Origin of the sequence: Prevotella denticola, assembly GCF_900454835.1 — a bacterium.
Classification (GTDB): domain Bacteria; phylum Bacteroidota; class Bacteroidia; order Bacteroidales; family Bacteroidaceae; genus Prevotella; species Prevotella denticola.
In genome coordinates, this window is the sequence record NZ_UGTM01000002.1 from 519,042 (window position 1) to 576,712 (window position 57,671).

52 protein-coding genes and 3 pseudogenes (2 of these 55 cut by a window edge) are annotated in these 57,671 nt (G+C 54.8%); 46 read left to right on the forward strand and 9 right to left on the reverse strand.

The genetic code is table 11. The features are described 5' to 3' along the window. Positions 1-397, reverse strand: partial view of a phage integrase SAM-like domain-containing protein gene (locus tag DYH27_RS10175; RefSeq protein WP_025067226.1) — the beginning only. Its footprint begins 1,091 nt before the window's first position; 397 of the gene's 1,488 nt are visible here — the first part of the coding sequence; it begins with the start codon at positions 395-397; the stop codon falls past the left edge of the window. Positions 398-923: 526 nt separating this feature from the next. Between DYH27_RS10175 and DYH27_RS10180 the strand changes: the two are divergent. Next, positions 924-1,184 (forward strand): annotated as a pseudogene (locus DYH27_RS10180) (Arm DNA-binding domain-containing protein); the annotation flags it as partial. Positions 1,185-1,556: 372 nt separating this feature from the next. Here DYH27_RS10180 and DYH27_RS10185 read toward each other — a convergent pair. Then, positions 1,557-2,039, reverse strand: a complete 483-nt coding sequence (locus tag DYH27_RS10185) for an S-ribosylhomocysteine lyase (RefSeq protein ID WP_025067228.1) — start codon at positions 2,037-2,039, stop codon at positions 1,557-1,559. 146 nt (positions 2,040-2,185) lie between these two features. After that, positions 2,186-2,884, reverse strand: coding sequence for a 5'-methylthioadenosine/adenosylhomocysteine nucleosidase (locus DYH27_RS10190; protein ID WP_004353742.1), 699 nt, complete (start codon positions 2,882-2,884; stop codon positions 2,186-2,188). Positions 2,885-3,234: 350 nt separating this feature from the next. Here DYH27_RS10190 and fabG point away from each other — a divergent pair, with 350 nt between their 5' ends. From fabG to DYH27_RS10330, 28 genes and pseudogenes are all read left to right on the forward strand, one after another. Beyond that, the gene (gene fabG, locus DYH27_RS10195) at positions 3,235-3,963 is read left to right on the forward strand and encodes a 3-oxoacyl-ACP reductase FabG (protein ID WP_029216559.1); all 729 of its coding nucleotides are present in this window, start codon (positions 3,235-3,237) and stop codon (positions 3,961-3,963) included. A 184-nt stretch (positions 3,964-4,147) separates the two neighbouring features. Continuing rightward, the gene (locus DYH27_RS10200; protein ID WP_029216558.1) at positions 4,148-5,377 is read left to right on the forward strand and encodes a beta-ketoacyl-[acyl-carrier-protein] synthase family protein; all 1,230 of its coding nucleotides are present in this window, start codon (positions 4,148-4,150) and stop codon (positions 5,375-5,377) included. 73 nt (positions 5,378-5,450) lie between these two features. After that, positions 5,451-6,014, forward strand: a complete 564-nt coding sequence (locus tag DYH27_RS10205) for a DUF4410 domain-containing protein (protein WP_025067229.1) — start codon at positions 5,451-5,453, stop codon at positions 6,012-6,014. 56 nt (positions 6,015-6,070) lie between these two features. After that, on the forward strand, positions 6,071-6,568 hold the full coding sequence (locus DYH27_RS10210; protein WP_025067230.1) for a hypothetical protein: 498 nt from the start codon (positions 6,071-6,073) through the stop codon (positions 6,566-6,568). Positions 6,569-6,577: 9 nt separating this feature from the next. Then, positions 6,578-7,672: a methyltransferase gene (locus DYH27_RS10215; protein WP_025067231.1), complete on the forward strand. Its 1,095-nt coding sequence runs from the start codon at positions 6,578-6,580 to the stop codon at positions 7,670-7,672. Positions 7,673-7,695: 23 nt separating this feature from the next. Continuing rightward, the gene (locus tag DYH27_RS10220; protein ID WP_004353718.1) at positions 7,696-7,938 is read left to right on the forward strand and encodes an acyl carrier protein; all 243 of its coding nucleotides are present in this window, start codon (positions 7,696-7,698) and stop codon (positions 7,936-7,938) included. Between the two features lie 22 nt (positions 7,939-7,960). Beyond that, positions 7,961-8,800 carry an LpxL/LpxP family acyltransferase gene (locus DYH27_RS10225; RefSeq protein ID WP_025067232.1) on the forward strand — a complete coding sequence of 280 codons (840 nt, stop codon included), beginning with the start codon at positions 7,961-7,963 and terminating at the stop codon, positions 8,798-8,800. 7 nt (positions 8,801-8,807) lie between these two features. Next, positions 8,808-9,287 carry a pseudouridylate synthase gene (locus DYH27_RS10230; protein WP_029754997.1) on the forward strand — a complete coding sequence of 160 codons (480 nt, stop codon included), beginning with the start codon at positions 8,808-8,810 and terminating at the stop codon, positions 9,285-9,287. 24 nt (positions 9,288-9,311) lie between these two features. After that, positions 9,312-9,743: an acyl-CoA thioesterase gene (locus DYH27_RS10235; RefSeq protein WP_013671889.1), complete on the forward strand. Its 432-nt coding sequence runs from the start codon at positions 9,312-9,314 to the stop codon at positions 9,741-9,743. 25 nt (positions 9,744-9,768) lie between these two features. Further along, complete coding sequence (locus DYH27_RS10240) at positions 9,769-11,502, forward strand: beta-ketoacyl synthase N-terminal-like domain-containing protein (RefSeq protein WP_029216557.1); 1,734 nt, start codon at positions 9,769-9,771, stop codon at positions 11,500-11,502. Between the two features lie 38 nt (positions 11,503-11,540). Beyond that, positions 11,541-11,810 carry a phosphopantetheine-binding protein gene (locus DYH27_RS10245; protein ID WP_262497993.1) on the forward strand — a complete coding sequence of 90 codons (270 nt, stop codon included), beginning with the start codon at positions 11,541-11,543 and terminating at the stop codon, positions 11,808-11,810. 42 nt (positions 11,811-11,852) lie between these two features. Beyond that, positions 11,853-13,640: a beta-ketoacyl-[acyl-carrier-protein] synthase family protein gene (locus tag DYH27_RS10250; RefSeq protein WP_025067234.1), complete on the forward strand. Its 1,788-nt coding sequence runs from the start codon at positions 11,853-11,855 to the stop codon at positions 13,638-13,640. Next, positions 13,628-13,981 carry an EamA family transporter gene (locus DYH27_RS10255; RefSeq protein ID WP_013671892.1) on the forward strand — a complete coding sequence of 118 codons (354 nt, stop codon included), beginning with the start codon at positions 13,628-13,630 and terminating at the stop codon, positions 13,979-13,981. The genes DYH27_RS10250 and DYH27_RS10255 overlap by 13 nt, the downstream gene beginning before the upstream one ends. A gap of 16 nt (positions 13,982-13,997) precedes the next feature. After that, the gene (locus DYH27_RS10260) at positions 13,998-14,621 is read left to right on the forward strand and encodes a LolA family protein (RefSeq protein ID WP_025067235.1); all 624 of its coding nucleotides are present in this window, start codon (positions 13,998-14,000) and stop codon (positions 14,619-14,621) included. Next, positions 14,596-15,075 carry a hypothetical protein gene (locus tag DYH27_RS10265; protein ID WP_029216556.1) on the forward strand — a complete coding sequence of 160 codons (480 nt, stop codon included), beginning with the start codon at positions 14,596-14,598 and terminating at the stop codon, positions 15,073-15,075. Before DYH27_RS10260 ends, DYH27_RS10265 begins: the two co-directional genes overlap by 26 nt. Then, positions 15,059-15,457: a hotdog family protein gene (locus tag DYH27_RS10270; protein ID WP_025067236.1), complete on the forward strand. Its 399-nt coding sequence runs from the start codon at positions 15,059-15,061 to the stop codon at positions 15,455-15,457. Before DYH27_RS10265 ends, DYH27_RS10270 begins: the two co-directional genes overlap by 17 nt. Further along, entirely contained in the window at positions 15,454-16,944 is a 1,491-nt protein-coding gene (locus DYH27_RS10275) for a glycosyltransferase (RefSeq protein ID WP_025067237.1), read from the forward strand. Before DYH27_RS10270 ends, DYH27_RS10275 begins: the two co-directional genes overlap by 4 nt. Then, complete coding sequence (locus DYH27_RS10280; RefSeq protein ID WP_029216555.1) at positions 16,941-18,443, forward strand: phytoene desaturase family protein; 1,503 nt, start codon at positions 16,941-16,943, stop codon at positions 18,441-18,443. Before DYH27_RS10275 ends, DYH27_RS10280 begins: the two co-directional genes overlap by 4 nt. Further along, positions 18,440-19,939: a phytoene desaturase family protein gene (locus DYH27_RS10285; RefSeq protein ID WP_029216554.1), complete on the forward strand. Its 1,500-nt coding sequence runs from the start codon at positions 18,440-18,442 to the stop codon at positions 19,937-19,939. The genes DYH27_RS10280 and DYH27_RS10285 overlap by 4 nt, the downstream gene beginning before the upstream one ends. After that, the gene (locus DYH27_RS10290; RefSeq protein WP_025067238.1) at positions 19,936-20,808 is read left to right on the forward strand and encodes an alpha/beta hydrolase; all 873 of its coding nucleotides are present in this window, start codon (positions 19,936-19,938) and stop codon (positions 20,806-20,808) included. Before DYH27_RS10285 ends, DYH27_RS10290 begins: the two co-directional genes overlap by 4 nt. A 181-nt stretch (positions 20,809-20,989) precedes the next feature. Then, positions 20,990-22,114, forward strand: a complete 1,125-nt coding sequence (locus DYH27_RS10295) for a 1-acyl-sn-glycerol-3-phosphate acyltransferase (protein WP_013671900.1) — start codon at positions 20,990-20,992, stop codon at positions 22,112-22,114. A gap of 488 nt (positions 22,115-22,602) precedes the next feature. Next, positions 22,603-23,319 (forward strand): annotated as a pseudogene (locus DYH27_RS13770) (MMPL family transporter); the annotation flags it as partial. Between the two features lie 1,272 nt (positions 23,320-24,591). Next, positions 24,592-25,641: a lysophospholipid acyltransferase family protein gene (locus DYH27_RS13775; RefSeq protein ID WP_394366014.1), complete on the forward strand. Its 1,050-nt coding sequence runs from the start codon at positions 24,592-24,594 to the stop codon at positions 25,639-25,641. Positions 25,642-25,886: 245 nt separating this feature from the next. After that, the gene (locus DYH27_RS10310; protein ID WP_013671902.1) at positions 25,887-26,117 is read left to right on the forward strand and encodes an acyl carrier protein; all 231 of its coding nucleotides are present in this window, start codon (positions 25,887-25,889) and stop codon (positions 26,115-26,117) included. Then, entirely contained in the window at positions 26,107-27,432 is a 1,326-nt protein-coding gene (locus DYH27_RS10315) for a class I adenylate-forming enzyme family protein (RefSeq protein ID WP_025067241.1), read from the forward strand. The genes DYH27_RS10310 and DYH27_RS10315 overlap by 11 nt, the downstream gene beginning before the upstream one ends. A gap of 67 nt (positions 27,433-27,499) precedes the next feature. Beyond that, a pseudogene (locus DYH27_RS10320) lies at positions 27,500-28,108 on the forward strand (DUF4359 domain-containing protein); the annotation flags it as partial. Positions 28,109-28,283: 175 nt separating this feature from the next. Beyond that, positions 28,284-28,703: a hypothetical protein gene (locus DYH27_RS10325; protein WP_025067243.1), complete on the forward strand. Its 420-nt coding sequence runs from the start codon at positions 28,284-28,286 to the stop codon at positions 28,701-28,703. Positions 28,704-28,848: 145 nt separating this feature from the next. Further along, a complete protein-coding gene (locus DYH27_RS10330; RefSeq protein ID WP_025067244.1) occupies positions 28,849-30,510 on the forward strand; it encodes an IS1182 family transposase in 1,662 nt (553 codons plus the stop codon). 148 nt (positions 30,511-30,658) lie between these two features. Here the strand turns inward: DYH27_RS10330 and DYH27_RS10335 are convergent, their stop codons facing one another. Further along, complete coding sequence (locus DYH27_RS10335; protein ID WP_025067245.1) at positions 30,659-32,458, reverse strand: M6 family metalloprotease domain-containing protein; 1,800 nt, start codon at positions 32,456-32,458, stop codon at positions 30,659-30,661. Between the two features lie 296 nt (positions 32,459-32,754). Here DYH27_RS10335 and DYH27_RS10345 point away from each other — a divergent pair, with 296 nt between their 5' ends. The 5 genes from DYH27_RS10345 to DYH27_RS10365 all read left to right on the forward strand — a co-directional run bounded on the left by DYH27_RS10345 (position 32,755) and on the right by DYH27_RS10365 (position 37,994). Then, positions 32,755-33,321: an Ig-like domain-containing protein gene (locus tag DYH27_RS10345; RefSeq protein ID WP_025067246.1), complete on the forward strand. Its 567-nt coding sequence runs from the start codon at positions 32,755-32,757 to the stop codon at positions 33,319-33,321. A 406-nt stretch (positions 33,322-33,727) separates the two neighbouring features. Next, a complete protein-coding gene (locus DYH27_RS10350) occupies positions 33,728-34,405 on the forward strand; it encodes a NigD1/NigD2 family lipoprotein (protein ID WP_025067247.1) in 678 nt (225 codons plus the stop codon). Between the two features lie 40 nt (positions 34,406-34,445). Beyond that, entirely contained in the window at positions 34,446-35,012 is a 567-nt protein-coding gene (locus DYH27_RS10355) for an RNA polymerase sigma factor (RefSeq protein WP_025067248.1), read from the forward strand. Then, positions 35,009-36,349 carry a porin family protein gene (locus tag DYH27_RS10360; RefSeq protein WP_025067249.1) on the forward strand — a complete coding sequence of 447 codons (1,341 nt, stop codon included), beginning with the start codon at positions 35,009-35,011 and terminating at the stop codon, positions 36,347-36,349. Before DYH27_RS10355 ends, DYH27_RS10360 begins: the two co-directional genes overlap by 4 nt. 376 nt (positions 36,350-36,725) lie before the next feature. Further along, entirely contained in the window at positions 36,726-37,994 is a 1,269-nt protein-coding gene (locus DYH27_RS10365) for an MFS transporter (protein ID WP_029216553.1), read from the forward strand. Positions 37,995-38,151: 157 nt separating this feature from the next. On the opposite strand, the gene mutY is transcribed toward DYH27_RS10365, so the two are convergent. Continuing rightward, positions 38,152-39,159 carry an A/G-specific adenine glycosylase gene (mutY, locus tag DYH27_RS10375; RefSeq protein WP_025067250.1) on the reverse strand — a complete coding sequence of 336 codons (1,008 nt, stop codon included), beginning with the start codon at positions 39,157-39,159 and terminating at the stop codon, positions 38,152-38,154. Positions 39,160-39,374: 215 nt separating this feature from the next. On the opposite strand from mutY, the gene DYH27_RS10380 reads away from it, so the two are divergent. The 7 genes from DYH27_RS10380 to rodA all read left to right on the forward strand — a co-directional run bounded on the left by DYH27_RS10380 (position 39,375) and on the right by rodA (position 47,001). Then, entirely contained in the window at positions 39,375-39,740 is a 366-nt protein-coding gene (locus tag DYH27_RS10380; protein WP_025067251.1) for an outer membrane protein assembly factor BamD, read from the forward strand. A gap of 376 nt (positions 39,741-40,116) precedes the next feature. Next, positions 40,117-40,713 (forward strand): IMP cyclohydrolase, encoded by a 597-nt coding sequence (locus tag DYH27_RS10390; RefSeq protein WP_029216552.1) that lies wholly within the window; start codon positions 40,117-40,119, stop codon positions 40,711-40,713. Between the two features lie 46 nt (positions 40,714-40,759). Beyond that, a complete protein-coding gene (locus DYH27_RS10395) occupies positions 40,760-41,782 on the forward strand; it encodes a rod shape-determining protein (protein ID WP_004353746.1) in 1,023 nt (340 codons plus the stop codon). Positions 41,783-41,795: 13 nt separating this feature from the next. After that, on the forward strand, positions 41,796-42,680 hold the full coding sequence (gene mreC / locus DYH27_RS10400) for a rod shape-determining protein MreC (protein ID WP_025067253.1): 885 nt from the start codon (positions 41,796-41,798) through the stop codon (positions 42,678-42,680). A 117-nt stretch (positions 42,681-42,797) separates the two neighbouring features. Next, positions 42,798-43,298, forward strand: coding sequence for a rod shape-determining protein MreD (gene mreD / locus DYH27_RS10405; protein ID WP_025067254.1), 501 nt, complete (start codon positions 42,798-42,800; stop codon positions 43,296-43,298). A 3-nt stretch (positions 43,299-43,301) separates the two neighbouring features. Next, positions 43,302-45,536: a penicillin-binding protein 2 gene (gene mrdA / locus DYH27_RS10410; protein WP_029216551.1), complete on the forward strand. Its 2,235-nt coding sequence runs from the start codon at positions 43,302-43,304 to the stop codon at positions 45,534-45,536. Beyond that, a complete protein-coding gene (gene rodA, locus DYH27_RS10415; protein WP_013671917.1) occupies positions 45,526-47,001 on the forward strand; it encodes a rod shape-determining protein RodA in 1,476 nt (491 codons plus the stop codon). The genes mrdA and rodA overlap by 11 nt, the downstream gene beginning before the upstream one ends. Positions 47,002-47,419: 418 nt before the next feature. Here rodA and porQ read toward each other — a convergent pair whose 3' ends face one another. After that, entirely contained in the window at positions 47,420-48,364 is a 945-nt protein-coding gene (gene porQ / locus DYH27_RS10420; RefSeq protein ID WP_025067255.1) for a type IX secretion system protein PorQ, read from the reverse strand. A 153-nt stretch (positions 48,365-48,517) separates the two neighbouring features. Here porQ and DYH27_RS10425 point away from each other — a divergent pair, with 153 nt between their 5' ends. The 3 genes from DYH27_RS10425 to DYH27_RS10435 all read left to right on the forward strand — a co-directional run bounded on the left by DYH27_RS10425 (position 48,518) and on the right by DYH27_RS10435 (position 51,203). Further along, positions 48,518-49,315 (forward strand): energy transducer TonB, encoded by a 798-nt coding sequence (locus tag DYH27_RS10425; RefSeq protein ID WP_025067256.1) that lies wholly within the window; start codon positions 48,518-48,520, stop codon positions 49,313-49,315. Between the two features lie 73 nt (positions 49,316-49,388). Then, positions 49,389-50,363: a polyprenyl synthetase family protein gene (locus DYH27_RS10430; RefSeq protein ID WP_004353719.1), complete on the forward strand. Its 975-nt coding sequence runs from the start codon at positions 49,389-49,391 to the stop codon at positions 50,361-50,363. A 24-nt stretch (positions 50,364-50,387) separates the two neighbouring features. Beyond that, positions 50,388-51,203, forward strand: coding sequence for a TatD family hydrolase (locus DYH27_RS10435; RefSeq protein ID WP_025067257.1), 816 nt, complete (start codon positions 50,388-50,390; stop codon positions 51,201-51,203). A 329-nt stretch (positions 51,204-51,532) separates the two neighbouring features. Here DYH27_RS10435 and DYH27_RS10440 read toward each other — a convergent pair whose 3' ends face one another. Beyond that, on the reverse strand, positions 51,533-52,069 hold the full coding sequence (locus DYH27_RS10440; RefSeq protein WP_025067258.1) for an HD domain-containing protein: 537 nt from the start codon (positions 52,067-52,069) through the stop codon (positions 51,533-51,535). A gap of 270 nt (positions 52,070-52,339) precedes the next feature. Then, a complete protein-coding gene (locus tag DYH27_RS10450; protein ID WP_025067259.1) occupies positions 52,340-54,118 on the reverse strand; it encodes a biotin/lipoyl-binding protein in 1,779 nt (592 codons plus the stop codon). 205 nt (positions 54,119-54,323) lie between these two features. On the opposite strand from DYH27_RS10450, the gene DYH27_RS10455 reads away from it, so the two are divergent. Further along, a complete protein-coding gene (locus DYH27_RS10455) occupies positions 54,324-55,124 on the forward strand; it encodes a hypothetical protein (protein ID WP_004353740.1) in 801 nt (266 codons plus the stop codon). Positions 55,125-55,339: 215 nt separating this feature from the next. After that, a complete protein-coding gene (gene aroB / locus DYH27_RS10460) occupies positions 55,340-56,386 on the forward strand; it encodes a 3-dehydroquinate synthase (protein ID WP_025067260.1) in 1,047 nt (348 codons plus the stop codon). Positions 56,387-56,856: 470 nt separating this feature from the next. On the opposite strand, the gene DYH27_RS10465 is transcribed toward aroB, so the two are convergent. Continuing rightward, positions 56,857-57,671 carry the 3' portion of a glycan-binding surface protein gene (locus tag DYH27_RS10465; protein ID WP_004353744.1) on the reverse strand. 379 nt of this gene lie beyond the right edge of the window, so only the last 815 of its 1,194 coding nucleotides appear in the window; the start codon falls outside the window, past its right edge; its stop codon occupies positions 56,857-56,859.

Genomic DNA, 57,671 nt, shown 5'->3' on the forward strand with positions numbered 1-57,671 from the left:
CTTGATGTCGTTCCTGGAGTTTTCTCAAAGAAAAGTTTCCCTCATCGATGAGTTGATTTACAAGAGTAGCCACTTTCTCCATCTGTTTTTTTAATTCCTTTCGTTCTGAGGCTTTCTTGTTTCGTGATAATTTCTCACATTCACATAGTTCTATCCAATCTGTTCCTATATATGATTTCCCTATCCGCAGAAAAACTTTCTTACCAGCATATGCTATACGAATAGCGACAGGGGAAGTTTGGGAATAATCACCATCCATTCTTCTGGGATCCAACATAAGTGTACCTGTAACTTTCCCGTTGGAAGATACGAACTTTGCAAGCGAGGTTTCTCCCCTCTTTCGATACTTTTGAGACATATTTCCCACTTCCGCGAACTTTCCCTTGACTTTTTCCATTATAATTCTCCTTTTAACAGGGGATTCACGAAATCATCCGTGAACTTTCAGTGAACTTTCTGAATAAAAACTGTTGCAAATTTAAGATATTTCTTGGAACAAATAAATAATATAACTTATTTATTTTCAGGCATTTAATATTATTTATAATTTCATGAAATATACATCAAACAGACTCATAATCTGGAGGTCCCTGGTTCAAGCCCAGGCTGGTCCACAAATAGGTTTCAAAAGGATGTCAAACAACACGTCATTTTAGCCTTCAAAACAAGGAGAATCGCTGTAAAATCAAGGTTTTACAGCGATTTTTTGTTTTTTATCCATATCCGTTTGACTGCCAAACCATACCTTTTGATAGTCATCATTCGGTCATTTTCTGCTACAGAAACTGCTACACAAAAGCAGGCTCTCAAAAAAATGTAGCAATGAATGGAAAATGACTATTAAATTGACGGCATGCAAAACTTTCGTTTTCAAGAACTTATGTCGAACTTTGTAGCCTAAAAGCTACACTAAATGATGCGTTATGAAAACGACTTTCAAGGTATCCTACTACCTACGTTCCAACTATGAGAACAAAGAAGGAAAATCACCTGTAATGCTCCGAATGTATCTCGGTGGCGAAAAGGCGAATCTTGGATCCACTAAAATTTTTGTGTATAAATCCAAGTGGAGTAACAAAACCTGCAGAATGATTGGCAGAACGGCAGAAGCACTCTCCATTAATGCTTCTATAGATGCGCTGACAACAACGCTGATGCAGATTTACAGGAAATATGAAACTGACTTCTATCCGATTTTCATAATGCTTAACGTAATCCGTACTGAGCCTTGACACCATGGGTGTACACCCTCAACACCATTCGTGTTTACCCTCGACACACTGACAGCAAAGAATCAGTGTGCGTAAATGATAATCCCCATCGATTATCTACAGGATCGTTTTTCCTGCCCGTCATTGCTCATCTATTAATTATCTACTGGTCCATAAAGTTAGGTACAGACGGTGGGGGTGTCCCTACAGGTCAGCTACCATATAAACTTTTGACAGAGTCCCGAGGCACGACGAAAATATTTCTACAATCTTTACCTAAAAGTTAGCTACCATATAAACTTTTGGCACAGTCCCGGGGGGAGGCTTCCTTGGGTTGAGATCGTCTTACTTTTCCGGATAATGCAGATTCTCTCCGGAGATGTTGTCCAGCACCTCCGTGAGGAATTTGCGTGCCTCCCATTTTGCCATGGGCAGGTCGTGGAGCAGATAGTTGCCGCAGTCGCGCGGAGCTGCACCGGGAATCTCGCCGTCGAAGTCGGCGACGAAGCGGAAGGTGCGGCGCATCAGACCGACGATGTCCTTCGACTCGAAATTGCCGCGGAGGATGAGGTAGTTGCCTGTCAGGCAGCCCATCGGTCCCCAGTAGACAATGCGGTCCTTCCATTCTGGGTCGTTGCGGAGGTAGGTGGCGGCCAGGTGCTCGATGGTGTGGATGGCTCCTACGTGTAGCACCGGTTCGCGGTTGGGTTCTTTCATGCGGATGTCGAATGTGGTGACGGTCTCGCTGCCCACCTCGTCCTTGCGGCTTACATAGATGCCACGCAGCAGCCGTTCGTGGTCGATGGTGAATGATGGAATTTTGTTCATTGTAATTCTTTTATATTTTGGTGGAGTGGGGCGCAGGTCCGGATAATCTTCCGTGCCAATCTGTCGCCCTTGCAGCCTTCCCATGAGTCCGCCTGCCTGCAGCAGACAGCGCATCTGGCTTGACTCCTATTTATATTACATCGATTTTATATTACATCGATAAAATGTTTCGTCACTTCAAAGCTGCCGTTGGCGATGCGTTCCCAGAAGTCGTAGTACTGGCTTGCCTTGCTGTCCTTGAGCGGTATGTCGCTGATGACCCGGAAGGAGACGAACGGTGTCCGGTAGATATGGCAGACCTGTGCGATGGCGCAGCTCTCCATGTCGACGGCCGTTGCATCGGGGAATCTGTCGAGTATCTGCCGCATTTTCTCGCGTGAGTTGACAAACCACTCTCCGCTGACGGTCAGCCCGCTCCGGATGTGCAGTCTCTTGCATTCCGGGTGCGTGTTCAGCGACAGTGCCTTGCTGACAAGTTCCGCCGGTGCCTTGAAGCGTGCCGGCATGCCGATGATCTGTCCGTAGTCCACCTCGTCGCCGCAGTAGGCATCGTGGTAGGCACACGCCGCCGCCACCACCACGTCCGTCACCTCCAGTGACGTGTCAGCTCCGCCGGCACAGCCGCTTGAGACGATGAGGTCGGGGTGGTAGCGGCTGATCATCTCCACGGTGCCGACGGCGGCGTTCACCTTTCCGATCCCGCATTTCTGCAGGATGATTTCCTTTTCCCCCAGTCTGCCCGTGACGAAGTCCCGGTGTCCGGAGTGCTCTGTCGCGGCATCGGTGAGGAGGGCCTTGAGTTGCGCGAACTCCTTGTCCATCGCAACGATGATTCCTGTTTTCATGCGGCAAAGGTACGAAAATTATGCGGAAAGGCAAGAAGTGTCCCGTGACGAAAGTGTGCAGTCCCCCTCTCCGGTTCCTTTTGTCTTTTGGCTTTTATGCGGCAGGAACTGCATTCCCTTCGCCCGTACACGCCGCTATGTTCTTTCAGGGGGAAAGCGGAATCTGCCTGTCTGAAAGGAAACCCTCCTGCATGGGGCGGTTTTCACGACCAGCCTGAAAGGACTGACAGATACAATAATCATCAAAAATATAATAATAATCAAAAAAAAGTTTATACCTTTGCCCGGGATATTTTCAAGATATCGTTCACCCCATAAGCTGGAATGATAAAACTAAAGGCTCGTAAAACATGAAATATGCTTTGATAACCGGTGCGTCACGCGGAATCGGCCGTGCTGTTGCCTTGCTTCTGGCGGAACAGTATTCGATAATCATCAATTACCGTTCCAATTCAGAATGCGCGCAGGAAGTGAAACGGCAGATAGAAGCCCATGGCGGCCATGCCGAGCTTCTGCCTTTTGATGTTGCCGACCCCGGGGCGATAGAGGCTTCGGTCGATGCCTGGGAGGCTGCCCATCCCGGTGAATTCATCTCCGTTCTGGTGAACAATGCCGGCATCCGCCGGGACAATGTTATGTTTATGATGTCGGAAGACGACTGGCATAGCGTTCTCGACACGAATATGAACGGTTTTTTCTACATCACCCGCAGGCTGCTGAAGCACATGATGCCACGGAAGCGTGGTGGCAGAATCATCAATATGGCGTCACTGTCGGGGCTGAAGGGGATGCCCGGACAGGTCAACTACAGTGCGGCGAAGGCCGCACTGATCGGTGCGACGAAAGCACTGGCACAGGAGGTGGCACCGCGCAACATCACGGTCAATGCCGTCGCTCCGGGGTTCATACAGACCGATATGACCAGGGATCTGCCTGAGGACGAGCTGAAAAGACTCATTCCGGCGGGCCGTTTCGGCAGACCGGAGGAGGTGGCGGCCGTAGTGGCGTTCCTTGCTTCCGATGCCGCAGCGTATGTCACGGGAGAGGTCATCAGTGTGAACGGCGGACTCTATACGTAGAGGCTGGCAGGGCAACGGCCTTCCCGGTCTCGTCTACTTGTCCACATGGCTTGCCTACTTGACCACTCGGCATGTCTACTTGTCCACTCGTGGACTTTCAGCAATAGTAAATATAAAAAAACAATAGAAGCAATCCTCTGTCCTGTCAGGGGAGTCCTCCTTCCGGAGGAGGTCTTTTAATACAATGGAAAGAAGAGCAGTTATTACCGGAATGGGAATATGGTCGTGTCTCGGTACTGACCTTGACACTGTAAAGGAGTCGTTATACGAGGGAAAGTCGGGCATTGGCCTTCAGAAGGAACGCCTTGCCTATGGCTATCGTTCGGCTCTGACGGGTATCGTTGAAGAGCCTGTCATCACAAAGAAGATGCTCGACCGCCACACACGTGCCGGAATGTCAGAAGAGGCGCGTTATGCCTATATGTCGAGTCTGCAGGCTTTCGCACAGGCAGGCGTCACCGATGACTATCTCCGTGAGAACGAGGTGGGCTGTATCTTCGGCAACGACTCCTCTGCCCAGCCGGTCATCGAGGCTTCAAAGATCATGGACGAGAAGCACGATTCGGCCATGCTGGGCTATGGGCTCATCTTCCAGTCGATGAACTCTACGGTGAACATGAACCTCAGCACCATCTTCCATCTGCGCGGAGTAAACTTCACCGTCAGTTCGGCCTGTGCCAGCGGCAGCCATTCCATCGGTCTGGCCTTTATGATGATCCGGCAGGGACTGCAGGACATGGTGCTTTGCGGTGGTGCCCAGGAAACGAATTACTATTCGATGGCCTCGTTCGATGCGCTCGGTGCTTTCTCTGTCCGCATGGATGAACCGGCGAAGGCGAGTCGTCCGTTCGACAGAGACCGTGACGGTCTCATACCGAGCGGCGGTGCTGCCTCACTGGTCCTGGAGGACTACGGTCATGCAAAGGCCCGCGGGGCGAACATCCTTGCCGAGGTGGTAGGTTACGGCTTCTCGAGCAATGGCGGCGGCATCAGCCAGCCTTCCGATGAGGGGTGCGTGATCGCCATGAGCCGTGCGCTGGATGCGGCAGGGATGAAGGCTGACGACATCGACTATATCAATGCCCATGCCACGAGTACGCATCAGGGAGATATGTATGAGGCGATCGCCCTGAACCGTATGTTTGAGGGGAAGCATGCCCTGATCTCCTCTACCAAGGGCATGACAGGCCATGAGTGCTGGATGGCGGGGGCGTCGGAAGCGGTGTACAGCACGCTGATGATGCAGCACGGCTTCGTTGCGCCCAACATCAACTTTGAGCATCCTGACGAGTATTCTGAGAAACTGAACCTTGCCACGGCAACCGTTGACACGGAGGTCGACACCGTGCTGAGCAATTCTTTCGGCTTCGGCGGTACCAACTCCGCCCTGGTCATCAGGAAGTTCCGGGAGTAGCCGGGACGGGACCGTTCAAACCTGTTGGATGGAATCTGAGTACATTTGATTATTTACTTATATTTTACCTGTTATGAAACGAATCGTATTATTGCTGTCTTTTGTAGTATGCTGTGTCATGAGTCTTTTTGCCAAGGCCGATGTAACATTGAAGAGCGGATCGCTTGCAAAGCTGAAAACCTCGAAGGAAAAGGTCTACGTCGTGTGGGATTACAGCCACGCCACGCTGGAAGGGAAGGATGTGAAGTCTTTTCTGAAAGAGAAAGGTGCAGAGTGGGAACGTGACTACAAGGCGGAGCTTGAACGTGCGGAGGCGAACTTCATGGAGCGTTTCAATGACAAGACGAAGAGCGTGACCGTTACGGACAAGAAGAGTGAAGCCGACTACACGATCGTCGTTCATGTGAAAGATTTCCATTATGGCAGCACCGGCGCCTCTGTCCTCATCGGTTTCGGCGCAGGCGATGCGCACATGAATGCGCTGATGGACTTCTACGAGAAGAACGTGAAGCGTCCTTTTGCCGTGATTGACGTTGACGGTGTCGCAGGAGCAGGTTACGGCAATGAGAAGCGCCGTGTCGAAACATACCGTGAACTGGCCGAGCAGGTGGTGAAGCTGATTAAGAAGGCCAGATAAGGACAGGATCTGTTTCCTGGACCTGTCATGGCCGGTATGATTAAAGCAGAATTGAGATGAAGAAACTTGTATTGTTGCTGTTCACACTGATATGCTCGCTCTCGACGATGGCGCAGAAGCTGGAGCAAGGTTCTTTTGCCGTGTTGAACGGTGTGAAACTGGTAAACACGGAAATGGAGTTCGTTTCTGTTCATGGAATGTCCGAAGCGGATTTCAGCGAATATGAGAAAGACTGGAAGGAAGACAAGCCGCAGATAGTGGACTTCTTCATCACCAGGGCTAACATCCCCCTTGAAGGTCTGGTTATCTTAGGCAGTTTCCCAAAAGCGGCGTATACGCTGAAGGTGACTGTCAACGCCATCAGTGAAAAGGGCAACTATGACTGCGATGTGACTTTGCTGGATGCCGGCAGGTCTGTTCTGGCCCGGCTCTCCGGCGTATGTGCGAAAGGCGGAACGTGGGGGACCAAACTCAACCTGATAAAGGACGGTGCCCGGCATACGGGAAAGAAACTCGGAGAGACACTGAGAGCCGAAATAAAAAAGGCGAAGTAATCAGCACGCATGAATCTATTTCAATCAGAAAGTGACAGATATACGCAGGAGCAGCTGTCAGCCCGTGAGGCGCAACGCCTTGCCGAGTATATAGCATGGGGTCCTGTGATCTTCCAGGTGTCGCGCCTGATGGTGAAGTGGGGCATCCTGGATGCGCTGCGTGACAGCCAGGAAGGGCTGACGCTGGATGAACTAAAGGAGCAGACGCGGCTTTCGGAATACGCATTGAAGGTCCTGCTCGAGGCTTCGCTGAGTGCCGGAACGGTGCTGGTGGACAGAACGACCGACCGTTATACGGTTTCCAAGACCGGGTGGTTCCTGCTCAACGACCCGGCCACACGGGTGAACATTGATTTCAACCATGATGTCAACTATCGGGGTATGTTCTATCTTGACGAGGCACTCAAGGAAGGCAAGCCGGCCGGATTGAAGACGCTTGGCGACTGGCCTACCATCTATGAGGGGCTGTCGCAGCTTGACAGGCAGGTGCAGGACAGCTGGTTCGGCTTTGACCATTTCTACAGCGACCATTCCTTTGACAAGGCCTTGGAGATAGTCTTCGGCAGACATCCCGTACAGCTGATGGATGTAGGCGGCAATACAGGCCGTTTTGCCTTGCGCTGTGTGGACTATGACCCGGAGGTCAACGTCACGATTGTCGACCTGCCGGGCCAGATCGGGATGATGAAGAAGAACATTGCCGGCGAGAAAGGGGCGGAACGCATCGGCGGATTCCCGACGGACATCCTTGACGAGCGTAACCGGTTGCCGGAGGGCGAGTGGGATGCCATCTGGATGAGCCAGTTCCTGGACTGCTTCTCGGAAGACGAAATCTGCAGTATCCTCTCTCGCACAGCCGGGGTGATGACCGCTGATACCACCTTGTATATAATGGAGACCTTCTGGGACCGGCAGAAGTATGAGCCGGCCTCCCTGTGTCTGACGATGACGAGCGTCTATTTCACGGTCATGGCAAACGGAAACAGCAAGATGTATCACTCGGACGACATGATCAGACTGATCGGCCGTGCCGGTCTTGATGTGGTTGGCATCCACGACGGAATAGGACAGGGACACACCATCCTGGAAGTGAAACGGAAATAAAACATCAGTCGAATAACATAAAAATGGAAAGAAAAGAAATTGAAGAAAAAGTAAGAAACTTCCTCATTGAGGATCTGGAGATTGACGAAGAGAACATCGCGCCGGAGGCAAAGCTGAAGGACGACCTCGGCATTGACAGTCTGGACTTTGTGGACATCGTCGTCATTGTCGAGAAGAACTTCGGCTTTAAGATCAAGCCGGAGGAGATGCAGGGAGTGGTTACTTTGTCACAGTTCTGCGATTATATCGAAAGCAAGGTTGGCTAACACGACGTACGGCAGTGGCTGGATGCACCGGGCGTTGATACAGTCGCTGCGCTGGCTGGATGTGCGGATGGTCTATCTGGTCACCTCCCTCTTCGTGATACCGGTCTGCCTGCTGCTGAATACCAATCACAGCCGGACATCCGCCTACGCCTTCTACCGTCACCGGCTGGGATACGGAAAGTTGCGTGCGGCATGGAGCGTTTACCTGAACCATTGTGTGTTCAGCTGGGTCGTGGTCGACCGGTTTGCCGTCTTTGCAGGCAAGCACTTCAGGCTGGAGACGGAGGGGGAGGAGTATTTCCGCCGGCTGGAGGCGGAACCGGGAGGTTTCCTGGTCTTCAGTTCTCATATCGGCTGCTACGAGGTGGCTGGCTATTCCCTCACATCAAAGACAAAGCGGTTCAATGCTTTGGTCTTCGGGGGAGAGAAAGCCACGGTAATGGCCGGGCGACAGAAGGTCCTTGGGCACCATAACATCCGTATGATACCTGTCAAGGACGACATGAGCCACCTCTTTCTGGTGAACAAGGCACTTGATGACAGTGAGATCGTTAGTATGCCTGCCGACCGCATCATCGGCTCTGCCAAGACGGTGACGGCACGTTTCCTGGGTGCTGATGCCCGTTTCCCGGCAGGTCCGTTTTCCGTGGCGGCGATGAAAGGCCTGGATGTCCTTGCCGTCAACGTCATGAAGACATCGGCCCGAGGCTACAAGGTGTATGTGGCACGCCTCTCCTACGACAGACGTGCCCCCCGCAGACAGCAGATGCAGCAGCTGGCAGACAGTTACGTGAAGGAACTTGAACGCAGAGTGCGCCAGTATCCTTTGCAATGGTTTAACTTCCATGACTTCTGGTCATGATCAGTCGATGGTTGGCAAGATGGTGAATTTTGATGTGGAGAACCCTTCCGAAGATGCGCTCCGTTCGATAGACGTACACGAACTGCTGCCGCAGCAGGAGCCTTTTGTCATGATCGGCACTCTCGTACACTTCGACAGGAAGCTGACGGTTACCGAGACCGTGGTGCGGGAAGGTAACATTTTCGTAGACGGGAGATGCTTCTCCGCTTCCGGCCTGATGGAGAACATTGCACAGACCTGTGCAGCCCGCATCGGGTATGTCAACAGATACATCCTGAAAAAGGCCGTCCAGCTGGGCTTCATCGGTGCTGTACGCAACTTTGAAGTCATGGAGCTGCCCTGTGTCGGAGACACCATTACCACACGTGTGGAGGTGAAGGAAGAAGTGTTCGGCATGACGCTGGCAGAGGCGGTCGTCACCTGCGGCGGGAAAGTGCTGGTCACATCCGAGATGAAGATTGCCGTCAAAGAACAGGAAGACGCTTAGAAAATGACGAAATCCGGTATTGAAATGGAAGAATTAAGAGCATCCAAAGAGTTTGCCGTCCGCTTCAGTGAGGTTGATTCCATGAATGTCGTATGGCATGGTTCCTATCCTCTTTACTTTGAAGATGCGCGGGAAGCCTTCGGGAAGAAATATGGACTGGAGTACACGGGCTTCTTCGACCACGGCTATTTCGCTCCTCTGGTCGACCTCTCGTTCCACTATAAGAAGCCTGTCAGGTATGGCATGAGGCCACGCATCGACATCCTCTACCGTCCTACGGAGGCAGCCAAGATTGTCTTCGATTATGAGATACATGATACGGCGGATGACAGCCTGATGGCGACGGGCCATTCCGTACAGGTGTTCATGGACCTTGACTATCAGCTGGTATGGGACAATCCCCCCTTCTACCAGCAGTGGAAGGAACGTTGGGGACAGGTGAAGACGAAGGAATGAGTGGCGGGGGAGATCTGCAGAAAAGATGGTTTATGTATTAGCTGACAACATCATTTCCCCTCTGGGCGATACGTCAGAGGACAATTATCGGGCGATAAAGGCCGGTAGGTCGGGCCTGCGTGCCTATGCCCCGATGACCGATGGCATCCCTGATGGCTTTACGGCCTCCCTGTTGCCGGATGACTTTGAAGAGCTGGTCTGCCGTTCTGCAGGCAAGGCCATTGATGCGGCGGGGATTGACGTGTCGGATCAGCGCTCGGTGTTCATCCTGAGTTCTACCAAAGGTGCAATAGAGCAATTAGGGAAGACTGCGGATGAAGACCTGTATCTGGGCAGGACGGCACAGCGGATCTCCGTCCGGCTGGGCTTCAGGACCCCTCCTGTTGCAGTATGCAATGCGTGCATTTCCGGTTCGGCCGCGATGATCTTGGCCTGCAGATTGCTGCAGTCGGGGGTTTATGACCATGCCGTCGTATGCGGCGCCGACTGTCCCGGACGTTTCATCATCTCAGGATTCCAATCGCTGAACGCCATGTCGGCTGAGGCTTGCCGTCCTTTCGATATAGAACGTCAGGGAATGAATTTAGGTGCAGCAGCTGCAACGGTGGTACTGGGCAGTCGTCTTTCTCCCGGCTGGCGGAGCAGCGGCAGGGCAGACGAACGGATATGGCAGATAGGACACGGGTACATAAGGAATGATGCCTTTCATATCAGTACGCCGTCGAAGACGGCCGACGGGCTGACCGCCGCATTGCAGCAGACATTGGAAGAAGTCGGCAAGGAGGACATCGCCTTTGTCAATGCCCATGGAACGGCCACGCTTTTTAACGACCAGATGGAGGCTGTCGCCCTCCGGAAGGCCGGTCTTTCCGACCTGCCTGTCAACGCATTGAAAGGCTATATCGGACATACACTGGGTGCCGCAGGTATTTTTGAAACGATTCTCGGGATGAAGTCCGTTGATGACCATACCGTTTTAGGCACCCGGGGATACCGGGAGGCCGGGGTGTCAGGTAAAGTGCTGATGACCCAGGAACATCGTCCGACGGACAGGCATTCCTTTCTGAAGATGCTCTCCGGCTTCGGCGGCTGTAATGCGACACTTTATGCAAGATCCGCAGCGGTCCGCAGTAACAGTCCCGATGAAAGAGGAGAGGCGGCCGCCCATACGGTTCCGGAACTCAGGAAGCTGCATTCTGTACACATCACTCCTGACGGCGCATGGGTTGACGGCGAAGCCTTTCCTGTTAATGCCGGACAGGAGGGGAACAGTCTGCTTACAGCTGTATATAAACAGATGGGAGGTGATTATCCGAAGTATTACAAGATGGATGGCCTGTGCCGGTTGGGATTCATCGCATCAGAGCTGTTGCTGCGGGCGGAGCAGACAGGAGGAACACTTCCCGGCGGACTCGACCGGAGCAGGGCGGTCGTGCTTTTCAACCGCTCCTCCTCTGTCGCTTCTGATAAGCGTTACTTGTCGTCGATAGCCGACAAGGACAATTATTTCCCGAGCCCGTCCGTCTTCGTATATACATTACCGAACATCGTAGCAGGTGAGATTGCCATCCGCAACGGATATCATGGAGAGACCTCCTTCTACATCCTTCCGGAAAAGGACGAACAGCAGATGGAAACGCTGATGCGGACCGCCTTCATGGACAGGCAGACGACAAGTCTGCTGGCGGGATGGATTGATTATGAGGATTGCGGACATTTCGAGGCCGACCTGTATACGGTATACATTAACAAGGTATAACAAAGGGAAAAAGAACAGAAAAATCATATCATAATAAAATAGATACTGCAATGGACGAGTTAATAAGAGAACTGAAGGATGAAATCATAGAGGCATTGAACCTCGAGGAAATGACGGCTGACGACATTGATGAAAATGAACCTCTCTTCGGCGAAGGCCTGGGGCTGGACTCCATCGATGCCTTGGAGCTGATTGTCCTTCTGGAAAAGAAGTACGGTATCAAGCTGGCCGATCCTGCCGAAGGGAAGAAGATCTTCACGAATGTGGCCGCCATCGCCGATTATGTCAGCAAGAACAGAAAGAAATAATCACACGTCCTGGGAACAGGTGTGAACGGACAGACAGACAAGATGAATATTGCAGTTACCGGGGAAGGCATCATCTCTGCCATCGGCTTGGACAAACAAGAGACGTTGCGGTCGTTGGTGAAGAGGCGGAGTGGCATTGGAGAGATGAAACATCTTCAGTCTGCCCACCATGAATTGCCTGTGGGTGAGGTGGATCTGACGAACAGCCAGCTGAAGGAGATGGCGGGTATCCCTGTGTCGAAGCTGATGAGCCGGACTGCCCTGATGGGCATCATCGCCATCCGTCAGGCATTGGCGGATGCTGGAATCACGGTTGATGCCGTCCTGCAACGGAAAAAGAAAGGAGAGCCCTTGCGCATAGCCCTCGTCTCCGGGACGACCGTCGGCGGCATGGACATCACCGAGCTGTGCTTCGAGCATCTTGAAGAAGCGGGCAGTACGGATTTCCTTCAGCATCATGACTGTGGCAGCTGTACGGACTCCATGGCCGGTTATTTCGGTATCTTCACAGAGGTGACGACCCTCTCGACGGCTTGTTCTTCAGCTGCCAATGCCATTATGCTGGGTGCCCGGTTGCTGAAAGACCATCGTGCCGACCTTGTCGTAGCCGGCGGCACGGAGGCTCTGTCGCGTTTTCATCTCAACGGCTTCAACGCTCTGATGATTCTTGATCACGACCGCTGCCGTCCGTTTGATGCCACACGGGCAGGGCTCAACTTAGGCGAAGGGGCTGCCTTCTTGGTACTGGAACCTGAAGAAGGGGCTGCCAGACGCGGCGTCACCCCTCATGCTTACCTCACAGGATATGGCAATGCCTGCGATGCCTTCCATCAGACGGCATCGTCAGAGAATGGCGAAGGAGCCTACCTTGCCATGAAGGAAGCCCTCGAGACAGCACAGGTCAGTCCTGCGGATGTTCAATATGTCAATGCCCACGGTACCGGTACGCCCAATAATGACCAGAGTGAGAGCGTCTCCCTGCATCGTCTCTTTGGAGACAAGATGCCGTTGGTGTCCAGTACAAAAGCGTTCACGGGGCATACAACAAGTGCGTCGGGCGGTATAGAAGCCGTCATCTGCATCCTGGCGATGCAGAACCGTTTTGTACCGGCCAGCCTGGGCTGGGAGCATCAGATGGAGGGGGGGATTACTCCGTCGCCGGGTGTTGCGGACATCACGTTGGAACACGTGCTTTGCAACTCCTTCGGTTTTGGCGGCAATGATTCCGCTCTGTTGTTTTCCGTCCATCCTACAGCTGCCGGTGTTCCGGAGGCAGGGGGGGATGCAGAGAAGGGAGTCAAGGTCCTGTCGCACATTGAAATCACCTCGGAGGATGAGCTGTCCGGTATCCGCAGATACGTCAGGCCTCTGGATGCACGCCGCATGGGGAAACTCATGAAGAGCTCTCTGCTCTCCTCCTTGGAGGCCTTGGCACAGGCAGGCATCGGACAGCCCGACGCCATCATCACCGGTACCATGTATGGCAGCCTGGAATACAGTGAGCGGCTGCTGGAACAGATAAGGCAAGAGGGAGAGACGATGTTGAAACCGACTTACTTCATGCAGAGTACGCATAACACGATAAGCAGCAACATCGCCATCAGGACCCGCTGCCATGGGTACAACGTCACCTATACGCAGGGGAAGGAATCCCTGGCGCGGGCCGTGCGTGATGCGGAAATGCTCCTGAGAGACGGAAAGGCACGGACCGTCCTCGTAGGCTGCCATGACGAGAGCACCCCTCTCTTCAATTCATTGTTGAAGCGTGAAGGAGCGGAGGAACTTCCTCCTGTCCATTCAATAGCGATGGTGTTGTCATGTGGAGAGTAGTGTTTCTGTCGGTTATCCAGAGTTCTCTTCTGGCAGGTGGGCAGGTCTTCCTGAAGTTCGCACTCCAGAAGATGCAGCCTTTCGGCTGGACCCGTGCGTTCTGGTACAGTCTCCTGCTCAACTGGCAGTTTGCCTGTAGCGGTCTGCTCTTCGGCTCAAGCTCTGTTCTCTGGATGTATATCGTCAGGCATTATCCCCTGAGTGTGGCTTATCCGATGATCAGTCTGAGTTATGTGTTGGGTCTTCTGGCAGCGATACTCTTCTTCCATGAGTCCGTCTCCGTGATGAAATGGGTGGGAGCGGGGCTCATAGTCCTGGGCTGCTGCCTGATTGCCAAGTAAGAAAAATAGATGTATGATGAAAAGGTTATTGTTAGTATTGATGGCGTTCTGTATCGCCACAGCGAGTGTCTCTGCACAGTCGGCCGGCGAGGCAAGGATAAGACAGCAGATAGAGGCTGCTGCTGCGGGCATGAGGACCATGCAGTGTGACTTTGTGCAGACGAAGTATCTCCGTATGCTCAACGACAGGATGGTGTCGCACGGCAGGATGTATTACCAGCAGCGCGACAAGCTGCGGTGGGAGTACACCTCGCCTTATTCCTATGCTTTTGTACTGAACGGACCGCGTGTCCTTATCAGCAAGGGCAGCCGCAATGATGTCATCAATGTCAATCAGAGCAAGTTCTTCAAGGAGATAGCGCGTATCATGATGAACAGTGTCGTGGGGAAAGCCCTCAATGACCGGCGCGACTTCAAGGTGGCGCTATCGTCATCAGCGGCCGAGTATGTCGCCGTGCTCTATCCGCAGCAGAAGCAGATGCAGCAGATGTTCCAGAAGATTGTCCTCCATTTCAGCCGTCAGCACGCAATGGTCGCCAAGGTCGAGCTTGTCGAGAAACGGGGCGACCGTACGGTAATCGAGATGAAGAACGTGAAAGTAAACAGTCCTGTCAATGCGAAGGTTTTTTCCGTTAATTAGCATTTTCCTGCTTTCGCTCTTTCCGGTGGCGGTGAGTGCGCAGGACAGTGTCGTGGTTTCGCAGCCGCCTTTGTCCGACAGCATCGGCAGCAAGGCGAAGTATGCCGCTGTTATTGAGCTGCCGAAGGGTTACCTCAGCGGCATCTCTGTCATCGTGCGCGATCCGGATGTGTATCATGGTGTCCTGTTCAATGAGTTCGGCATCACGGCACTTGAGTTCACCTACCATCCCCGGACCGGGAAGGTAGATCTGATAGAGGTGATTCCGATGCTCGACAAGTGGTATGTCCGCCGTGTCCTGAAGAGCGATCTGCAGCGTGTCATGGAGAATATGCTGCACGGCATCTCCGTGTACAAGGATGAGAAGTATCACGTCAGTTACAGTTTCTCACTGATGAAGGATGAAGTAGAACCCGATGCGGCGGAAGGAGAAAGCGATGGAACTGAAGAATAATCTGTATAAAATAATCCGTAAAGAGGGAGCCGGTCCGGTGGCGAATTACGCCATCGAACTGATTCCCTCTTGTGTTATCTATGCTGCCCATTTCCCCGGCCGGCCCGTCACTCCGGGCGTATGTATTGTTCAGATGGGCAAGGAACTCGTCGAAGACCTGCTTTCCGGACAGCGTTCCGCACCATGCAGGCTGGATATCAGCAAGGTGAAGAACGTGAAGTTCCTCTCCGTCATATCACCGGAGGAAAGCCTGCACCTCACGTATCAGGTGAAGAAGCTGGTCCTGTCTGATGACGGAACGGCCGTTGAAGCGCAGATGGCGGTACTTTCTGCCGGCGGCAAGGCGATGGCAAAGATTTCCTTAGTGATGAAAGCCGTATGATGAACGAGGAGCTGAAGAAGCGATTGAGAAGCAGACGCATCTGTGTCGTCATTCCTACTTATAATAACGGCGGGACGATAAAGGCAGTGGTGGAGGGAGTGCTCCGCTACTGCGACGATGTCATCGTCGTTGCTGACGGCTGTACGGACAATACCCTCGGCATCCTCCATGCGATTGAGAACATCACGGTGGTGGCGTATGTGCGGAACAGAGGCAAGGGCCATGCGCTGAAGACAGGCTTCCGGACGGCCCTGAAGCAAGGCTTCTCCTATGCGATAACCCTTGACGGTGACGGACAGCACTACCCGGAAGACATTCCTCTCTTCCTGCAGGCCAATCTGCAGCATCCCCATGCACTGATTATCGGCAGCCGTCAGCTGGAAGGCGTCGACCGCTCCAAGGGCAGTTCCTTTGCCAACAGGTTCTCCAATTTCTGGTTCTATGTGCAGACGGGCAGGGCATTGTCCGACACACAGACCGGTTACCGGCTCTATCCGCTGCACAGACTGCACGGACTGTCACTGCTCACCTCACGCTATGAGGCTGAGCTTGAGCTGCTCGTCTTCGCATCCTGGCATGGCATCGGGATTGTCCCGATACCCGTACAGGTCTATTACCCTCCGCGTGACGAGCGTGTGAGCCATTTCCGGCCGGGGATGGACTTCGCACGCATCAGTGTCCTGAACACTGTCCTCTGCTTTCTGGCCGTGGTCTACGGACTTCCCCTGCGGCTGTGGCGTGCGTTCACGACGTTCTTCCGCACGGCTTATTCCCTGCTCTTCTTCCTCTTTTTCACACTGGCCGTCTTCACGCCTTTCGTGTGGATTTACACCAGGTGCGGCAAGATGACCGAGAAGAAACGTCTCCGTCTGCATCAGCTTATCTATCATGCCTCACGCTTTGTGATGCTCCGTCACGGCATCCCCGGTACCAAGTACCGGTTCGAGGTGGCAGAAGGAATCGACTTCGACAAGCCCCGCATCATCATCTGCAACCACCAGTCGCATCTCGACCTGATGTGCCAGCTGGTCTTTACGCCGAAGATCGTCTTCCTCACCAACGCCTGGGTATGGGACAATCCGTTCTATGGCCTGCTGATCCGCAATGCCGAGTATCTGCCGGTCAAGGAGGGACTCGAAGAAATCATGCCCCATCTGCGTTCGCTCATAGAGCGTGGTTACAGCATAGCGGTCTATCCCGAAGGCACCCGCTCCGGGGACTGCCGCATCGGAAGGTTCCACCAGGGAGCGTTCTATATGGCACGTGAATTCGGACTGGAGATTCTCCCGATGATTCTCTACGGACCGGGGAAGATTCTGCCCAAGACCAGTCACCATCTGCACAAGGGCAGGTTCTTTGTCGAGGTGGACAGGCCGCTTACGCAGGAAGAGCTCTCCGCCATGGGCGACCTGAAGCAGCAGGCATCCGCCATGCGCAGGCGTTATAAGGAAAAGTATGAAGAGATAGCAGACAGAATGGAACAATGACACGGCAGAAGAAGGTTATCATTATCGGAAGCGGACTGGGCGGACTGTCCTCGGGAGTCGTCCTGGCGAAGAACGGCTATGCCGTCACCGTCCTGGAACAGGGCGGGCAGGCAGGGGGCTGCCTGCAATGTTTCACCCGGCGTGGCGCAAAGTTCGAGACAGGCATGCACTTCATCGGCAGTGCTGCACATGGGCAGACGCTGGACAGGCTCATGCGGTACCTGGAGATTGACAGGACGGTGAGGCTCTCGCAGCTCGACCCCCGGGGCTATGATGTCGTGTCCCTGGGCGGCAGGCGGTATGCCTTTGCCAACGGCAGAGAAGCCTTCATCGGGCAGATGTCGGCGTATTTCCCTTCCCAGCACGACAATCTCGTGAGGTATTACGACCTTGTCGAGGATATCGCCAATGCCTCGTCGCTCCATTCCCTCAGGTATGCCGACTCTGATGCTCCGTTGAACACGGAATATCAGCTGCGTTCCATCAATGCCGTCATTGACGAAGTGATTACCGACCCTGTGCTTGCGAAGGTCCTCGTAGGCAACCTTCCGCTCTATGCGGCAGAGAAAGACAAGACGCCTTTCTCCACCCATGCTTTCATCATGGACTTCTACAACCAGAGTGCCTTCCGTGTCAGGGGCGGCAGTGACAGTATCGCCACGGCCCTGGTGGACACCATCAACCGTTATGGCGGCGAGGTCCTGACACGGCAGAAGGTGACACGCATCGTCTGCGATGACACGCACGCCGTCGGCGTGGAGGTGGACGGCGGGGAAAGGCTGCCCTGCGACATCGTCATCTCTGACGCACATCCCATGCGTACCTTGGAGCTGCTGGACACGAGGCTGATCCGTCCTGCTTTCCGCAGGCGCATCAACCACATCCCGCAGACCGTGGGCGGTTTCTCCGTTTATCTCCACTTCAAGGAGAACACGGTGCCTTACCTCAATTACAACTACTATGGCTATCAGGGCGATACGCCGTGGGACTGTGAACGGTATACGGAACAGAGCTGGCCCAAGGGATTCCTTTACATGCACTTCTGTCCGGAGACTGATACGCCCTATGCCTCGACAGGTGTCATCCTCTCTTATATGCAGATGTCCGATGTAGAGCAGTGGAAGGGAACAGCTCCCGGCCGCCGCGGGCAGGCCTATGAGGATTTCAAGCGCAGGAAGGCCGAACGCCTTCTCGATGTGCTCGAAGATCACTTCCCCGGCATACGCTCCGGCATACAGAACTATTATACATCCACTCCGCTTACCTATCTTGACTACACAGGGACGGAGGGAGGCTCCATGTACGGCAATGCCAGGGACATAGGACTGGGAAGCGCCGGCAGGGTGCCGCAGCGCACGAGGATTCCGAACCTGTATCTCACCGGGCAGAATATCAACTCCCATGGAATGCTCGGTGTCCTGGTCGGGACAGTCGTCACCTGCAGTGAGCTGCTGACGGCAAAGACAATTTACGAACAGATAAAGAAGGCAGGCGAATGAAGACGGCAGTGATTATCGGCGGTGGCTTAGGTGGACTTTTCACCGGCGCTCTCTTGTCCCATGAAGGCTTCAAGGTCACCGTGCTGGAGAAGAACAGCACGGCCGGCGGCGGCCTCCAGAACTTCCGTCGCTTCGGAATGAAGTTCGATACGGGCATGCACATCATCGGCGGAATGCACCCGGGCGGCAACATCTATCGCATCTGCCAGTATCTGGGCATTGCAGACAGGGTGCAGTTGCGTGATGTCGACGACGACTGTACCGACAGCCTTTACTTTGCCGAAGACCGGACTACCTACCGTATCGGGAGGGGCCGGGAGGGATTTGTCCGTTCGCTGGCCAGGCATTTCCCCGAAGAGCGTGCCGGGCTTGAGGCATACGTCGATGCCATGTTCCGCCTTACGGACGAGGTCGACCTCTTCCATCTGCGCCCTTCCGCAGACTCCTTCCCGGTCCATTCCTCCGAATTCAGTCTTGCTGCCGATGCGTTCATCGCCCGGTACATCCGGAATCCCAGGCTCCGCAATGTGGTAGCCTACATGAATCCGCTCTATGGAGGCAGAGTGGACGAGACGCCTGCTTACGTCCATGCCATCGTCAGCTCCTTGTACATGCAGGGTGCCAGCAGGTTTGTCGGCGGCAGCGACCGCTTTGCCCGTCTGCTTGTTTCCGTCATCGAGCGTGCGGGAGGCGAGGTCAGATGCGGCGAGGGTGCAGAGTGGGTAGAGGTGAGCAACCGCCACGTCGACTATGTGCGGTCGGCCGGGGGACGGGAGTACCGGGCCGACTGCTACATCTCGGCCATCCATCCCTGCAGCCTGCTGACGCTGATGGATGAGAAAGCTTTTCCGAAGGCTTACCGCCGCCGGCTTGACGAGATACCGAACGGCTATTCTGTCTTCTCGGTATATGTGAAACTGAAACCCGACACGTTCCCTTACATCAATCATTCGGAGTATTACATGACACGGTACGACGAGGTGTGGCATTTCGACGAGCCGCATGACACGTGGCCTCTGGGCTTCCTTTTCATGACGCCGCCTGAAGAGAACCAGGGACGCTATGCCGACAAGGCACTCGTGACGGTGCCGATGCGCTATGCCGATGTGGCAAGATGGGAGCAGACGACTGCCGGCCGCCGCGGAAGCGGCTATGAAGCGTGGAAGCGGGAGAAGGCCGGGCAGCTTCTGCAGCGTATAGAAGAGATCCATCCCGGCTTCCATGCCTGCGTGGACAAGATCAATACGGCCTCGCCGCTCACCATTCGCGACTACTACGGTGCCAAGGAAGGCACGATGTGTGGTTTCAGCAAGGATTACAAGAACCTGCCCCTCTCGCAGCTCCCGGTGGTGACGAAGGTCGACAACCTGCGGCTCACCGGGCAGTGCAACAATCTCCCGGGCTTCTGCGGGGTGCCTCTGACGGCTGTCAACACCGTCGAGTCGATTCTCGGGCGCAACTATATTCTGGACAGAATCAATGAGATGACGAAATGAACAGGAAGAACTTTTTTCTTTTGCTGTGGCCGTTGCTGCTGCCGCTGTGCGTGTCTGCACAGACCGGCAGGCCCCGGTGCATAAATATATGGCAGGGGACGACGGTGGGAAAGACGGTCGTCATGACATCCTATCTGGCAGAGGGGAAAGACAATGCCGCCGTCATCGTCTGCCCGGGGGGCAGTTATCTGTGGCACGACATGGGCGGCGAAGGCAAGGACGTGGGCGAGTGGCTGCAGCGCAACGGCATCTCGGCTTTCGTCCTGCGCTACCGGACGGCCGGCGTGGGGGCTTTCCTCACGCCTTACCGGTACGTCTTCCGGGGCAACCGCTATCCTGACGCACTGAACGACCTACTGCGGGCGATGCAGTATGTCAAGGCGCACTCTGCAGAACTGGGCGTCGACGCCTCGCGCGTGGCGGCAATGGGCTTCTCGGCGGGCGGCCATCTGGTGATGTCGGCAGCCGAACTGCTGCCCCGGGAGCAGCGGCCGTGGTTTGTCGTGCCGGTCTATCCGGTCGTGACGATGACAGAGGCTTGTGTCCACAGGCGTTCACGCCGTGCGCTGCTGGGCGACAGCCGATTGCGCAGCCGGCAGCTGCGCGACCTGCTCTCCTTGGAACGCCATGTGCCGGCAGACTGCCCGCCGGTATTCCTGGTCAACTGCAAAGACGACCCGGTCGTGGACTGTCGTAATTCCGAACTGCTCGATTCGGCACTCACACGGCAGCAGGTGCCCCACCGGTACATACAGTATCAGACGGGCGGGCACGGCTTCGGAGCGTCTGACCATAAGGGTACAGCCGAGTGCCGGCAGTGGAAAGAAGAATTCATGGCGTGGTTCCGCAGGCTGGAAGAGGGCCGTTAGGGCGGCCGCAGGCCACGGCGCAGGGAGTGCCGGGTACAGCGGCACGGCAGTTCCCAAGGCCTGGTACTGAAGTTCCCAAGTATGTGGTACCGCCGTTCCCAAGGCCTGGTACGGCCGTTCCCGAGGCCTGTCTGTCGTGTGAGAGATGATTTTTTTAAAGAACGATAAAGCATAAACAGCAATGGAGAAAACCCGTTTTGATGACATCCGACCGTACAATGCAGAGGAGATTCCGGCTGCAATGGTGCGCATAGCCGGCAGTTCGTCCTTTCCGCTCCTTGCTTCCTACGTCTATCCGGACGAGCCTTTGGAAGCGGTGCGCAGGCGCATTGCGGGCTACAGGACCGTGCGTGAGTTCCAGACGGAGACGATGCGGATGGTCAACCAGCGTGTCATAGAACGCAGCATCAGGGAGTTCAGCTGCTCGGGACTTGAAAAACTGGACCGGGAGACACGTTATCTCTTCGTTTCCAACCACCGTGACATCATGCTGGACTCCAGTCTGCTGCAGTACTTCTTCGTCTCCCGGGGCTTTGAGACGACGGAGATCACCTTCGGGGCCAACCTGATGATCAACCAGCTGGTGATAGACATCGGCAAGAGCAACAAGATGTTCAAGGTGGAGCGGCCGGGAAACAACATCAAGGACTTCTACCGCAGTTCCCGCCATCTGTCGGACTACATCCGCCATGTCATTACCGAGAAGGGGGAGTCGGTATGGATCGCCCAGCGCAACGGCAGGACGAAAGACGGCAACGACATGACCGACCAGGGCATCATCAAGATGTTCTGCATGTCGTGTCCCGAAGACAAGATCAGTGCCATTGATGACCTGCACATCGTCCCTGTTGCCGTGTCCTACGAGTGGGAGCCTTGCGACGTGCTCAAGACGCTCGAACTCTATGAGTCGCAGTTCTCTAAATATACGAAGAAGCCTGGAGAAGATCTCAACAGCATTCTCACAGGCATCGTGCAGGAGAAGGGCAGGGTACACTTCGAACTGTGCGACCCGCTGTCGTATGCCGAGCTGGCGAAGTTCGAGGCTCTGACGAACAACGAGTACCACAAGCGGGTCGCACGTCTCGTCGACGGCCGCATCCATGCGGCTTACCGCCTTTACCCCAACAACTACATCGCCTATGACCTGCGGTATGGGACGACGAAATACCGGCACTGTTACACGGAGGCCGAGAAGGCTGCGTTCATGCAGCGGCTGCAGATGCTGGAGCGGTATGACACCTGCGACATTGACACGCTGAAAGACCTGTTCCTGGGCATCTATTCGAACCCGGTAAACAACAAGTGAGAATGACGGAAGCAATACTGGAACTATATGATTATCTGCGGCGGCACCGTCTTGCGGGCGTGCTGTCGTTCGTGGCCGTCACGCTGCTGCTGACGGCGGCGGTGCTGCGGCTGGGCTATAAGGAGGATATAGCTGACTTCCTGCCTGTCGACAGCAACCATCATGATGCGCTGAAGGTGTATCAGGACATATCGGGTGCGAATAAAATCTTCGCCGTTTTCCAGTACCGTGACACGACGAAGACCGATGCCGACGGCCTGGCGGCCGCCGTGGATGCCTTTGCCGGCGAGGTGGAGCGGACTGATACGGCGCACATCGTGCAGAACCTCACATCGCAGGTGGATCTTGAGAAGCTGGCTGCGGTGACGGGCTTCGTCTACCGGAACATTCCGTACTTCCTTACCGAGCATGACTATGCCCGCATGGACAGTGCCCTGCGTGTTCCCGGCTACGTCAGGAAGCAGCTGCAGCAGGACAAGCAGCTGCTGATGTTCCCTGCCGGCGATGTCCTTTCGGACAACATACAGCGCGACCCACTGAACCTCTTCACGCCTGTCGTGCAGAAACTACAGCGTTCCGACACGGGCCTTCGGTATGAGCTTTATGACGGCCACATCTTCTCTCCCGATATGAAGAGGGCCGTCGTGATGCTCGACTCGCCCTACGGCGCAAGCGAGACGGAGAACAATGCACGCCTCATCGCTATGCTGCAGGGATGCGGGAAGCGGGCACTGGCACAGAACGGGGGCGTCGACGTGCATATCATCGGCGGTCCGGTGATAGCCGTCGGGAACGCTTCGCAGATCAAGTCGGACAGTATCCTCTCGGTGATGATTGCCGTGACGCTCATCATGGCATTGCTGCTCTTCACCCTGCGCAGCGTCCGCAACATCTCGCTCATCATCCTTTCCATCGCCTGGGGATGGCTGTTCGCCATGGGCGGACTGGCCTTGTTCCATGACAGTGTGTCTATTATCGTCATCGGCATCAGCTCGGTCATCCTGGGAATCGCCGTCAATTATCCGCTGCACTTCATCGCCCACCTCTCACATACGCCTGACAGGAAGCGTGCCCTGCGCGAGATCATGATGCCGCTGCTGGTGGGCAACGTCACGACCGTCGGTGCCTTTCTTGCCCTGGTGCCTCTGCAGTCGGCGGCATTGAGAGACCTGGGTCTCTTCAGCTCCTTCCTCCTGGTGGGTACGATAGTCTTCGTACTTGTCTATCTGCCGCATATCACGAAGGAGACAAGGGAGGTGAAGCATACGTTCCTCGACCGTCTGAGTGATGTCTCGCTGGAGAAGAAGCCCGTCTTTGTCGGCATTGTCGTGCTGCTGACGCTCGTCTTCGGCTGTTTCAGTTTCCAGACGCAGTTTGATGCCAATATGGCCGACATCAATTACATGACCCGTGAGCAGAAAGCCGACATGGCTTACTTCCAGAAGATTATGACGGCCGGCGGCGGCTACCAGAAGGTGTACGCCGTGGCGGGCGACTCCACGATGGACGGGGCGTTGGAGAAGAACCGGCGGCTGCAGCCCTCACTTGAAAGGCTGGTGCGCGACAAGGAGGTACACGGGTACAGTTCCTGCAGCCAGTTCATCGTGTCCGAAGCCGAGCAGAGACGCAGACTGGCACTGTGGGAGGGCTTCCTGAAACGGCATAAGGAGCTGCTGACGGCCTCGCTCCGTGCCGCCATGCAGGCAGAAGGCTTCGCCCCCGACAGCTTCGACGACTATTATTCGCTGCTCGGCAGACATTACCGGCCGCAGCAGGCGGCTTATTTCGCACCGCTGACGAAGACCCTCTTTGCCGGGAACATCAGTGTCGACAGGGCGGAGAAACGGTACAGCATCGTGAATGTGCTTTCTGTCAAGGACGGAGATGTGCAGCGCGTCGAGGACAGGCTGGCTGATGAGGACTGCTTCTGTTTCGACATCGTGAGCATGAACAGCGCCATAGCCGGTCATCTGTCCGACGATTTCAACTATATCGGCATCGCCTGCGGACTCATCGTGTTCTTCTTCCTCTGGCTTTCCTTCGGCAATCTCGAACTGGCATTGCTCTCTTTCGTGCCGATGGCCGTGAGCTGGCTGTGGATACTGGGCATCATGTCGCTGTGCGGAATGCAGTTCAATATCGTCAACATCATCCTTGCCACGTTCATCTTCGGGCAGGGCGACGACTATACCATCTTCATGACCGAGGGGGCCATGTACGAGTATGCTTACCGGCGGAAGATGCTGTCGTCTTACAAGCACTCGATCATCCTGTCGGCACTGATCATGTTCATCGGTATCGGGACACTGATCGTGGCACGCCATCCGGCACTGCATTCGCTGGCCGAGGTGACCATAGCGGGGATGTTCTCCGTGGTGCTGATGGCGTATATCTTTCCTCCGCTGATATTCAATTTCCTTGTCAGAAGCGGCGGAAAATACAGGACGCGCCCTGTTTCCATCAGGAGGCTTTCGGTGATGGGACTGTGCGCACTGGCGTTCTTCGTCCAGCTGGCATCGGTCTATGTGCTGGGCTTTCTCCTCCTGGGACTGCTGCCATGGTCGGAGAAACGCCGTGCGTGGCTCAGACGGTACCAGCAACGGCTGTTCCTGTTCGACCTGCGGCATATCCCGTATGTCCGGTTCCACGTTGAAGGAATAACGCGGGAGACCTTCGGCACGGCTTCCGTCGTCATCTGCAACCACCAGTCCATGCTCGATGCGGCCGTCTTCATGGCGTTGAGTCCCAGGACGGTCCTTGTGTCGAATGGGAAGGTGAGCCGCAACCGGATCATCCGGCAGGTCTATAAGTGGAACGGCTTCATAACGTTAGACTACAAAGATGCCATCAATGACAGCCTGATGAGGAAGTACATCGCACAGGGTTACAGTCTGGTCATCTTCCCGGAGGGGAAACGTAATGCACGTTCGTCCATCTGCAGATTCCATAAGGGAGCATTCCTGCTGGCGGAACGCTACCAGCTTGACATACAGCCGTTCATCATCCATGGACTGAATGCGGTGCTGCCGCGCAATAGCATTCAGGTCTTCCCGGGCACCATCACGGTGAAGGCGTACCGCCGTGTGCGTCAGGACGGCCATACGGCCTACCCGGAGCTTACCTCACGTGTGCATGGCTTCTATAAACAAGAGTATGAGAAGCTTGCCCGCAAGATGGAGACGGCCGCTTACTTCACCCCTCTGGTTGAGGACCGCTATCGTTACAAGGGCGTGGAAATCAGTCGTTCCGTAGGCAGAAATCTCCGGCGCAACGGCAGCTTCGCACGGTGGGTGGACACTGCGGAGGAGTATTCCGCCGTGTTGATACTGAATAAGGACCATGGCGAGTTTTCCCTGCTCTACGCTCTGGTACACCCGTCGACGCTTGTGACGGTGTGGGAAGAGGACGGGAACAGGCGCGCCCTGCTGACTTACTGTGCCAAGGGCATAGCCGACAACCTGCGGGTCGTTGACAAGGCAGACATCGGAGAGGCGGAGGAAGCAGGGGTAAAGGTCATTTCCCTGTGATGGCGGACAGGCGGCACGGGATGTCCCCGGCAGCCGGCCGGACCTCCCGCACTGTCTTCTGTCCTGACAGGCCGGAGCGGACGCTGATGCTGTCCGCAGACTGACACCGCGCAGAGCTGTCGCAGTCGGCGGAGCTGCCTGTCGGCATGGAACGGGGCTCCGGACGTCCGCATCCGGGAGAACCGGTGGCGTTGCCGGCTGGACATTCTCCCGCATTCATTCAGAAACAAACAATCAGAAGAAATATGAAAGAAGACATTCGCAAGAGATTGGAAGAGGTGCTGCCGATCGTTGATTTCGATTCCGACTTCCTGTTCCAGGAACTCGATTCGCTGGGTATCACGACCATTCTGATGACGCTTTCGGATATGTACGGCATAGAACTGGACCGTTCGGACGTGACACCGAAGAATTTCAAGACGCTCGGAAGTCTTGTGGAACTGGTAAAGAAAAAGCTCAATAAGGATGCGGATTGAAGACAAACTACATGAGAATGCCCTCCGTTATCCCGACAAGACGGCGCTGATATGCGGCGATGAGGCTTATACCTATGCACAGCTGGCAGAGGCCGTAGACAGGAAGACGGCTGCAATGGGCGATGTAAAAGGCCGCCTGCAGCCGCTCGTGGCCGCCTCTACGGCTGATTTCCTCATCACCTACTTTGCCCTTCACCTTGCCGGGGCAGTGGCAGTCCCGTTGCATAAGGACCTGTCTGCCCGGAAGCTGGACGAGCTTTCAGGGCTGCTGGCACGGGGCTCTGCACCCCATGATGTGGCTGACATTCTCTTCACCACAGGCACCACAGGCAATGCGAAGGCCGTGATGATAAGCCATCAGGTGATATGGGCCGATGCCGAGAACCTTGTCCAGGCACAGGGATTCGCCCCTGACATGACGTTTGTCATCAATGGGCCGCTGAATCACATCGGCAGTCTGTCGAAGGTTTATCCGACGGTTTATGTCGGCGGAACCATACGGATCGTCGATGGGATGAAGGATATCCGGAAGTTCTTTGCCGCCATAGAACGGGCGGAGGGGAAAGTCGCTACATTCCTTGTGCCTGCCGCCATCCGTATGCTGATCACCTTGTGGGAGAAGGAACTGCGGGCGTGTGCGCCGAAGATTGACTTCATAGAAACGGGGGCGGCACCGATGGCTGCTTCGGATATGCGGAAATTGTGCAGGCTGCTGCCCGGAAGCCGGCTTTACAACACCTATGCCTCGACGGAGACAGGAATCATCGCAACCTACGACTTTAACGACGGTGAATGCCTTGCGGGCTGCGTGGGACGCTCTATGCGTCACTCGGAATTCTTCATCACGGCCGACGGCCGGGTTGCCTGTAAGGGACTGACGCTGATGACGGGCTACTGGAACGATGCGGAAGCTACCGGACGTGTCCTGCAGGAGGGGACTGTGACGACGGCCGACCTGGGTTCTGTCGACGGCCGGGGCAGACTGCACCTGCAGGGGAGGGACGACGACACGATAAACGTCGGCGGATACAAGGTGGCACCGTCGGAGGTTGAAGACACGGCAATGGCCTTCGCAGGCGTGCAGGACTGTATCTGTATTCCTGCCCTGCATCCTGTGATGGGTATGGTACTGAAGCTGATGGTTGTCCCGCAGGCAGACTATGACAGGAAAAAGCTGATAGCCTTTCTGAAAGACAGGCTTGAACCTTATAAAGTCCCGTTCTTCTATGAAGAGACCACGGCCGTCCGGCGTACTTTCAATGGGAAGACCGACCGCAAGTGGTATATCTCTCAGCTGAAGAACCGTGCGGACTGATTCTGTCCTTCGGGCACACAGTGAAAACCTAACTTGATTTTGCCCTTCAAACTATAAGCGGGTTTTTCCTAAAAGCAAAGAAAAGAAGAAGAGTCACACTGGTTGTCTTATCGGTATTTTGCTTACACTGGTTGTCTTGGTTGCAGTGATGGTTGTTACTTGTCCAAAGACAGAACAACACAAGGAAGTACTCTCTACCGTTATCACTACTACTGTAAATAATGCTGTAAATGACAACGATAATCTTACAGGCAACACCTTCATCGACAACGCTTTCAAAACAGTCAGCAATGCCTTTGCAGGTAAGGTGATTGAGACTGCTGTTGATAACCTCGTCACTGTCGATAACTATGTTGTATGTTCATTAGGTAAGGTACACTATGATGGCAAAGATCATATCGTATCTTTAGGTGTCTTCGGGCATATCTTTACTGTAGATGAAGATGACCTTCAAGAAGCTGCAGAACAGTATTACAAGAAAGAAGAAATCAACATGAAGGAACAACTTAAGAAAAAAGCACAGAAGATGTTGCAGGAAAACATCATTGCACCTGCAACCTCAGCCATCGAAGGACTATTGGGAAGTGCTATGGATGGTCTTCTGGATGAAATCGGTTTAGACAATCAACCCTCAAAACAAAGTAAGAAAAAGACAGTGGAAGCTGATTCTATCTAAGTAAATATTAGGCTTTCAGATAACAAGAGAACTGACTTATAGATGGATAATAACGCAAAAGATAGTTGTTAAAAAACAATATTTCTACATAAAAGGAAAGGTTTTACATATTATCTTTTGCATATAAACAATATTTTATATACATTTGCACAATTAATTTAAATAGAATACAAGTATGAAGAAATTATTTTTTTTAGGATTAATAACGTTGTCTTTTGTATCTTGTGCCTCTTCTTTAAATAGTGAAAAGATTGACACTCTGAAAGAACATCGGAAGGTGCTCAAGATGACTACAGAGTTAAACAAACTGCAGTTAGATTACGAAAAAGAGAAGGCAAACAATGTCGAACTCAGCAAGAAAGCTGCTGACATCAATGTTGAAGCAAATGTAGCTACAACAGAATTCAACACAACCAACGCATCAAACACTGTTAAGGATGCAAAGACCACTATCAAGCGTCTGAAGGAAGCTAAGTCTATCAACAAGAAGTTGGCTAAGAGTCAAAAGACTTTAAGAAAGATGGAAAAGAAGATTGCTAAGGTTAAGGCAAAGATTGATGACTGTAACAAACGCATCAAGTTTGTTAACAATTAATATTGTTAGAGATATTGCAATAAATAAGAGGGTGTGTCAAAATGTACACATCCTCTTTTTTATGCACAAAGCCCCGACTTTCTCAAGCCAGGGCTTTGCTATTTCCTAAAGTTTTTGTACCTTTAGGCATACAAAAAATCTCATTATGACAAAGGTACACTTTCGTTCTTACATACACAAGAAAATGATTCTTTTTCCTCAAAGAATCGATAAGGATATCGCAGAAGATGACCCTGTTCGTCTTTTAGACGCCTTGGTGGATAATCTTATGTTGGATAGTGTCTACAAACTTTATAAGCCCAGTGGTCGCAAACCTTATCATCCACAAATGATGCTCAAGGTGATTCTTTACGCCTACATGAATAATATCTATTCCTGCCGTCGTATAGAGTCGCTTCTCAAGCGTGACATTCATTTCATCTATCTGGCAGGATATGAGCAGCCTGATTTTATTACCATCAATCGTTTTCGTAATCGTGTGAAAAAGGAAATCAACAATATCTTCACACAAGTGGTATTAGTACTTGCAGCCAAAGGTTTGATAAGTCTTGACGTTGAATATATTGACGGCACAAAAATAGAATCGAAAGCCAACAAGTATACCTTCGTTTGGAAGAGAACCGTGGAAAAGAACCGCGCCAGGTTGCAGGAACAAATACGCACACTCTTGCTTCAGGTTGATGATGTCATAGCGCAGGACAATGCCGCTAAGACAGAAGGTGTCGAGTTTACTGCAGCTCTGCTCGATGAGATATCCGAGGAATTGAACAAGTCTTTGGAATCAGCCCCTGAGCCTAAGACTAAAGAAGAGAAGCAGGCTGTTAGAACCAAGAAAAAACAGCTTAAAGAGCTTGAGAAGAAACGTAATAAACTCCAGGAGTATGACCAACACCTTGAGATTATGGGAGAGCGAAACTCCTACAGCAAGACCGACCCTGATGCCACGTTTATGCACATGAAGGAGGACGCTATGCGGAACGGACAGACTAAGCCTGGATATAATCTGCAGATAGCAACGGAGAACCAGTTCATCACCGACTTTGCACTCTATGCCAACCGTACTGATACTCTCACACTTCCCTCTTTCTTGGAGTCTTTCAACTCACGCTACCATCGTTATGCCAAGACAGTCGTAGCCGATTCGGGATATGGCTCCGAGGAGAACTATCTGTTCATGGACGTACATAATATGGAAGCCTATGTGAAGTATAACTGCTTCCACAAAGAGCAGCGTCCACGCTACACACCTGACCCATTCAGTCCCGCAAGCCTTTATTATAATAAGGAACAGGATTTCTACGTCTGCCCTATGGGACAGCATATGAAGCGTATAGGTATGAAGCGTTCCCTAACCTCTAATGGATTCGTTACTTACAGCGTACGTTATCAGGCAGAACGCTGTGATGGTTGTCCGTTGAGAGGCTCATGTTTTAAGGCAAGAGGGAACAGAATTATAGAAGTAAACCACCAACAACAGCAATATAAGCAAAAGGCACGGGAACTACTGACCTCTAAAGAAGGCATAAAGCATCGAGGACGAAGGTGCATAGAACCTGAAGCTGTTTTTGGACAAACAAAATATAATAAAGCCTACAAGAGGTTTAGGCATTTTGGAAAAGACAAGGTCAATATGGACTTTGCCTTCTTTGCCATTGCCTTTAACATAAGGAAAATGTGTAGAAAAACCAATCTAAAGGAACTAAAAGCCGTTATGGAGGTACTTTTAGTCACCTTCAGATGCTTTATACAAGTTTATATAGGCTATTTAAAGGCCAATAAATCATTTTATATGAAATTAGCAGCATAGCTGCAGTAAATAATGAATTATATGGTAGACAAGGTAAAGGAAGAATAAAAAAGAGGATGTATCAATTTTGACACATCCTCATTTTTAAAGGATTGTTTCAAACTGTAAGATTATCAAAATGGTATTTGCATTTTGACCCACCCTCGTGTCATCGCACTTCCTTGTGCGTCCTGCCGTCGTCATCCTTGACGATTACGACCTGTCTTGTTCCCTGTCCGTCTCTGCCGGTCTTTACGCCCGAGAGCGTGTAGACGGCGGCAGCGGATGGCAGGGTGGGTGACAGGGAGCGGATGCCTGTGGTGGTGTTCAGCGGCAGATAGCTGAAGGAGACGGTGTTGTCATGGCCGCGTGTCACCTGACGGATGCCGGCCCTGTCGCCGATGCGGTAGCCGGTGTAGAAGAACAGGCGGGGGTCGGAGGCTGTGGTCAGACTGTTGTTGAGGTCGGTGGGGAAGAGGTCGCCGTCCTGCGTGGCATTGTCGAGCTGTCCGTCTGCCGGGACGATCGTGAAGCGCGGGTGGTCCTGATAGGCGGCGGCGTTGACGTTGTTCGTCTGCCACGAACGGTCGTCGTAGTCGACGTGGAACACCAGCAGGCCGTGCCCGGGCAGTTCGCTGTCCCACCGGTGCGGCGTGCGGTTCTCGAAGATGTAGTACTCGTTCCTGTTGTCCGGGTTGTACAGGAAGTAGGCCTCGCCGCCTTCGGAGAGTCCTTTCAGGTTCTTCACTTCCACGGCGGCCTCGCCGAGAGCGACCGGCTTGAGCCATCCCATGTACGCTTTCTCGTAGGCATCGTATCCTGCCGGCACCGTCCCGATGCCTGTCCCGCCGTAGACGTTCTTGAGGCTCTGCGGCCCGCCGTTGTAGCTGCCGGAGCACATGAGGTCGAACCGTCCGGACCCTACGTTGCTCCCGCCGCGCGTGTCGTAGAAGTCGGGCAGGCCGAGACAGTGGGAGAACTCGTGGCAGATGGTGCCGATGCCCGAGTAGAAGACGTGCTCCTTCCCGTCCAGACGGGCACGGATGATTTCGTTGCTGCAGGCGTAGGTGTTGACCTTCACGCCGTTGAACGACAGCTTGTGCAGTCCTGCATCCTCGAGCGAGTATTTGTGCGGCCATACCGTGTTCGCTTCGCCTCCGGTGGCCTCTCCCTCGCCGGCATAGACGACGTAGACTTGCTCCACCTCGCCATCGCCGTCCCAGTCGTAGTCGGCGAAGTTCACCTTGTCCTTGACGGCCCGGCAGGCATCGGCGATCATCTGCGGTGCCCGTTCATCGTTTCCTTCGGCAGTGCGTTCACCGTAGTATCTGTAGGGATGGCTGAGCTTCACCGGTCCGACGATATCGAACGTGAGGTCGAACCGGCCGTTGCTCTGGTCCATGAAGTAGTCGTGTACGCTGCCGATGGTCCCGTTGTTGTTGGTATATCCCGCCATGTTCAGCATCTTGTCGTAGAGCGTCCTGACATCGTTCTCGCGCGGCTTGAGTGTCAGGACGTTCCTGGGGTCCCGGAAAGCCATGTCCTCGAACTCTACCAGGATGACAAGGCCTTTCTTTTTGCCTTCCCACGTGTCGCCGAACCCCTGTCCGAAGGGTTTGGCGGCCGCCTGCATCCGCTGCTGTGTCAGTGTTTCCAGCTGTCTTATCTGTCCGAGGGCCGCTGCCGCCTGCTCCTCCCGGCCTTTCCTCATGCCTTTTGCGTGTGCCAGTACGTCCGAGGCCACCAGGCGGCTGCCGTCGATTCGGGCATAGTAGTAGCTTCCCTTGCAGGGCAGTACCGGTATGCCGTCTTCCGTGAGGGCATAGTTGAAGTGCTCGTCGCCCACGGTCATGACCTTCAGCACGGTTCCGTCTGCCTGCCGGCAGGTGCGCCATACACGCATGGCGGGGATGGCAGATGCGGATGTTGCCAGCAGTGTGCCGGCAAGGAGTGTAATAATTTTCTTCATATAACTGCTGTCTGATGATGTTTCTGTTGCTTTCTTCCGTTAAAATGTCGTTTTCTGACAGATGATGCAAAGGTAAGTAAAATTTTCAAGTACGGCAAGTTTATTGTTTTTATTGAACAGCCAGCCCGGAATAATCCCGCTTGACCGAGGCTGGATCCGTCTTTCTGTTTAACATGATTTAACCGTCCTGTCAGGCAAGTTTCTGCGTTTTCCGGTTTTAATGAGTGACAAGACAATGAATCATGATCACATCTTGAACAAGTAAACAAAACTGAAAACAAGCATTTAAAAAAGAAATGGAAAAGAAAACAATCTTCAAGACAATGATGGTGGCAGCATGCTGCCTGGGAGCTGCAGTGTTCGCATCCTGCGACAAGGACAATGACAACAACAGGAGCAATGGGCTGCGGCTCAGTGCCGACAGAATCACGGTCGCACCCGGTGCCAAGGCCAGCGTGACCGTCGCCAACGCCGCACAGCCCCTCACGGTAAAATCGACCGACGAAAAGACAGCTACGGCTAAGGCCGACAAGAACACCGTCACCGTCACGGGTGTCAAGGAGGGCAAGGCCTCCGTCATCGTCACCGACAAGAACCGGCAGACGGCTACGGTTGCCGTCACCGTGGCGAAGCCCCTCGCTTTCGACAAGACCGAACTGAAGATTGCCGCCGGAAAGGAAGCGACGTTCGCCATCAAGTCGGGGAAAGCACCTTATACGGTGACGGTCAGGGACAAGCGGATCGCCACGGCGACAGTAAAGGATGCCACCGTCACGGTAAAGGGTGTCAAGAAGGGAACGACCACCGTCAGCGTGCTTGACAAGGACAAGCTGGCCGGGATGGTCACCGTCACCGTGAATTAGCAGCAGCGGTCCTGCCGTCGCGGAACAGGGAACAGCACATCGGGCTTTCCCTGTTCACCGCCGCCGGATGCCTTGCCGGAGCACCGGACACAGGTACTGGGAAAACGGACTTGGCAGGCATTTGATTATCAATGCGTTATGAAGCCTGTTGGAAAGGTGCTTAGTTGCGTCCCAAGTAAGCCTTGATTGCACCTCAATCAGGCCTTGGTTGCATCTCAATCAGGCCTTGGTTGCAATGCAGGCAATACCCGACAGGATTCCGCCCGGTCCGACGTGCTGCCGCAGCCGCATCTCCAGAGGCTTGCAGGCCGTCCGGTGCGGAGGGGGATAATGACGGAAGGCGGGAACGGTACATACGTCAGAAATATTTTGTAAATTTGCAACATAAAATCATGGAGGAAAGAAAATGAAGCGTTTTTTCAATTATCTTATTGTGCTGGGTGTGCTGCTGGGGACGATGTCGCTGCATTCGTGCCTGAACGATGACGATACCGACAACTCCGTCAACTATCCGAACGCACTTGTCACCATCAAGACCAACAGCCCCACCGGACAGGTGTATTTCCAGCTGGACGACGAGACGACCATCCTTCCGACGAACATGAAGACTTCGCCCTACGGGAACAAGGAGGTGCGTGCGCTCACGAACATCCGGGTGCAGGACGGACAGAACGGGCACTACTCCAAGAGTGCGTATGTGAACTGGGTCGACACCATCCTTACGAAGAACATGGCAAGGAGCCTCGGGAAGAAAGACGATGAGACGTACGGAAAGGACCCCGTGGAAATCGTCAAGGACTGGACGACGGTCGTTGAGGACGGCTATCTCACCCTGCGCTTCCGCACTTATTTCGGCAGCGGGAAGAAGCATGTCGTGAACCTCGTCAAGGGGGAAAAGCCCTATGAGGTGGTGCTTCACCACAATGCCGCAGGCGACACGAGGGGCTTCATCCGCGACGGACTCGTGGCATTCAGACTGAACGACCTGCCCGACACGCAGGGGAAGACCGTCGACCTCACGCTGAAGTGGCAGTCGTTCTCGGGCATGAAAAGCGTCACCTTCAAATACAAAAGCCGTAAATAGACAGAACGAGCCTTCGGGGAGCGTGATCTCCTGATGACCAATGAGACTGTTTGGGAATAATAAAGAGCAGCATATCTTAAGCCTTTTCGCCAAGGGTGATGACCGTGCCATGGACAAGCTCTATGGCACGTATGCCGATTATCTGGCACAGGTGTGCCTGCGCTACATCGGCAACCGGGAGGACCTGCACGACGTGCTGCAGGAGGCTTTCATCAGAATCTTCACCGGCATACATTCCTTTGAGTACAGAGGGAAAGGCTCTCTGAAGGCATGGCTCACCCGGACCGTCGTCAACGAATCGCTCCGTTTTCTCCGGGACCATGACACGGAACTCTTCGTGGACAAGGACATCGACCTGCCTGACAGCACGGACGACGGACCGGAGACGGACGGACTGTCCATCACGCAGATCACCGACGCCATCCGCAGGCTGCCGCCGGGCTACAGGGCTGTTTTCAACCTGTTCGCGATAGAAGAGAAGAGTCATAAGGAAATAGCAGAAATGCTCAATATCAGACCCGACACATCTGCATCGCAGTTCTACAAAGCGAGGAATCTGCTTGCAGGGATGCTGAAGGACCTGAACAGACAAGGACATGAAGTATGAAGGAAGAGTGGCTTGACAAACTGCGGACGCGCCTGCACAGAGAATGCGGCGAGGAAGCACCCAGAGGACTTCTCGACGACATCCGGAAAGAGATGGAGCGCCGGGGAGCTGTTCCGGCACGGCCTGTACGGCAGAAGGCGACGACGGTTCCGATGTGGATTCTCCGCACAGCCTCTGCCGCCGCCGTCGTTGCAATGGTCCTGTATATAGGCAGCAGGTTCGGCGGACAGTCCCCCTTGCCGCCGCAGACTGCAAGAATGGCAGGCGGCAGGACGACGGACATACAGGTGTGCCCCATGGCACATCCGGATGCTGACAGGATTGCCGCCCCCCGCACTGCAAGGATGCCTGCTGCCGTGGACGGTGGCGTGCAGGACGGCGGAGGACGGCACAGGCTGCTTGCCTGTCTGTCGCACGGAAGGACGGAAAGGACGGCAGTCTGTGGTGCGGGTGACCTTCATGCAGTGCAAGGAAAGCCGGAAGCCACGCCCTGCACGGACGATCGCCGGCCTGTCTTTCATCAGGAAAAGGAAAAACCGCAGCGTGTGGACGGTCCTCTCCCGGGAGAACGGAATCCCGGAACACGGCCGTCGGCAGGGGGAAGTCGTTATTCCGGGAACGGCAGCTACGGTGGGGGAGAGATCCGTGCTGTGGGCAAAGTCCGTCCGCCGCGTTTCAGTGTAGGGCCTTCCTTCAGCAGTACTGCCGGAACAGCATCCGGCGGGGGAGAGATGCTTCTTGCGACAGCCGACCCCTATGGAGACTACGGACCGGAGTTCTCTGGAGTGAACGTGCGGAACCAGACGATAAGGGCGGACGAGACACGGACGCATACGAAGCACCGGCAGCCGGTCAAGTTCGGCCTTTCGGTAAGATATGCCCTCAACGACCGGTGGAGCCTGCAAACCGGACTTGACTACAGCCGTCACAGTTCGGAATTCACCTACATCAGGGGAGGACGGGAACGCAGGGTGGAACAGCGGCTGCACTATGTCGGCCTTCCGGTGAGTGCAAGCTACAGCCTTGTCAGGACAGGGAAAGTCAATGTCTATGCGACGGCGGGCGGTGAGATAGAGAAACTCGTGAAGGGAGAGTCGAGGCAGACGGCGGAGGCTTTGCCTGCCGGTCAGGAGCACACGGTCGTGAAGGAAGGACGCCCGGTCTTCTCTGTCAATGCCGCCATCGGTGCGGAATACAGGTTCGGCAGGGATGTCAGTGTCTATGTCGAACCGGGCGTGAGCCGGCATTTCAACAATGGAAGTGCCGTCGAGAATATATACAAGGACAAGCCCACGGGATTTAATCTCAGCGTCGGAGTGAGGGTGCAGGTGAGGTGAAAGCCTCACCCCCGGCCCCTCTCCGAATGGAGAGGGGAGTAGACACCGGGTTTCCCCTGCCCGAGGGGCAGATGAAGGCATTTCATAAATCTTGAGTCTTAATCCTTAAACCTCAAATCTCAAATCTCAAACCTCAAATCTCAAACCTCAAATCTCAAACCTCAAACCTCAATCCTCAAACCTTAAACCTCAAATATAACACCTATCTCTGTTCTGTCTCATTAATTTTGCGTATCTTTGCCGTTGCTTGAAAAATCGCCGGAGGATACTCACGAATCAGGGGCTGAGGCCCTTTCCGGCAGGAAGACAGACTACCTGCACGGTGTCCGTCATCCGTCCGGCGGTCTGGAGTACGGAATCAAATACGCAACAAACATTGAAGACAGGAAGAAAGACAAGCCCATGGGCATGGATTCCCTCGCTTTATTTCGCCGAGGGGCTGCCCTATATCGCCGTAACCGTGTTGTCCATCCAGGTGTATATGCAGCTGGGACTCTCCGACAGCGAGATTACCTTCTACGCCTCGTGGCTCTATCTGCCGTGGGTTATCAAACCGCTGTGGAGTCCGTTCCTCGACCTCGTGAAGACGAAACGCTGGTGGATTGTCGTCATGCAGCTGCTTGTCGGCGCGGCTTTCGCCGGTGTGGCCTTCACGGTCAACACGTCGCTGTGGCTTCAGGGGACCATCTGCTTCTTCTGGCTGCTGGCTTTCAGCAGCGCGACGCACGACGTGGCGGCCGACGGCTTTTATATGATGGGGCTCAATCCGCACGACCAGGCTTTCTTCGTAGGCATACGTTCTACATTCTACCGCATCTCGATGGTTGTGGGCAAGGGCGGACTGATTGCGCTTGCCGGTTTCCTGCATCAGGAGTTTGATGTGCAGTGGACGTGGTCGCTGGTGTTCTACGGTCTGACGGCACTTTTCATCGGTCTGGCACTCTATCACCGCGTCATCCTCCCCCGTCCGCAGGAGGATGCAGACCGGGAACGGTTGTCTGCCCGCCGGCTGCTGCACGATTTCGGCCAGACCTTCGTATCGTTCTTCCAGAAGGAACAGGCGCTGACGACCATCTGTTTTCTGCTTCTCTTCCGGCTGCCCGAAGCACTGATCATGCCGATTTCCCAGCTCTTCCTCCAGACTCCGCAGGCGAAGGGCGGGCTGGCTCTTACGGAGATAGCATTCGGTACGGTGAACGGCATCGTGGGTGTCGCAGGCCTGCTGTCAGGCGGCATCATCGGCGGTATGATGGTCAGCCGCGACGGTCTGCGCCGCTGGCTGTGGCCGATGACGGCTGCCATCACGCTGCCCAACATCGCCTATGTCTATCTGGCCTACCGGCTTCCGTCGAGTGTCTTCGCTGTCGGAGCGGCAGTGTTTATCGAGAACTTCGGTTATGGTTTCGGCTTCAGTGCCTATATGCTTTTCATGATCTATTTCAGCCGGGGTGAACACAAAACGAGCCATTATGCTCTCTGTACGGGTTTCATGGCTCTTTCGATGATGATTCCCGGGCTGTTTGCCGGCACATTGGCCGAGGCGGTGGGTTACCGATGGTTCTTCGTCATCGTGATGGCGGTCTGCGTCTTTCCGTTCCTTGTCGCCCACCGGCTGCGCATCGAAGGCGACTTCGGGAAGAAATAGCATCGTCGTCTCCCTCGGTGGCGAAAGTCAAAACCAGTTCTCTTCCGGTCTGAGCACGTCATCAGCCTCTTTGATACATTTCCCGGATGACGGCTCTTGCAGGGAGGTAGCTTCCCGGAGACGGCTGCTGCATGACGGCACGTTGCCGTCTTCGGAGTCAGTCGGCCGGTATGTCTGCAAGCAGGATTTCTATCAGCCGGGGCAGGGCATGGGCCTGCAGTTCGTCTCGTGTCACCCAGATGAAGTCTTCCGGCAGCGTGGGGCGTGTGTGCGGCTCCCACAGATAGAGGTCGGCAAGGATGACCTGATGGGTCAGCACGTGCTTTACCTCTTTGTGCAGCAGCCGTGCCTCCCCCTCCCATCCGGCGGCATCGGGCGACGTGAGGTGCGTGTCCTGCGGCAGTTCCCACAGTCCCTGCCAGATGTCTCCGGCCCCCCGCTGGTGAATGGCGATATGTCCCTGATGTTCTATATATAAATAGGTGAAACGGCGTTCCCGCTGTTTCACCTTTTTGCTTTTCACGGGCAGCCCCTCGGTACGGTGCTCACGGAAAGCAATGCACGTCTCGCACAGCGGGCAGGTGGCACACCTCGGGGATGCCGGTGTACACTGTATGGCTCCGAAGTCCATGATGGCCTGGTTGTAGTCGGCCGGTTCGCCGTGTGGAATGAGCGACTGCGCCATGGCCTGGAACTCTTTCTTTCCCTGTGTAGAATCTATCGGCGTATCGATGCCGAAGTAACGGGAGAGGACACGGTAGACATTGCCGTCCACCACCGCGACAGGTTCGCCGAAGGCGAAGGAGGCGATGGCGGCGGCCGTATAGTCGCCTACGCCCTTCAGGGTCTTCAGTTCCTTGAAAGTGCGGGGGAAGCCCCCCATCCCGACCACCTGCCGTGCGGCGGCATGGAGGTTCCTCGCCCGGGAGTAATAGCCCAGTCCCTGCCATGCCTTCAGCACCTCGTCTTCTGTTGCGGCGGCCAGGTCGTCGACGGAGGGCCACTGCGCCATGAACCGTTCCCAGTAAGCCGTTCCCTGCGCGATGCGTGTCTGCTGCAGGATGACCTCGCTGAGCCATATTGCGTAGGCGTCGTCCGTCTGCCGCCAGGGCAGGGGGCGTCCGTTTTCCTTGAACCATTGAAGAAGAACTGCTGAAAAGATCATGGTGCAAAGGTAGTTAAAAAGTAGAAAAAGAATGAAAAGAAGACCGGGGTTTTGTTGTCCGGATCATTATTATTTCCTATTTTTGCCTTGTTCATCGCCCTGTGGGGGCTGCCTCTCCCTCTGCCGTCCCCCCCTCATGCAGCAGACCGGCGCAGTGCCGGGACAGGGCTGACGGAAGTAGAATCAGAAGTAAATAGATTGGAACGAAGATGAAGATGAGAATGAAGATGAAGAATATGCTTGCGGGGCTTGCCCTTGTCGTGGCCGCCCTATCGGCTGGTTCGTGTGCCACACGCGAGTCTGCCGTCAACGATCTGCAGAACTTCTCCTACGAACTGCGCGACAACAGCCAGTATTACACGGCCAGAAAGTGGAAGAAGGCCGTGAAGAAGTTCGGGAGAATACGCCGTGAGATAGCCCGTCACGACTATACAGTAGCCGAACGCCAGCGCATCGGAAAGCTCGAAGGCGACTGTGCCCGCTACATGGTGCGGGGCGTGAAAGACGGTGTGGCAGATCAAGTCCTGGGCATCGGGAGCGAGATACAAGGCATTCTGGATGCCATCGGCATCAAACAGTAACCGGCCCGGCAGTGCCTGCTCTGTTCCGGTCCGGCGGCAGGCCGTCTTGCTTATGGGTATTCGGAAATGAGCATCTGGCCGCCGGGAACAGTGTTCCCAGTCGTTGGGAACAGGTGTCCCAGCCGTCGGGAACGGTATTCCCAGGCGTTGGGAACATCGTTCTCGACAGTCTGGTGCGGTCGGCCGCTGTGTCCGACGGCAGGTCTGTCCGTAGTTTCTTGTCAGGTCCTCTGGTCTGGAACGGAAGCGTGCAGACCGGCAACACTTTTGATTTTCAGCAAATTGTTGCTGCACTTTTGGTTTTTTTTGAATTAAAATGTTGTATAGTCGCTTATAATTAGTAACTTTGCAAATCAAATCCATAAACTGTTTTACGATGGCTGGTACAAAACAGATCAAGACCGCTCTGATTTCCGTCTTCCACAAGGACGGACTGGAGGACCTGCTCAAGAAGCTGGACGAGGAAGGCGTGAAGTTCCTCAGTACGGGTGGTACGCAGGAGTTCATCGAGTCGTTGGGCTATGAATGCCGGAAGGTGGAAGACGTGACCTCTTACCCCTCCATTCTCGGCGGCCGTGTGAAGACACTCCATCCGAAGATTTTCGGAGGCATTCTCGCCCGCCGTGACAACGAAGGCGACCAGGCGCAGATGCAGAAGTATGACATCCCTGCAATCGACCTCGTCATTGTAGACCTTTATCCGTTCGAGCAGACGGTGGCCGGCGGAGCCGGTGCCGAGGAAATCATCGAGAAGATCGACATCGGCGGCATCTCGCTGATTCGTGCCGGCGGCAAGAACTTCAAGGATGTCGTCATCATCCCGAGCAAGGCCGAATATCCCGTGCTGCTCCAGATACTCAACACGAAAGGGGCGCAGACCGACCTGGAAGACCGCAGGATGTTCGCCGAGCGCGCCTTCGGTGTCAGCAGCCATTACGATACCGCCATCCACAACTGGTTCGCAGCAAGATAGGCCGGTTTGAGAACGAAACATACACTTACAAATTATACATTGATTAATGGGATTATTTTCATTTATCCAGGAGATTGCTATGGACCTGGGAACGGCGAACACGATTATCATCAGTGATGACAAGATCGTCGTTGACGAGCCGTCTGTGGTAGCTTTGGACCGCCGCACGGACAAGATGATTGCCGTGGGAGGCGATGCCAAGATGATGTACGAGAAGGAACATCCCAATATCCGTACCATCCGTCCGCTGCGCGACGGCGTTATAGCCGACTTCACCGCCTGCGAGCAGATGATGCGCGGACTGATCAAGATGGTCCACAGCGGCAACCGCTTCTTCTCGCCTTCGCTGCGCATGGTGATCGGCGTACCGTCAGGTTCTACCGAAGTGGAGCTGCGGGCCGTCCGCGATTCAGCCGAGCATGCGGACGGACGCGACGTCTATCTCATCTTCGAACCGATGGCGGCAGCCCTCGGCATGGGGCTCGACGTGGAGGCGCCGGAAGGCAACATGATCGTTGACATCGGCGGCGGCAGCACCGAGATTGCCGTGATTTCCCTGGGCGGTATCGTCTGCAACAACTCCATCCGTGTGGCCGGCGACGACCTCACGGCGGATATACAGGAATACATGAGCCGCCAGCACAACGTGAAGGTCAGCGAACGGATGGCGGAACGCATCAAGCTCCACGTAGGTTCGGCCCTGACCGACTTGGGCGAGGAAGCGCCGGACGACTACATTGTCCACGGTCCTAACCGCATCACGGCCCTGCCGATGGAGGTCCCTGTATGCTATCAGGAGATTGCCCACTGCCTTGACAAGACCGTTGCCAAGATAGAGAATGCCGTGCTCTCGGCACTCGAAAACACACCGCCCGAGCTTTATGCGGACATCGTGAAGAACGGTATCTATCTCAGCGGCGGCGGTGCCCTGCTCCGCGGCATCGACAAGCGGCTGACCGACAAGATCAACATCCCGTTCCACATCGCCGAGGACCCGCTGCACAGCGTGGCCAAGGGTGCAGGCATTGCATTGAAGAACGTAGACCGTTTCTCGTTCTTGATGAGATAACAGACCGACGTTCATGCACAATCTGACAGAGTTCCTTGCTAAGTACAAGCATTGGTTCTTGTTCGTTGCCCTGGAAGTCTTGAGTATGGTTCTCCTGTTCCGATTCAATGACTATCAGGGCAGTGTGTGGTTCACATCAGCGAACTATGTCGCCGGGCTGGCGTATGACGCAACTTCCAGGGTGACCTCCTATCTGACGATGGGCGAGGTGAACGAAAAACTGACCCGGCGCAACCTTGAGCTGGAGCAGGAGGTGAAGGAACTGTCCGCCCGGCTTTACGACACGACGAAGGACTCCGCCTATCTGCACCGCGGCCAATACCGCTTCCTGTCGAAGTTCCGCCTGATACAGGCGAAGGTCGTGGCCAGCTCGCTCGACCGCCCCGACAACTTCATCACGATCGACAAGGGAACATGGGACGGTGTACGCAAGGACATGGGCGTGGCGTGCGGCAACGGTGTTGTCGGCATCGTCTATATGGCAGGCATCCATTACGCTGTCATCATCCCGGTGCTGAACTCGAAGTCGAACATCAGCTGTTCCATCCAGGGGCGCGACTACTTCGGCTACCTCCACTGGAACGGAGGGGCGAGCGACGTGGCTTATCTGGACGATGTGCCCCGCCATGCCAGGTTCAAGCTGGGCGACCGTGTCGTGACGAGCGGTTACTCTTCCGTATTCCCGGCAGGTGTGCTGGTCGGCCGGATCAGGCACGTCTACAACTCGGAAGACGGACTTTCCTACCGGCTTCAGATACAGCTTTCCACCGATTTCGGCAACCTCCGTGACGTCTGTGTCATCGACGATGCCTCCGTCAGGGAGCAGCGGCAGGTCATCAAGGCCGCACAGGACTCCATCAGGCCGCTTGAGGAGCAGAGTGCCGGCCGGGGACGGTAGGTGCCGGCCGGCGTGTCCCCCTGCCGTATGTCCTGCGAGATGCCTTCCCGGCAGTCGTCCACCCCTCTTCCGCCTCTGTACAGGCCGTTGATTCCCTTTGATTTACGAATAGACAGAATGAATGTAGATTTTCTTAGACGTTTGCTTTGGTTTGCCGTGCTGACGGTGGCACAGGTGTTTGTACTCAATCACATCCATCTGTTCGCTGTTGCCACGCCGCTGCTCTATGTCTATTTCATTCTTCAGTTTCCCCGCAACCATCCCCGGTGGGCTTCCCTGTTGTGGGGTTTCCTGATGGGTGTCATCATCGATACCTTCTCCAATACGCCGGGTGTCGCCGCAGGGTCGCTGACCCTTGTCGCCGCCCTGCAGCCTTTTGTGCTGAAGCCTTTCATTCCGCGCGAAAGCAGCAGCGATTTCCAGCCCGGAATGGACACGCTCGGCATACCCCAGTACGCATGGTATGCCGCCATTCTCATTCTGATATATAATGTTGTGTTCTTCTCATTGGAGATGTTCAGCTTCTTCAATGTGCTGGAATGGCTGCAGTGTATCGGCGGCAGTTCGCTGCTTACGCTCATTCTCATTCTTGTGGTCGAGAACGTAAGGAGGCGGTAGGATATGAAGGATTACGACCTCGAGAATCGCCGTCTCGTGCTCAGTGCGGTTGCCATAGGCATCGTGGTGATTTATGTCATACGCCTTTTTGCGCTTCAGATAGCCAGTGACGACTATCGGAAGAGCGCCGACTCAAACGCCTTCCTGAAGAAGATCGAGTTCCCGTCCCGGGGTTCGATCACGGACAGGAAAGGCAGGCTGCTGGTCTATAACCAGCCGGCCTACGACATCATGGTCGTCACCAACGAGATGGCGGGACACCTTGACACGCTCGAGTTCTGCAGGGCTTTGAATATTACCAAAGCCGACTTCATCAACCGGATGCTCAGCCTCAAGGACCGGAACAAGAACCCCGGCTATTCCCGCTTTACCCAGCAGCTCTTCCTGAGCCAGCTGAGCGACAAGGAATTCAGTGCCTTTCAGGAAAAGCTCTACCGCTTCCCCGGCTTCTATATACAGAAACGCAGCGTCCGCCAGTACCAGCGGCCTATCGCCGCACACGTCCTCGGTGACGTGGCGGAGGTGAGCCAGAGCGACATCGAGGAAGACGACTACTACCAGCCGGGCGACTACATCGGGAAGATGGGCGTTGAGCGTGAATACGAAAAGGACCTGCGGGGACGCAAGGGCGTGCAGATACTGCTCCGTGATGCCCACGGGCAGATACAGGGACGTTACCAGAACGGCAAGTATGACCAGCGTCCGCGCCCCGGCCGTGACCTGCAGCTCGGCCTTGATGCCGACCTGCAGGCACTCGGCGAACGGTTGATGGAGGGCAAGCTCGGTGCCGTCGTGGCCATCGAACCGAAGACCGGACAGGTGCTGGCGATGGTGTCTTCGCCTACCTTCGATCCCCGTGCGATGATCGGCAAGATGCGCGGAAAGTACCAGCACGACCTTACGCTTGACCCGGCGAAACCTCTGCTCAACCGTGCCATCATGGGACAGTACCCGCCCGGCTCGACGTTCAAGACCGGTCAGGCCGTCACGTATTATACGGAGGGAATCATCACCGACTCGACACGCTATCCCTGCCATCACGGCTTCTATTTCAAGGGACTGCACGTAGGCTGCCACAGTCATCCGTCCCCGCTCTCGCTGGTCCCGGCCATCAGCACGTCCTGCAACGGCTATTTCTGCTGGGGACTTTACCACATGCTCTCCAACCGCCGCAAGTACAAGACGCTCGACGATGCCATGGATGTATGGCGCGACTATATGGTGTCCATGGGCTTCGGATACAAGCTGGGCATCGACCTTCCCGGTGAGAAGCGGGGGATGATACCGAATGCGAAGTTCTACGACCATGCCTTCAAGAGATGGAATCCGCTGTCGGTCATCTCCATCTCCATCGGACAGGGGGAGGTGAACCTCACGCCTCTGCAGATAGCCAACCTCGGCGCAACGATAGCCAACCGGGGCTATTATGTCACACCGCACGTCGTACGCCGTATACAGGGGAAGGCGCTGGGCAGGAAGTACAAGATACACCATCGCACCAAAGGCAGCGTCAGGGCTTACCAGGAGGTGATAGCCGGAATGATGTCTTCCGTGCGTGGCGGAACCTGTGCCCATGCCGTCCATCCGGGCTATTCGCTGGCGGGAAAGACGGGAACGGCACAGAACCGTGGCAAGGACCACTCCGTGTTCATGGGCTTTGCTCCTGTAGACACACCGAAGATTGCCATTGCCGTCTATGTCGAGAACGGCGGTTTCGGGGCCGAGTTCGGGGTACCGATCGGGTCGCTGATGATCGAACAGTACATCAACGGAAAGCTGACTGAAGGCGATGCCGCCAGGGCCGCCGCCATCCAGAAACGGCATATTTCCTATCCGTTCAAGCGTCCGCTGTCGCATGCCGATTCTCTCCGTCTCGATTCCATCAAGCGTGTGAACATCATCCGCGACTCACTGAAGATGGTCAAGGAAAGGCAGGACCGGGAGGAAGCCGACAAGGCAAAGGAAGCGAAGAGGAAGAAAGAGGCGGAGGAGGATGAAAAGAAGAAACAGCCGCAGAACGACCCTGCCATCCGTGTCGAGCCAGAGGAACTGATCCGTCAGGATAAGAAAGAAAAGGACAGGGAAGACGACAGGAAAGAAAAGGAAAAGGAGAAGGAAAAGAACAGCAAAGACTCCCGCAGGGAGCACAGGAATAAAGAAAAGGACAAGTCGAAGGACAGGGAGAAACCGTCTGGAAGCAGGTCGAAAAGCAAGGAGAGCGTAAACCGTGCCAAGTAATTATGCAGCAGACAGACAGCCCGGCGTACTCCGTTCGCTGGACTGGTGGACGATAGGCATCTACATCGCACTGCTCGTCTTCGGATGGGTGAGCGTCTGCGGTGCCAGTTATACGTATGGCGACACCGAGATTTTCTCGCTGGCCAGCCGTTCGGGCATGCAGATTGTGTGGATCGGCACGTCTATCTGTCTGGGCTTCGTGCTCCTGATGATGGACGACCGCTTCTACGACACCTTTGCCTACGTCATCTACGGGCTTCTGGTGCTGCTCCTCTTCGCCACCATCTTCAACCCCCACAGCATCAAGGGGTCACGGTCGTGGATTGTCATGGGACCGCTCCGCCTGCAGCCTGCCGAGTTCGCCAAGTTCGCCACGGCCCTGGCCATCGCCAAGTTCATGTCGGCCTATGGCTTCACCATGAAGAACTGGAAACACTTTGCCGGTGCCTGCGGTATCATCTTCCTGCCGATGCTCTGCATCATCGGGCAGCGCGAGACGGGTTCCGCCCTTGTCTACCTGTCATTCTTCCTCATGCTCTATCGGGAGGGAATGCCGGGATCGTTCCTTTTCACAGGACTGGCAATGATCATCTACTTCGTTGTCGGCATTAAGTACGAGGAGGTGCTGCTGTGGGATACGCCTACGTCTGCGGGCAAGTTCGTCGTCCTGCTGCTCGTCCAGATATTCTCCACGGCCATGGTATGGGTATATGTGGGCGACAAGGCGAAGACGCGTCTGCTGCTTGCCTACGTCCTCGGTTTCACCGCACTGGCACTGCTCTTCTCAGAGTTCGTCATTCCGTTCGATGTCGTCTGGGTGCAGCTGTTGCTGTCGGCGGGTGTCATCGGCTATCTGGTCTATAACGCGATGAACACACGCTTCGCCAACTACTTCTATATCGCACTGTTCGCACTGGGGTCGGTAGCTTTCTTCTATTCGGCGGACTACGTGCTGAATGATGTCATGCAGCCCCACCAGCGTGTGCGCATCAACGTGCTTCTGGGGCTTGACGAAGACCTTGCCGGGGCAGGTTACAATGTCCACCAGAGCGAGATTGCCATCGGTTCGGGCGGGCTGCAGGGCAAGGGATTCCTGAACGGGACGCAGACAAAGCTCAAGTTCGTGCCGGAACAGGACACCGACTTCATCTTCTGCACCGTAGGCGAGGAGGAGGGCTTCCTCGGGTCGGCCTCTGTCCTTGTGCTGTTTCTCTGCCTTATTCTGCGGCTGATGTATCTTGCCGAGCGGCAGCCTTTCAAGTTCGGGCGGGTCTATGGTTATTGTGTCGCGGGGATATTCCTGTTCCATCTTTTCATCAATGTCGGCATGGTGCTCGGCCTGACCCCTGTCATCGGCATTCCGCTGCCTTTCTTCAGCTACGGCGGCTCCTCCCTGTGGGGATTCACGCTGCTCCTCTTCATCTTCCTCCGTATCGATGCCGGCCGCAACCTGATCCGGCAGTAAGGGGGAGAAGCCGGATCTGTTCTCGTGGAGAGATTTGTCTGTCTGCCGGATTGTCCTTTGTGAAGAGTTTTATTTTAGCGGATAAACGATACGGAACAGAAACGGTATTGATGTATTCTCGTAGATATGACTGCCTCCTGCCGTCCCGTTGTTTGTTGAAGAGGGGAGGACGGATGACTGTATTGTGACCATCCGTTGCCTGCTTTCCAAGTAACGCCTGACAGCACCCCAAGTAGTGCTTACTTGCGTGCCGGTTAACGCCTGACAGCACCCCGACTAAGCACCTTTTTGTATGGATTTTGTATATGATTGATTACAAGTGACTTGAGAAGCTGCAGATTGTAGCAGCAGGATGGGTTGGATTCTGTGCTGTCTCTTGTTCATAGCGCATCAGAAATGGAGGCGTCCATGGGTGTTGTCAGAACGAATAGCCCAGGTTGACCAGTACCGAACTGCTGGCGGCATGGTATTTTCCATAGGCAAGGTTCAGCTTGAAACGTTCAAGGTTGATGCCGCCGCCGATGCTGAAGCCTGCTCCGTGCGCAGAGGCATCCTCCGCCTTGCCGACGGTCATCTCGTCAGCCCGGCGGAAGTTGTAGCCTGCGCCGATCCATATACTCTCGGAAAGCAAGAGGTCGATGCCGAGGTCGAGGTGGTCGGCCAGCCGGTAGTTGTAATGGGTAAGGTCGACGAGTGTCGCCGACAGCCTGACGGGCAGGGCGGCGAAAGTCTTGCTCACACCCACCTGCACATCCGTCGGCATCTTGCCGTAATCCTCCTCATAGGCCTTGATCTGGCCGCCGAGGTTCTTGGCGACCAGCGACACCGACCACTGTTCCTCCGGCTCATACCAGTTCAGGCCGAGGTCTACGCCTACCGCCATCGAATTGTAATGTCCGATGTAGGACGTGATGAACTTCGCCGTGATGCCGCCCACGATGTTCCGTGCCAGTTCGTAGGCGAAGATGCCCTCGACGGCAATGTCGCTGGCGTTGAAGGTGCCTGTCTGCACGTTGTTTTCGTCGGTCTCCTTCATCCGTCCGTAGTTCATGTACTGTACGCCGCCGGCGACGGTGGCTTTCTCGCCCAGGGCCTTGGTATAGGAAGCCCCCATATAGTTGGCTCCGTGCATATAGTTCATGTAGCTGATTCCCACGGTCCTGTCGCTCACCGATGCTGCCAGGGCCGGATTGGAGAACATCAGCGAAGGGTCGTCCTCGATGACGGTGATGTTCTCTCCGCCCAGTGCAGCAGCGTGTGCGCTCAGCGGCAGCCGCAGGAAGTTGTATTCTGTCTGGCTCTCCTGTGCCCGCACGACAGTTGCAAAAAGCGATGACAGGAAGGCGAAAACGATTTTTTTCATCTGATCTGACTTAATTTCTCGGCAAAGTTACTGCTTTTTCCGAATATCTTATTACTTTTGTCTTTTGAACTTCCGGCGCGGCGCAGAGGATTTTCCTGCGATGCCTGCCATGGTTTATATAACGGCGTAAGCGCACATTTAGTATATTTTGTCTTGGAAATAAAGAAGTCGGACAGGGCAGACCTGGAGAATAAGCGGTGGGTTGGTTTCCTTCTGGGAATCATCATCGCCCTCTCTGTCTTTTTTGTGGCGATGGAATACAATGCGGCAGGTACGGATGATGATGCGGCCGACTCCAGGACCTTGAAGAATGTGACGCTCCACGACATGGATATGCTGCCGGCCATCGACCAGCAGGACCTGGCGAACAAACAGGACGAGAAGAAACCGACCATAGAGGATATGCTCAACCTCAAGCGGCGCGACATCCCCAACAAGGTGACACCGCACGACGTGGGCAGCATGAACGCCAACGACAGGAAGACGGGCGCTCCGCAGGTGAGCGACGAGGCTGTCGTGATGCCGATGGTGACCACCACCCCCGAGCCGCCCAAGGTAAAGGAAGAGGCAAAGAAGGAGATGGAGAAGATGACCGATGACCCTTCTGAAGAGGAGGCGGAACGCTATGACGACAAAGTCAGCAAGCGCATTCTCTCCCAGACACCGACGCCGCCCGGCGGATGGGTGGAGTTCATGAAGTGGCTTACGAAGACGCTGCAGTACCCCGCCGATGCAAAGCAGAAGCAGGTGCAGGGGACGGTGAACATTACCTTCATCATCAATGTGGACGGAACGGTGGACGATGTCCGGGTGAAGAGCGGGAAGATTCCTGTGCTCAATGCCGAGGCACTGCGGGTTCTCAGGACGATGGGCAGATGGAAGCCGGGAATAGAAAAGAACCGCCCGTGCCGTTCTCTCGTGGAGATTCCCATCGTCTTCCAGCTCTCATGACGTCCCCTGATATGCAAAGGCGGATCCGTCGCCGTTGAAGAAAGAAAATAACTGTTTAACCAAACGCTCTATCATGTACACTGCTGATGAAATTCTTGACAAAGTAAACGAGTATATAGGCAATCTCTCTTACGGACGCAGGCCACAGAGCCTGTACGAACCTATCAGATATGTACTCTCGCTGGGAGGGAAGCGCATACGTCCTACGCTGATGCTCCTGTCCTACAACCTTTTCAGGGACGACCCTGAGACCATTCTCTCTCCGGCGTGCGCCCTTGAGACCTATCACAACTACACGCTCCTGCACGACGACCTCATGGACGACGCCCCGCTGCGCCGCGGACAGCAGACGGTACACGTGCGCTGGGATGCCAATACGGCCATTCTCTCGGGCGACTCGATGCTCGTCCTGGCATTCGAACGGATGCAGCAGTGTGACGACAGGCACCTGCGGGATGTGCTGCGTCTCTTCACCGTGACGGCACTCGAAATAGGGGAGGGACAGCAGTACGACATGGAGTTCGAGAACCGCAATGATGTGACGGAAGCGGAGTACATCGAGATGATCCGGCTCAAGACCAGTGTCCTGCTGGCCTGTGCGGTGAAGCTCGGTGCCCTGCTGGCCGATGCTCCTGCCGGGGATGTGGAGAATCTCTATAAGTTCGGCGAGCGAATCGGACTGGCGTTCCAGCTGCAGGACGATTACCTGGATGTCTATGGCGACCCCAAGGTCTTCGGCAAGAAGATCGGGGGGGACATCACGTCGAACAAGAAGACGTATATGCTGATCAATGCGCTCAACAAGGCGAATGCACGGCAGCGGAAGGAGCTGGAGAAGTGGATCGGCTGCAGATCGTTCGACCGGGACGAGAAGGTCGCTGCCGTAACTGCCCTGTATAGTAAGATAGGTGTAGACAAGATGGCAATCGACTGTATCAACCGTTATTTTGATGAAGCGAACAAGTATCTTGCCGCAGTAAATCTACCCGGAGCACGCAAGACAGAACTGACGGCTTACGCACAGAAGCTGCTGCACAGACAGCGGTGAGAAATCCCATATTACCCACACGAAATGATTATCGATACCCACGCTCATTTAGACACGGAAGATTTCAAGGCCGACCTCCCGGAGGTGATCCGCCGTGCCCATGAGGCGGGGGTAGGAAAGATCTTCCTGCCTGCCGTCGACTTGAAGTCGGTTGACTCCGTCCTGGCGGTCTGCCGTCAGTTCCCTGACATCTGCTGGCCTATGATCGGCCTGCAGCCAGAAGAGGTGCGTGACGACTGGCGTGAAGTGCTGGCTGCCATGCACCGGCGCATCCTCCTTTCGCTCCGTCAGAAGGCGGAGGGAACGGTGCTGCCGGGCGAGACGGTCGTTGCCATCGGTGAGGTGGGGCTGGACTTCTATTGGTCGCGCGAATACGAACGGCAGCAGCTTGCCGCCTTCGAGGAGGCCGTGAAGTGGAGCGTGGAGACACGGCTTCCGCTGATGATTCACTGCCGGAAGGCACAGAATGAACTGCTGCGTGTCATGCGTGCTTATGAGAGGGAGTTGCCAGGCGGTGTCTTTCACTGTTTTACAGGCAACCGGAAAGAAGCTGAGGCGTTCCTCCGTTTCGACCGTTTCGTCCTTGGCATCGGGGGCGTGTCAACGTTCAAGAGCAGTCATCTTCGCGAGGATCTTCCTGCGGCAGTCCCCTTGGACCGTATCGTTCTCGAGACCGACAGCCCTTATATGGCTCCTGTCCCACACCGTGGACAGCGCAACGAGAGTGCTTTCATCGTAGAGGTCGTGCGCACCCTTTCCGCCTGCTATGCTGTTGACGAGGCTGCGATTGCACGTCAGACGAACGAGAATGTAAGGCGTGTGTTCGGGATGGACCTCTGACACATTGCCAGGTTCGGGCCGTCAACACGGCCGGTGTCTGCTGATAACACAATCTGTGACGGGCCTCAGCACATCTGCTGGGGAGGCCGGTTCGTTCCTGCCGATATACTATATGGTAAGACTCTGAAGACTTACTTACACGGGGAAATGTCTTCCGGGCCACTGATATACATGGGGTTCTGTTACAGCGGACATACAATGGGGGCTGTGTCAAAAGGCCCTGCAGTATGGGTCTGTGACACACTTTCATTTTCCGGATATCATAAGCCTCTGTTTTGTTTTCCGTCTGTGCATCTGACGGAAGATCTTTTTTTCATCTTTCTTCCGGGCTATCGGAATATCCTTTCCCACTGTCTGAAACGCTGGATTCCTTCTTCTCCGAACTTCGCAAGGCTTGCTTCTGCCTCCTCGAGGGTCTTCTCATGGTCGAGACGGGTCTTGGAGAAGAATTTGTCGGCATAGCAGATGAGTTTCTCTTCCATCGTCTCCGGCAGGAAATCACGCATGGGGAGCGGCAGATGCCGGACAAGTATCTGGTCGCGTGTGATGCCTGCACCGGTATGGCGTTCGCAGACGCGGGCATGGCGGGGGAAGCCTTCTGCCAGCAGCATTCCGGCTCCGATGTATCCGTGACAGATATAAGGTTCACTGCCGAAACATTGTATGGCGGGCGCATTGCAGCGTACGATTCCGATGTCGTGCAGCATGGCGGCCTCTTCGATGAACCGTCTGTCGAGTTTCAACTTCGGATGCCGGCCGGCGATGGCAAGGGCTTTGTCGGCCACCGACCGGCTGTGGACAAGGAGGATGTGACGCAGGGTGTTGTTCTCCGGGTAAAATTTGTCGATGATTGTCTGGTAATCCATTGCTTGCTGTCAAATTACAGGGTAGGGCGGGACCGGGCGCATCCTGTGGGGCTGTTGTCGTCAGGGCCTGTCGTGATCGCCCTGCTTTCCCCCGCATCGGCACTTGTAAACCTTCCGGTTCTTTCTATATCTGCCGCATCTGTCTGGCCTGCTCTCCTTCGATTAAAGGAAAGCCATACCTGAAAAAAGGAAGCCACGCCTCCTCTTCCTGACGGTTTTCACCGGCACGAAAGAGGAAGCGTGGCCTTTTTCATTATGGAGGACAAGTCTTTATGCTTCGTGTGTGCGCTCGATGTAGGCGATGACATCGCCCTTGCCCACCTTGGCCCCCTGCTTGGCATTGATTTCAACCAGCTTGCCGCCGAGGGCGGCAGGGACGGTGACGAACTCGCCCCAGGGAGCCTGGATGTAACAGAATACGTCACCCTCCTTGTACTCCTTACCGATGAACGGCTCGACTGCCGGGGCAGCTTCGCCGTCGCCCTGGAACTCCCAGAAGAGCTGTCCCTTGACCGGTGCGACGATGGCATCGGCCTTGGCATGCTTGAAGGCTGCCACCTCCTCCGGGCTGACCTTGGCACCGAGCTTGGCATCCTTGGCGGCCTGCAGGTCGGCAAGGAAGTTCTTCTTGGCCTGTCCGCTCTTGTAGTTGCGGTACTGTTCCGGGTGCATGGCCAGCTCGAAGAGTTCCTCATCGTCCTGACCGTAGTCCCATCCGTTCTCGTCCATTTCCTTGCGGAAGTCGTCGAGTGCGTTGGGAAGCAGGGTGTGCGGGTCGGCATCGGTGAACTCGAGGCCTTTCTGCTTGGCAAGATCTTTCAGCTCCTGGCAGATTTCTCCGGGCACACGTCCGCTCTTGCCGAGAATCATGCCCCACATGGAATCGTCCATCATGACGAAACGGCCCTTGCCCTGTTCGAGGGTAAGGAGGTTCATCAGGGCGATGTTCTTGGTATATTGCGAGAAGGGTGTCACCAATGGAGGGTAGCCGACGCGCGGCCAAACGTATGCCACCTCGTCGAACAGCTTGATGAGCATATCGTCTACGGAAAGCTCCGGCTCGCCCTTCTTCCTGCGGAGATTGTTGATTGTCGTGCGGATGCCGCCGAGGTCGGCCATCATCGATCCCATCATGCCGCCCGGCAGACCGCAGGTAAGCAGCAGCGAGCTCATGTACTTGTTCTGTGGGTTGATGAAGTAGCCGAGCCACTCATCGATGAACTCCTGGGTCATGGCGCGTGCCTTCATGTAGGCGTCCATGTTGATGTCCGGAACGTCGAAGCCGGCATTCTTCAGCATGCTCTGTACGGAGATGACGTCCGGATGGACCTTGCCCCATGACAGCGGCTCGATGGCAACATCGAGAATGTCGATGCCGTTCTTGGCAACCTCCAGCATGGAGGCCATGGAAAGACCGGGACCGGAGTGCCCGTGGTACTCCAGGAGAATGTCCGGATGCTTCTCCTTGATGCGGCGTGTCAGTTCGCCGAGGAAGACCGGCTGGCCGATACCGGCCATGTCCTTCAGGCAGAGTTCTTCTGCACCGGCGGCAATCTCCTCGTCGGCCAGCTTGCAGTAGTATTCGATGGTGTGGATAGGGGAGGTGGTGATGCAGAGCGTACCCTGCGGTGTCATGCCGCCCTCCTTCGCCCACTTCAGTGCCGGGGCGATGTTGCGGATGTCGTTCAGACCGTCGAAAAGACGGGTGATGTCCACGCCTTGCGCGTGCTTCACACGGTACATCATTGCACGCACGTCGTCAGGAACAGGATACATACGGAGGGCATTCAGACCGCGGTCGAGCATATGGGTCTTGATGCCGGCCTCGTGCAGGATCCTGGTGTAGGCACGGACGGACTCGTTGGGATTCTCGCCGGCGAGGAGGTTCACCTGCTCGAAGGCGCCGCCGTTTGTTTCTACACGTGCGAAACAGCCCATCTCGATGAAGACAGGCGCAATACGTACCAACTGATCCTTGCGTGGCTGGAACTTGCCGGAGCTCTGCCACATGTCTCGGTAAATGAGACTGAACTGAATTTTCTTTCCCATATATGATTTCTGTTGTTATCTAAATGAAGGGATTGCCGACTGCAATCCGACCTGCAAAATTAGATAATTTTTTCCAAAAAACGACTGACAGCTAATATTTTTTGCAATAATTGACTATCTTTCCTATAAGGGAAAAACACTTTCTTTCTCCAACTGATTTGTAAATCACAGTTTTTATGTAAATTTGCAGTCTAAAAGTAAACGCATGAAGAAATTGTCTTTTCCCCTTGTAAGTCTGTTCCTGTTGCTCCTTACGGCCTGTTACAATCAGGCTACGACGGGCGACCAAGGCGCTATTGACGTGGAGACGCAGTTGAAAGGCGACAGTACCCGATACGGTCTGGCGTGTGACGGATGCTCCGATTCGGTGATTGTCCTTCTGCCGAACGAGGGGGGAGACCCGGTAAAGTTCGACATCGTTACGGCCAAGCGCAACGGCAAGGTGTACGGTACGCCTGAAATCGGGGACGAACTGGCGATCGTACCGAACCCTATCGACCCGTATGAGGCGGAGATGGTCATCGACCTTGAACAGATGAAAGGGACGTGGACGTTCCAGGTCATACCGAAGCTGAAGCCGAATCCGACGAAGTCGGAAGATGAAATCATGGCGGAGATGAGCGACTCCATGAAGGCTGCGCTGTTCATTCCCCGGGAGTATGGGTTTACGCTGAAGAGCTATAACCAGGCATCTCCTGTAGGCTATATCCTCAAGTCCAATTCGCTGGAGGACGAGAGCCCGGTGGAATATCCGAAGGTGACCGTCTATACCAGCTGGCATATTTTCAACGGAAGGCTATATATCTACAAAGATACGGTTGATGAGCAGGGACACCGTATTCCGCAGGATTCCGTCGGCTTCGACTCCGGCTCCATGCGCTTCCTCTCGGCCGACTCCATGGCTGCCCTCTTCGGCAAGAAGGTGATGCAGTACCACCGGAAGAAGAATGCCATGGAAGCGAACAAGGAGGCGCAGGCAGCCGAAGTGAAAAGTAACGGCAAATAGCAGGCTGCCCGCTTTCGACCTGTCCGCATTCCCTCGGTCTTTCTCCTCTCATTACCTCTCATCGTTCTGTCCGTTCTCCAATCCTGCACACCGACGGCCCTTTCTGCGCAATAGCAGCCCTTGCTGTATTAAAGTGTGTGAAATATGCGTGCTATTTCGTCATTCCGTAATGAGAATGTCTTATTTTTGTCTGGATATTAAATGGGAGAATGCTTATGGGACAGAATGTAATCATATCGGATTTGTTCAGAAGAGATCTGGCGGCGGCCATATCGGAGTGTGAACACGACAGGACTTTTGTACTTGTCGATGAGACGACGCGCGTGAAATGCTGGGAACGTATCAAGGACTGTTTCAGCCTGAAAGGCGCACGCCTCATTACGGTCGGGGCGACGGACAGCTGCAAGACCGTCGAGACGCTCATAGAAGTGTGGAAGGCATTGCAGGAGGGCGGTGCGACGCGGCATTCGCTGCTGATCAACCTGGGAGGAGGAATGGTGACCGACCTCGGAGGATTCGCCGCCTCGACTTTCAAACGTGGAATCAACTTCATCAATGTTCCGACGACGCTCCTCGCCATGGTGGATGCCAGCGTGGGCGGGAAGACCGGTGTCAACTTCGGTGGACTGAAGAATGAAATCGGTGTGTTCAGCGATGCCAGCTTTGTGCTCCTTGATACCGGATGGCTCAAGACGCTGGATGAGGAGAATATCCGCAGTGGATATGCTGAGATGCTGAAGCATGGGCTGATCGCAGACGAGGCGATGTGGGCAGAGCTGGCAGACTTCGACCTTGCGCAGCCTGACCTTGCGCAGCTTTCCACGATGATCGGGAAGAGTGTCAGGGTGAAGGAACGTATCGTGGAGGAAGACCCGCATGAGACGGGCATCAGAAAGGCACTGAACCTCGGACATACTTTCGGCCATGCTTTTGAGGCCTGGTCGTTGAAGCGCAAGCCTGTTCTCCACGGATATGCGGTTGCCTTCGGACTGATGGCGGAACTTTACCTGTCGGCCGCATTGAAGGGATTCCCGGCTGACCGGCTGAGGCAGACCGTCGGTTTCATCCGTGCTTATTACGGGTCCTTACCCTTTACCTGCAATGATTATCCGGAGCTGATAGAACTGATGCACCATGACAAGAAGAACCGTGGCAATGAAATCAATGTCACGCTTCTGGCCGGGATAGGCGATGTCCGCATCGACCAGACGGTATCTGGGGAGGAAGTCCGGGAGGCGCTTGATTTCGTCAGGGAGGGATAACGGACCGGACTGTCCGCAGTCTGCTCCCGCCTGCTGTCCATTGGCCCGTGGAGGCTGTCGGGTGGATTGAAAGACGATCACTTGGCTCATTCACCGGATTGCATCGATGACGACCGTACCCGTATCCGCCGGCCGCTCTGGATGTCATAGTAATGTAAAAGCAATCCGTTTGTAATCAGACAGATACGATTGCGAAAGCAAAAGGTGCTTAGTTGCGTTCCAAGTAAGCCTTACCTGGCTTTCAATCAGGCCTTGTCTGGCTTCCAATCGGGCCTTACCTGGAATGCGGTTATAAGACAGCAGATTGTTTCCTGTAGTCTGCCCCGGGCGGTACGGTTGTTTCCCGCTTCGGGGCGTGGTCGTCTGTTGACGGTAAAGGTCTGGAGTCTCTGCCGGAAGGCAGCGGCTCCAGACCTTTTCTCTGGTATGAAAGTCTTGCAGTGGACGATAGCCCCTGCCATGGCTCTCCCTTATTTTTTTACGAACCGGAAGTTGGTCAGTGCAAAGTCAGCATCCAGTGCATTCTGCGGCTGGTAGACGATTGTCAAGTCATTGCTTCCTGTTTTCAGCGTGTTCTTGCCATCGTTGCTCTGGAACCAGGTCTTTGCGTCGAGGGTTATCGTACGCCATTCTCCGTTCGTGTTGAATGAAGAACCGCCTGAAGCGGGATTCCAGCGAAGCTTCATCTTGTCATTGCTTTGCGTGCTCCAGAAGATGAAATCGCCAGTGGAGAGTGGATTGGTTTTCGGGGTCCATACTTCAAACTTCACATTGTAGTTCTCCGTATGGGCGGCGACATCCGCATCCGCAAGGTCGAAGTGACCGGCTATCAGCGTGTCCCAGTTCCATGCGCCGTATGTGTTCCTGCGGCGGAAGAAAGATCCCCCGATAGGAGATACGGGGTCGCCCTCCTGCGTTCCGTCGGTGAAATAGCCCTGGTCGGTCCACAGGAAGCCTTGTCCGAAGAGATAGCTCTTCTCATAGCTGGCGAAGAAGGGTACGCCCCGGTCGCGGAACTTCAGCCTGTAAGGTGTTTTCATCTTCGGACTGTTCAGTACGACCTCTGCTCCTTCGGCAGTCCCTTCGGGGATGGTGAAGACGAGCCGGGTGTCGCTCTTTTCCACGACCTTCAGCGGATTGCCGTCGATGGTTATGGAGGCGGACTCGCCGGAGAGACCGTAAAGGTCGAAGAACCGGCCTGTAACGACAGCGTCGGTGCCGGCTGCGGCAAACTCGTTTTCAAATCCGTTTACCACGAGCTCGGGGAAAAGAATCGTAAAGGGGT

Excerpts from the sequence above, each read along its gene's own strand:
- DYH27_RS10185 (WP_025067228.1), bottom strand. The coding sequence starts at position 2,039 with ATGAACAAAATTCCATCATTCACCATCGACCACGAACGGCTGCTGCGT.
- DYH27_RS10190 (WP_004353742.1), bottom strand. The coding sequence starts at position 2,884 with ATGAAAACAGGAATCATCGTTGCGATGGACAAGGAGTTCGCGCAACTC.
- fabG (WP_029216559.1), top strand. The coding sequence starts at position 3,235 with ATGAAATATGCTTTGATAACCGGTGCGTCACGCGGAATCGGCCGTGCT.
- DYH27_RS10200 (WP_029216558.1), top strand. The coding sequence starts at position 4,148 with ATGGAAAGAAGAGCAGTTATTACCGGAATGGGAATATGGTCGTGTCTC.
- DYH27_RS10205 (WP_025067229.1), top strand. The coding sequence starts at position 5,451 with ATGAAACGAATCGTATTATTGCTGTCTTTTGTAGTATGCTGTGTCATG.
- DYH27_RS10210 (WP_025067230.1), top strand. The coding sequence starts at position 6,071 with ATGAAGAAACTTGTATTGTTGCTGTTCACACTGATATGCTCGCTCTCG.
- DYH27_RS10215 (WP_025067231.1), top strand. The coding sequence starts at position 6,578 with ATGAATCTATTTCAATCAGAAAGTGACAGATATACGCAGGAGCAGCTG.
- DYH27_RS10220 (WP_004353718.1), top strand. The coding sequence starts at position 7,696 with ATGGAAAGAAAAGAAATTGAAGAAAAAGTAAGAAACTTCCTCATTGAG.
- DYH27_RS10225 (WP_025067232.1), top strand. The coding sequence starts at position 7,961 with ATGCACCGGGCGTTGATACAGTCGCTGCGCTGGCTGGATGTGCGGATG.
- DYH27_RS10230 (WP_029754997.1), top strand. The coding sequence starts at position 8,808 with ATGGTTGGCAAGATGGTGAATTTTGATGTGGAGAACCCTTCCGAAGAT.
- DYH27_RS10235 (WP_013671889.1), top strand. The coding sequence starts at position 9,312 with ATGGAAGAATTAAGAGCATCCAAAGAGTTTGCCGTCCGCTTCAGTGAG.
- DYH27_RS10240 (WP_029216557.1), top strand. The coding sequence starts at position 9,769 with ATGGTTTATGTATTAGCTGACAACATCATTTCCCCTCTGGGCGATACG.
- DYH27_RS10250 (WP_025067234.1), top strand. The coding sequence starts at position 11,853 with ATGAATATTGCAGTTACCGGGGAAGGCATCATCTCTGCCATCGGCTTG.
- DYH27_RS10255 (WP_013671892.1), top strand. The coding sequence starts at position 13,628 with ATGTGGAGAGTAGTGTTTCTGTCGGTTATCCAGAGTTCTCTTCTGGCA.
- DYH27_RS10260 (WP_025067235.1), top strand. The coding sequence starts at position 13,998 with ATGAAAAGGTTATTGTTAGTATTGATGGCGTTCTGTATCGCCACAGCG.
- DYH27_RS10265 (WP_029216556.1), top strand. The coding sequence starts at position 14,596 with ATGCGAAGGTTTTTTCCGTTAATTAGCATTTTCCTGCTTTCGCTCTTT.
- DYH27_RS10270 (WP_025067236.1), top strand. The coding sequence starts at position 15,059 with ATGGAACTGAAGAATAATCTGTATAAAATAATCCGTAAAGAGGGAGCC.
- DYH27_RS10275 (WP_025067237.1), top strand. The coding sequence starts at position 15,454 with ATGATGAACGAGGAGCTGAAGAAGCGATTGAGAAGCAGACGCATCTGT.
- DYH27_RS10280 (WP_029216555.1), top strand. The coding sequence starts at position 16,941 with ATGACACGGCAGAAGAAGGTTATCATTATCGGAAGCGGACTGGGCGGA.
- DYH27_RS10285 (WP_029216554.1), top strand. The coding sequence starts at position 18,440 with ATGAAGACGGCAGTGATTATCGGCGGTGGCTTAGGTGGACTTTTCACC.
- DYH27_RS10290 (WP_025067238.1), top strand. The coding sequence starts at position 19,936 with ATGAACAGGAAGAACTTTTTTCTTTTGCTGTGGCCGTTGCTGCTGCCG.
- DYH27_RS10295 (WP_013671900.1), top strand. The coding sequence starts at position 20,990 with ATGGAGAAAACCCGTTTTGATGACATCCGACCGTACAATGCAGAGGAG.
- DYH27_RS13775 (WP_394366014.1), top strand. The coding sequence starts at position 24,592 with ATGGGACTGTGCGCACTGGCGTTCTTCGTCCAGCTGGCATCGGTCTAT.
- DYH27_RS10310 (WP_013671902.1), top strand. The coding sequence starts at position 25,887 with ATGAAAGAAGACATTCGCAAGAGATTGGAAGAGGTGCTGCCGATCGTT.
- DYH27_RS10315 (WP_025067241.1), top strand. The coding sequence starts at position 26,107 with ATGCGGATTGAAGACAAACTACATGAGAATGCCCTCCGTTATCCCGAC.
- DYH27_RS10325 (WP_025067243.1), top strand. The coding sequence starts at position 28,284 with ATGAAGAAATTATTTTTTTTAGGATTAATAACGTTGTCTTTTGTATCT.
- DYH27_RS10330 (WP_025067244.1), top strand. The coding sequence starts at position 28,849 with ATGACAAAGGTACACTTTCGTTCTTACATACACAAGAAAATGATTCTT.
- DYH27_RS10335 (WP_025067245.1), bottom strand. The coding sequence starts at position 32,458 with ATGAAGAAAATTATTACACTCCTTGCCGGCACACTGCTGGCAACATCC.
- DYH27_RS10345 (WP_025067246.1), top strand. The coding sequence starts at position 32,755 with ATGGAAAAGAAAACAATCTTCAAGACAATGATGGTGGCAGCATGCTGC.
- DYH27_RS10350 (WP_025067247.1), top strand. The coding sequence starts at position 33,728 with ATGAAGCGTTTTTTCAATTATCTTATTGTGCTGGGTGTGCTGCTGGGG.
- DYH27_RS10355 (WP_025067248.1), top strand. The coding sequence starts at position 34,446 with ATGAGACTGTTTGGGAATAATAAAGAGCAGCATATCTTAAGCCTTTTC.
- DYH27_RS10360 (WP_025067249.1), top strand. The coding sequence starts at position 35,009 with ATGAAGGAAGAGTGGCTTGACAAACTGCGGACGCGCCTGCACAGAGAA.
- mutY (WP_025067250.1), bottom strand. The coding sequence starts at position 39,159 with ATGATCTTTTCAGCAGTTCTTCTTCAATGGTTCAAGGAAAACGGACGC.
- DYH27_RS10380 (WP_025067251.1), top strand. The coding sequence starts at position 39,375 with ATGAGAATGAAGATGAAGAATATGCTTGCGGGGCTTGCCCTTGTCGTG.
- DYH27_RS10390 (WP_029216552.1), top strand. The coding sequence starts at position 40,117 with ATGGCTGGTACAAAACAGATCAAGACCGCTCTGATTTCCGTCTTCCAC.
- DYH27_RS10395 (WP_004353746.1), top strand. The coding sequence starts at position 40,760 with ATGGGATTATTTTCATTTATCCAGGAGATTGCTATGGACCTGGGAACG.
- mreC (WP_025067253.1), top strand. The coding sequence starts at position 41,796 with ATGCACAATCTGACAGAGTTCCTTGCTAAGTACAAGCATTGGTTCTTG.
- mreD (WP_025067254.1), top strand. The coding sequence starts at position 42,798 with ATGAATGTAGATTTTCTTAGACGTTTGCTTTGGTTTGCCGTGCTGACG.
- mrdA (WP_029216551.1), top strand. The coding sequence starts at position 43,302 with ATGAAGGATTACGACCTCGAGAATCGCCGTCTCGTGCTCAGTGCGGTT.
- porQ (WP_025067255.1), bottom strand. The coding sequence starts at position 48,364 with ATGAAAAAAATCGTTTTCGCCTTCCTGTCATCGCTTTTTGCAACTGTC.
- DYH27_RS10430 (WP_004353719.1), top strand. The coding sequence starts at position 49,389 with ATGTACACTGCTGATGAAATTCTTGACAAAGTAAACGAGTATATAGGC.
- DYH27_RS10435 (WP_025067257.1), top strand. The coding sequence starts at position 50,388 with ATGATTATCGATACCCACGCTCATTTAGACACGGAAGATTTCAAGGCC.
- DYH27_RS10440 (WP_025067258.1), bottom strand. The coding sequence starts at position 52,069 with ATGGATTACCAGACAATCATCGACAAATTTTACCCGGAGAACAACACC.
- DYH27_RS10450 (WP_025067259.1), bottom strand. The coding sequence starts at position 54,118 with ATGGGAAAGAAAATTCAGTTCAGTCTCATTTACCGAGACATGTGGCAG.
- DYH27_RS10455 (WP_004353740.1), top strand. The coding sequence starts at position 54,324 with ATGAAGAAATTGTCTTTTCCCCTTGTAAGTCTGTTCCTGTTGCTCCTT.
- aroB (WP_025067260.1), top strand. The coding sequence starts at position 55,340 with ATGGGACAGAATGTAATCATATCGGATTTGTTCAGAAGAGATCTGGCG.